Annotated in this window: 41 protein-coding genes (1 of these 41 only partly in view); 24 read left to right on the forward strand and 17 right to left on the reverse strand. The window is 66.5% G+C overall.

Annotated features, from left to right (window positions below; genetic code table 11):
* The 6 genes from ppk2 to ACZYVJ_RS21390 form a co-directional block, all read right to left on the reverse strand.
* Positions 1–147 carry the start of a polyphosphate kinase 2 gene (ppk2, locus tag ACZYVJ_RS21365; RefSeq protein ID WP_463833195.1) on the reverse strand. 732 nt of this gene lie to the left of the window's left edge, so only the first 147 of its 879 coding nucleotides appear in the window; it begins with the start codon at positions 145–147; its stop codon lies beyond the left edge, outside the window.
* A gap of 30 nt (positions 148–177) precedes the next feature.
* On the reverse strand, positions 178–843 hold the full coding sequence (locus tag ACZYVJ_RS21370; protein WP_463833196.1) for a nitroreductase family protein: 666 nt from the start codon (positions 841–843) through the stop codon (positions 178–180).
* A gap of 14 nt (positions 844–857) precedes the next feature.
* Positions 858–2,375: an Hsp70 family protein gene (locus ACZYVJ_RS21375; protein ID WP_463833197.1), complete on the reverse strand. Its 1,518-nt coding sequence runs from the start codon at positions 2,373–2,375 to the stop codon at positions 858–860.
* Between the two features lie 182 nt (positions 2,376–2,557).
* A complete protein-coding gene (locus ACZYVJ_RS21380) occupies positions 2,558–2,854 on the reverse strand; it encodes a hypothetical protein (protein WP_463833198.1) in 297 nt (98 codons plus the stop codon).
* Between the two features lie 101 nt (positions 2,855–2,955).
* On the reverse strand, positions 2,956–5,229 hold the full coding sequence (locus ACZYVJ_RS21385) for a carbon starvation CstA family protein (RefSeq protein ID WP_463833199.1): 2,274 nt from the start codon (positions 5,227–5,229) through the stop codon (positions 2,956–2,958).
* Positions 5,230–5,282: 53 nt separating this feature from the next.
* The gene (locus ACZYVJ_RS21390; protein WP_463833200.1) at positions 5,283–6,812 is read right to left on the reverse strand and encodes an ATP-dependent DNA ligase; all 1,530 of its coding nucleotides are present in this window, start codon (positions 6,810–6,812) and stop codon (positions 5,283–5,285) included.
* Between the two features lie 111 nt (positions 6,813–6,923).
* Between ACZYVJ_RS21390 and ACZYVJ_RS21395 the strand changes: the two genes are divergently transcribed.
* Positions 6,924–7,691 carry an SDR family NAD(P)-dependent oxidoreductase gene (locus ACZYVJ_RS21395; RefSeq protein ID WP_007772657.1) on the forward strand — a complete coding sequence of 256 codons (768 nt, stop codon included), beginning with the start codon at positions 6,924–6,926 and terminating at the stop codon, positions 7,689–7,691.
* A 175-nt stretch (positions 7,692–7,866) separates the two neighbouring features.
* Complete coding sequence (locus tag ACZYVJ_RS21400; RefSeq protein WP_463833201.1) at positions 7,867–10,044, forward strand: acyl-CoA dehydrogenase; 2,178 nt, start codon at positions 7,867–7,869, stop codon at positions 10,042–10,044.
* A gap of 10 nt (positions 10,045–10,054) precedes the next feature.
* Here the strand turns inward: ACZYVJ_RS21400 and ACZYVJ_RS21405 are convergent, their stop codons facing one another.
* The gene (locus ACZYVJ_RS21405) at positions 10,055–10,390 is read right to left on the reverse strand and encodes a Zn-ribbon domain-containing OB-fold protein (RefSeq protein ID WP_463833811.1); all 336 of its coding nucleotides are present in this window, start codon (positions 10,388–10,390) and stop codon (positions 10,055–10,057) included.
* A 61-nt stretch (positions 10,391–10,451) separates the two neighbouring features.
* Between ACZYVJ_RS21405 and ACZYVJ_RS21410 the strand changes: the two genes are divergently transcribed.
* From ACZYVJ_RS21410 to ACZYVJ_RS21420, 3 genes are all read left to right on the forward strand, one after another.
* On the forward strand, positions 10,452–11,645 hold the full coding sequence (locus ACZYVJ_RS21410) for a thiolase family protein (RefSeq protein ID WP_463833202.1): 1,194 nt from the start codon (positions 10,452–10,454) through the stop codon (positions 11,643–11,645).
* A 16-nt stretch (positions 11,646–11,661) separates the two neighbouring features.
* The gene (locus tag ACZYVJ_RS21415) at positions 11,662–13,119 is read left to right on the forward strand and encodes a FadR/GntR family transcriptional regulator (protein WP_463833203.1); all 1,458 of its coding nucleotides are present in this window, start codon (positions 11,662–11,664) and stop codon (positions 13,117–13,119) included.
* A gap of 140 nt (positions 13,120–13,259) precedes the next feature.
* Positions 13,260–14,252, forward strand: a complete 993-nt coding sequence (locus tag ACZYVJ_RS21420; protein WP_463833204.1) for an anti-sigma factor RsbA family regulatory protein — start codon at positions 13,260–13,262, stop codon at positions 14,250–14,252.
* Positions 14,253–14,321: 69 nt separating this feature from the next.
* Here ACZYVJ_RS21420 and ACZYVJ_RS21425 read toward each other — a convergent pair whose 3' ends face one another.
* On the reverse strand, positions 14,322–14,540 hold the full coding sequence (locus ACZYVJ_RS21425; RefSeq protein WP_463833205.1) for a hypothetical protein: 219 nt from the start codon (positions 14,538–14,540) through the stop codon (positions 14,322–14,324).
* A 923-nt stretch (positions 14,541–15,463) separates the two neighbouring features.
* Here ACZYVJ_RS21425 and ACZYVJ_RS21430 point away from each other — a divergent pair.
* A complete protein-coding gene (locus ACZYVJ_RS21430) occupies positions 15,464–15,988 on the forward strand; it encodes a homocitrate synthase (RefSeq protein ID WP_463833206.1) in 525 nt (174 codons plus the stop codon).
* 92 nt (positions 15,989–16,080) lie between these two features.
* Here the strand turns inward: ACZYVJ_RS21430 and ACZYVJ_RS21435 are convergent, their stop codons facing one another.
* Positions 16,081–17,559 (reverse strand): cytochrome P450, encoded by a 1,479-nt coding sequence (locus tag ACZYVJ_RS21435; protein WP_463833207.1) that lies wholly within the window; start codon positions 17,557–17,559, stop codon positions 16,081–16,083.
* Between the two features lie 114 nt (positions 17,560–17,673).
* On the opposite strand from ACZYVJ_RS21435, the gene ACZYVJ_RS21440 reads away from it, so the two are divergent.
* Entirely contained in the window at positions 17,674–18,309 is a 636-nt protein-coding gene (locus ACZYVJ_RS21440) for a TetR/AcrR family transcriptional regulator (protein ID WP_463833208.1), read from the forward strand.
* A gap of 30 nt (positions 18,310–18,339) precedes the next feature.
* The gene (locus ACZYVJ_RS21445) at positions 18,340–19,329 is read left to right on the forward strand and encodes an SDR family oxidoreductase (protein WP_463833209.1); all 990 of its coding nucleotides are present in this window, start codon (positions 18,340–18,342) and stop codon (positions 19,327–19,329) included.
* On the opposite strand, the gene ACZYVJ_RS21450 is transcribed toward ACZYVJ_RS21445, so the two are convergent.
* Together ACZYVJ_RS21450 and ACZYVJ_RS21455 are read right to left on the reverse strand one after the other, a co-directional pair.
* Positions 19,264–20,301 (reverse strand): DNA polymerase IV, encoded by a 1,038-nt coding sequence (locus ACZYVJ_RS21450; protein ID WP_463833210.1) that lies wholly within the window; start codon positions 20,299–20,301, stop codon positions 19,264–19,266. The genes ACZYVJ_RS21445 and ACZYVJ_RS21450 overlap by 66 nt on opposite strands.
* Positions 20,298–20,906: a TetR/AcrR family transcriptional regulator gene (locus ACZYVJ_RS21455; protein WP_463833211.1), complete on the reverse strand. Its 609-nt coding sequence runs from the start codon at positions 20,904–20,906 to the stop codon at positions 20,298–20,300. The genes ACZYVJ_RS21450 and ACZYVJ_RS21455 overlap by 4 nt, the downstream gene beginning before the upstream one ends.
* Before the next feature lie 91 nt (positions 20,907–20,997).
* On the opposite strand from ACZYVJ_RS21455, the gene ACZYVJ_RS21460 reads away from it, so the two are divergent.
* From ACZYVJ_RS21460 to ACZYVJ_RS21500, 9 genes are all read left to right on the forward strand, one after another.
* On the forward strand, positions 20,998–21,552 hold the full coding sequence (locus tag ACZYVJ_RS21460; RefSeq protein WP_463833212.1) for an NAD(P)H-dependent oxidoreductase: 555 nt from the start codon (positions 20,998–21,000) through the stop codon (positions 21,550–21,552).
* Between the two features lie 505 nt (positions 21,553–22,057).
* The gene (locus ACZYVJ_RS21465) at positions 22,058–22,297 is read left to right on the forward strand and encodes a redoxin NrdH (protein WP_064877378.1); all 240 of its coding nucleotides are present in this window, start codon (positions 22,058–22,060) and stop codon (positions 22,295–22,297) included.
* Between the two features lie 27 nt (positions 22,298–22,324).
* Positions 22,325–22,777: a class Ib ribonucleoside-diphosphate reductase assembly flavoprotein NrdI gene (nrdI, locus tag ACZYVJ_RS21470; RefSeq protein WP_463833213.1), complete on the forward strand. Its 453-nt coding sequence runs from the start codon at positions 22,325–22,327 to the stop codon at positions 22,775–22,777.
* Positions 22,747–24,912 carry a class 1b ribonucleoside-diphosphate reductase subunit alpha gene (nrdE, locus tag ACZYVJ_RS21475; RefSeq protein WP_463833214.1) on the forward strand — a complete coding sequence of 722 codons (2,166 nt, stop codon included), beginning with the start codon at positions 22,747–22,749 and terminating at the stop codon, positions 24,910–24,912. Before nrdI ends, nrdE begins: the two co-directional genes overlap by 31 nt.
* 398 nt (positions 24,913–25,310) lie before the next feature.
* On the forward strand, positions 25,311–26,789 hold the full coding sequence (locus tag ACZYVJ_RS21480) for an FAD-binding protein (RefSeq protein ID WP_463833215.1): 1,479 nt from the start codon (positions 25,311–25,313) through the stop codon (positions 26,787–26,789).
* Between the two features lie 222 nt (positions 26,790–27,011).
* Positions 27,012–27,911: an SAM-dependent methyltransferase gene (locus tag ACZYVJ_RS21485; protein ID WP_463833216.1), complete on the forward strand. Its 900-nt coding sequence runs from the start codon at positions 27,012–27,014 to the stop codon at positions 27,909–27,911.
* Between the two features lie 110 nt (positions 27,912–28,021).
* On the forward strand, positions 28,022–28,465 hold the full coding sequence (locus ACZYVJ_RS21490; protein WP_463833217.1) for an MmpS family transport accessory protein: 444 nt from the start codon (positions 28,022–28,024) through the stop codon (positions 28,463–28,465).
* The gene (locus tag ACZYVJ_RS21495) at positions 28,462–31,320 is read left to right on the forward strand and encodes an MMPL/RND family transporter (RefSeq protein WP_463833218.1); all 2,859 of its coding nucleotides are present in this window, start codon (positions 28,462–28,464) and stop codon (positions 31,318–31,320) included. The genes ACZYVJ_RS21490 and ACZYVJ_RS21495 overlap by 4 nt, the downstream gene beginning before the upstream one ends.
* 115 nt (positions 31,321–31,435) lie before the next feature.
* Positions 31,436–32,359: an NADP-dependent oxidoreductase gene (locus ACZYVJ_RS21500; protein ID WP_463833219.1), complete on the forward strand. Its 924-nt coding sequence runs from the start codon at positions 31,436–31,438 to the stop codon at positions 32,357–32,359.
* On the opposite strand, the gene ACZYVJ_RS21505 is transcribed toward ACZYVJ_RS21500, so the two are convergent.
* On the reverse strand, positions 32,337–33,143 hold the full coding sequence (locus ACZYVJ_RS21505; protein ID WP_463833220.1) for an alpha/beta fold hydrolase: 807 nt from the start codon (positions 33,141–33,143) through the stop codon (positions 32,337–32,339). The two genes, ACZYVJ_RS21500 and ACZYVJ_RS21505, sit on opposite strands and share 23 nt — an antisense overlap.
* Before the next feature lie 255 nt (positions 33,144–33,398).
* Between ACZYVJ_RS21505 and ACZYVJ_RS21510 the strand changes: the two genes are divergently transcribed.
* From ACZYVJ_RS21510 to ACZYVJ_RS21525, 4 genes are all read left to right on the forward strand, one after another.
* Complete coding sequence (locus ACZYVJ_RS21510; protein WP_463833221.1) at positions 33,399–33,680, forward strand: hypothetical protein; 282 nt, start codon at positions 33,399–33,401, stop codon at positions 33,678–33,680.
* Positions 33,677–34,651, forward strand: coding sequence for a helix-turn-helix transcriptional regulator (locus ACZYVJ_RS21515; protein WP_463833222.1), 975 nt, complete (start codon positions 33,677–33,679; stop codon positions 34,649–34,651). The genes ACZYVJ_RS21510 and ACZYVJ_RS21515 overlap by 4 nt, the downstream gene beginning before the upstream one ends.
* Before the next feature lie 93 nt (positions 34,652–34,744).
* Complete coding sequence (locus ACZYVJ_RS21520) at positions 34,745–35,473, forward strand: TetR/AcrR family transcriptional regulator (RefSeq protein ID WP_463833223.1); 729 nt, start codon at positions 34,745–34,747, stop codon at positions 35,471–35,473.
* Between the two features lie 154 nt (positions 35,474–35,627).
* A complete protein-coding gene (locus tag ACZYVJ_RS21525) occupies positions 35,628–37,166 on the forward strand; it encodes a flavin-containing monooxygenase (protein ID WP_463833224.1) in 1,539 nt (512 codons plus the stop codon).
* Here ACZYVJ_RS21525 and ACZYVJ_RS21530 read toward each other — a convergent pair.
* Positions 37,163–38,083, reverse strand: a complete 921-nt coding sequence (locus tag ACZYVJ_RS21530) for an SDR family NAD(P)-dependent oxidoreductase (RefSeq protein ID WP_463833225.1) — start codon at positions 38,081–38,083, stop codon at positions 37,163–37,165. The two genes, ACZYVJ_RS21525 and ACZYVJ_RS21530, sit on opposite strands and share 4 nt — an antisense overlap.
* Positions 38,084–38,184: 101 nt before the next feature.
* On the opposite strand from ACZYVJ_RS21530, the gene ACZYVJ_RS21535 reads away from it, so the two are divergent.
* Positions 38,185–38,757, forward strand: a complete 573-nt coding sequence (locus tag ACZYVJ_RS21535) for a TetR/AcrR family transcriptional regulator (protein WP_463833226.1) — start codon at positions 38,185–38,187, stop codon at positions 38,755–38,757.
* Here ACZYVJ_RS21535 and ACZYVJ_RS21540 read toward each other — a convergent pair.
* Together ACZYVJ_RS21540 and ACZYVJ_RS21545 are read right to left on the reverse strand one after the other, a co-directional pair.
* Positions 38,729–39,274 carry a TetR/AcrR family transcriptional regulator gene (locus tag ACZYVJ_RS21540; RefSeq protein ID WP_463833227.1) on the reverse strand — a complete coding sequence of 182 codons (546 nt, stop codon included), beginning with the start codon at positions 39,272–39,274 and terminating at the stop codon, positions 38,729–38,731. The two genes, ACZYVJ_RS21535 and ACZYVJ_RS21540, sit on opposite strands and share 29 nt — an antisense overlap.
* Complete coding sequence (locus tag ACZYVJ_RS21545) at positions 39,258–39,704, reverse strand: SRPBCC family protein (protein WP_463833228.1); 447 nt, start codon at positions 39,702–39,704, stop codon at positions 39,258–39,260. Before ACZYVJ_RS21545 ends, ACZYVJ_RS21540 begins: the two co-directional genes overlap by 17 nt.
* Before the next feature lie 195 nt (positions 39,705–39,899).
* Between ACZYVJ_RS21545 and nrdF the strand changes: the two genes are divergently transcribed.
* The gene (gene nrdF / locus ACZYVJ_RS21550; RefSeq protein ID WP_463833229.1) at positions 39,900–40,874 is read left to right on the forward strand and encodes a class 1b ribonucleoside-diphosphate reductase subunit beta; all 975 of its coding nucleotides are present in this window, start codon (positions 39,900–39,902) and stop codon (positions 40,872–40,874) included.
* A 101-nt stretch (positions 40,875–40,975) separates the two neighbouring features.
* Positions 40,976–41,401 carry a DUF3349 domain-containing protein gene (locus tag ACZYVJ_RS21555; RefSeq protein ID WP_463833230.1) on the forward strand — a complete coding sequence of 142 codons (426 nt, stop codon included), beginning with the start codon at positions 40,976–40,978 and terminating at the stop codon, positions 41,399–41,401.
* A gap of 21 nt (positions 41,402–41,422) precedes the next feature.
* Here the strand turns inward: ACZYVJ_RS21555 and ACZYVJ_RS21560 are convergent, their stop codons facing one another.
* Together ACZYVJ_RS21560 and ACZYVJ_RS21565 are read right to left on the reverse strand one after the other, a co-directional pair.
* Positions 41,423–42,463, reverse strand: coding sequence for an NAD(P)-dependent alcohol dehydrogenase (locus ACZYVJ_RS21560; RefSeq protein WP_463833231.1), 1,041 nt, complete (start codon positions 42,461–42,463; stop codon positions 41,423–41,425).
* Between the two features lie 117 nt (positions 42,464–42,580).
* Positions 42,581–43,687: an iron-siderophore ABC transporter substrate-binding protein gene (locus ACZYVJ_RS21565; protein WP_463833232.1), complete on the reverse strand. Its 1,107-nt coding sequence runs from the start codon at positions 43,685–43,687 to the stop codon at positions 42,581–42,583.
* Positions 43,688–43,756 lie beyond the last annotated feature (69 nt).

Consider the following 43,756-nt stretch of genomic DNA (forward strand, 5'->3'; position numbering starts at 1 on the left):
CATCCGGTGGTCGTAGGGGTATCGCTCGCGCCAGGTATCAATGTGATTGCCCTCCCGGTCGAGCAAGACCGGTTCGTCGTCGTCGCGGTCGTCGACGGTGTATCCGTGTTCGGGAGTCGACAGGGCGTCCAGATCTATCTCGGTCATACTCCGACGCTTACCCGCGGCCCGCGACGCTTAGTCTTCAAAAGCCGGTCCGTCGAACCGATCACGAGTGATGAACTCCGCGACCGGCCGGCGGCGCAGTTTGGTCAGCTGCCGCACCGGTTTTCCCAGCGGCACGACGGCGGCCACCGCGTGCCGATCGGGGATGCCGAGCAGTTCGCGGACGTGTTCTTCGGCCGCGATCGCCATCGTCGTGATCGTTCCGCCGTAGCCCTCGCTACGCGCGGCGAGCAAGATGTTCCAGATCAGCGGGTAGACCGAGGCCCCGCCGGCGATGCCGACGCGGTCCAGATTTTGATCGATGGCGGCGACGACGGCAAGGTCCACCGAAACCACAAGGACGACAGGGGCTTTGGCGATCGGCGCCACGAACGTGTCGGGGATCTCGGTCGCCTCGATGACGTCTTGCGGCACGCCGCTGGGATGAACTGAATTCCAAGGGTTTTCATCCGCCTGCAACTGGGCGAAGTAACGGCGAGCGGCGGGCTTGCCGAGTTCGGCCAGTCGGCGGCGGACCGTTTCGTCGCGCACCACGGTGACATGGGCGCCCTGCCTGTTGCCGCCGCTGGGAGCGAACCGGGCATTGTCGAAGATGCGCTCCAGCACCTCGTCGGGCAATGGATCGTCGGTGAATTCCCGCGCCGCGAAAGTTGTTCGCATCACGTCGTATAACTGCATGGCGGGCGGGCTCATCAACTCGCGGACGCGCACCGCTCCAGGCGGAAGGTGCGCTCGAACCCGGCCGGCTTCGTCGTCAACGTCACTTCCACCGCACCGCTCGGGGCGATGACGTAGCGCTCCTCGACATCGGGCCCGTCCGTCCAGCGGCCCACCGGCTGACGCCCGAGGTCGTCGCGGTCGTAGAGGGCGGGGTCGAACGGGAACAGCACCGGGTCATAGGGGGTGACGTCGCCGTCGGGCCGCCCGTTGACCAGGCGGCTGCATTCCACGAACCGGAAGTGCCCGATGTTGTGTGCCGCCCGATATCTGCGCCTCACCACCAGCGGGGATTGCCCGTCCGCCGGAAGCGAAACGTCCTTGCACACGATCGGGTCGAAGACGACGCCGGCGCCGGCCTCCGCCTCCCGGAAGACCCCGAAGTTCCTCGAGAAGCGTTCGGAGAGCGCGAAACCCGACTCCTTGTCCAAAAAGACGGCGAGTCCGATGGCGGTGGCGGCGAAGGGGTGCGGCGAGCGTTTCACCCGCTTCTCGCCGAACGTGCTGCGCAGCATCCGGGACACCAGCGGGAAGCCGCCGGCGCCGCCAACGACGTAGATGCCGGCCACCTCCGACCAGTCCACGTCCCTGCGGCCGCGCGCCGGATCCCGCAGGACCCGGTTGAGCAACTCCGTCGTCTGGTCGACCAGGGGCGCGCACACCGCGTAGACGTCGTCGATGGGGCAAGAGAACGGCGGCCGATCGACCGCGGACAGGTCCACCAGGAAGCGGCGGGTCTGCGGCCCGACGGCCTCCTTGCGGGCGGCGCACTCCTCGGCCAGCAGGTCGCGCCTGGCGGCGTCGAGGCCGGGCAGCTCGGCGCCGGCCAGCACCAGCTCGACGATCGCCTCGTCGAAGTCGTCACCGCCGAGGCGCTGAATGCCCTCGCTGATGACGACCTCGTTCGCGTGCCCGGTCATCTTCAGCAGCGACGCGTCGAAGGTGCCGCCGCCCAGGTCGTAGATGAGGACGTATTCGCGCTTGGCGGTGATGGTGGATCGGTACCGGTGGGCATATTCCAGGCTCGCGGCGGAGGGCTCGTTGAGCAGCGCGACGACGTGAAAACCGGCGTCCACGTAGGCATCCAGGGTCAGCAGGCGCTGGGCGCTCGAGGCGTTGGCCGGCACGCTGATCGCGGCTTCGATGCCTTCGCCCGGCGCCAGGGTGGCGTTCGAGTGCCGCTGCAGATGGGTTTTCAGCTGGGCCAGGAAGCTGGTGAGGAGGTCGGCCAGGCGATAGTCACGGCCCGCGAGGGTGACCTCGGTCTGGGGCCCGGCGTCGTTGAGCAAGCGCTTGAACGAGCGCAGCACCGACCATCCCGGTTCGTGGCGGACGGCGGCGGCGTCCGCGCCGAAGCGCAACTCCCCGGCGGCGTTGGCGGCGATGAGCGACGGCCACGCATCCATGCCGTCGAAGGAGACGACGGGATAGTTGCCCCGGTCGACGGCCGCGACGACGGTGTGGGTGGTGCCAAAGTCGATACCGACTCTCATCGCGCAAGTTTAGGACCGTGACGCGGGCTTGGGCACGACCATTTTGCGCGGCGTGCCGTCCGCGTTCGGTCAGTCCTCGAAATGGCGCTCGTAGTCGTTGTGCTCGAGCCACCACTGCAGGTTGTAGGTCCCCATCGCGAGCAGCACCATCAACCCGGCGCAGGCGACGCTGACGATCGCGGTCACAGCCTGTCCATTTCGCGCGCCATGCGGGCGTCCTCGATGTAGCGGTAATGCCTCGGTGGGTAGGGGCGGCGCGGCTTATTCGCGTCCGCGGCCATTCGGCGCAGCACGGCGGCGATCCGGCTGGCGAGGGGGGCAGGGCGCGTCCCCTGGACAACGGCGGCGCCGAAGAGCACCTGCTGGGTGGTGATGAGGACCTCGGTGGGGGCCGCCTCGACCGTGGGTGCCGCCGACGACGGTTGTGCAGTGGGGTGGGTATCGGGTGCGGGCCGTAGTCCCGTTGGCGTGACCAGCATTTCGTTCACCTTCTTCGCGTTGCGCCCCGGTTGACCAGGCAGGTCGGCCGGTGATGCGGCTAACGTAAGGTCGGCGATCGCCAGTGGGCACGCGTAGTCGACTACCTGTTTGTGTGCGGTTCGCTACTCCGCCTGTGCAGCCCGTCCCACCTGCGTTGCACCTCGCGTTCGGCGGCGGTGGGGATCAGGCCCGAGGGCGCGAAGAACCTCGACGGCACCGGCTCGTCCTCGGTCAGCGGCCGGTTCAACCTGCTGCCCGGACCGCGAATGGCCCCGAATGCGACCAGGACTCCGGCGATCAGCACGATGACGACAGCCACCGCGAACAGGATGGACAACGTGCCCTGGATGAAGGTGTTGCGGATGACCTCGTCGAGCTGGTGTGCGTTCTTGGCCGACCCGAACGACGTCTTACCCGCGCTCCTGGCGGCCAGGTACCGGAAGTGTTGCGTCCAGTAGCCGACGGCGGGATCCGCGGAGAAGATCTTCTGCCACGACGCGGTCAGCGTGACCACGAGATCCCACAGCAGCGGAACCCCGGGAACCCACGCCCATTTCAGCAGGCCCTGCTTGATGACGATCACCGTGATGACGGTCAGCGCGATGGCCGCGAGCAGCTGGTTGGCGATGCCGAACAGTGGGAACAGCGTGTTGATGCCGCCCAACGGATCGGTCACGCCCATCAGCAGGATGCCGCCCCACGCGGCGACCACCGCCAGGCTGCACCCCCAGACGCCGGGGCGCCAACTCGGGTTTTGCAGCTTGGCCAGCGGCCCGCCCAGGTTGCCCAGCGCATCGGAGAGCATGAACCGCGCGACCCGGGTGCCCGCGTCGACGGCGGTCAGGATGAACAGCGCCTCGAACATGATCGCGAAGTGGTACCAGAACGCCTTGAGACCGGCGCCGCCGAAGGCCCGGTTCAACACCTCGGACATGCCGACCGCCAGCGTCGGGGCGCCGCCGGTGCGTGACACGATCGACTTTTCGCCGACGCCGGCGGCGGCCTGGCTCAGCTGGTCCGCGGTCGCCGGCCCGCCCGACAACCCGAGGCCGTTGACGTAGTGCGCCGCGGTGGCCGCGCTGCCGCCGGTCTGCGCGGCCGGGGCGTTGAGCGCGAAGTACACGTGCTGGTCGAGGACGGCCGCGCTGATGAGCGCCATGACGGCGACGAACGACTCGGTCAGCATGCCGCCGTAGCCGATGAAGCGCATCTGGCTTTCCTTCTCCAGCAGCTTGGGCGTCGTCCCCGACGAGATCAGCGCGTGGAACCCGGACAGTGCGCCGCACGCGATGGTGATGAACAGGAACGGAAACAGCGAGCCGGGGAACACCGGTCCGTCGCCGCTGTGGGCGAACCGCGAGACCGCCGGCGCCTGGATGAGCGGATGCGCGAGGAAGATGCCGAGCGCCAGCAACGCGATGGCGCCGATCTTCATGAACGTCGACAGGTAGTCGCGCGGCGCCAGCAGCAGCCACACCGGCAGCGCCGACGCCACGAAGCCGTAGCCGATGATCAGCCAGCAGACGGTGACCGCGGACAAGTTCAACCACGATGCGCCCCAAGAGGTTTCGCTGACCCAGTTGCCGGAGACCACGGCGAGCATCAGCAACGCTAAACCGATGAGTGAGACTTCGCCCACCCGCCCTGGCCGCAGGAACCGCAGGTAGCAGCCCATGAAGAGGGCGATGGGTATGGTCAAGGCGATGGAGAACACGCCCCACGGGCTCTGGGCCAGTCCGCGCACCACCACCAGGGCGAGCACCGCGATGATCATCACCATGATGACGAGGACGCCCACCATCGCGGCGGCCCCGCCGGCGGCGCCCAGTTCGTCGCGCGCCATCTGGCCCAGCGAACGGCCCCGCCGCCGGGTGGAGATCCACAGCACCAAATAGTCCTGCACCGCGCCGGCGAATACCGCGCCGAGAATGATCCAGATGCTGCACGGCAGGTAACCCATCTGGGTGGCCAGCACCGGACCGACGAGCGGCCCGGCCCCGGCGATGGCGGCGAAGTGATGGCCGAAGAGCACCCGGCGGTCGGTAGGCACGTAATCGGTGCCGTCGTCGAGAACCTCGGCGGGCGTGGCGTGGTCGTCACGCGGCCGGACGATCTTCAATTCGATCAGCCGGGCGTAGAACCGGAATCCGATCAGGTAGGTGCAGATCGCTGCGACGACGATCCACACCGCGTTCACCGTCTCGCCCCGGGCGAAGGCGATGATCGCCCAGGCGACGGCGCCGAGCACCGCAACGATCGCGAACACGATCTTGTGCCGCGCGGTGATGGGGGAGCGGTCGACAACCGCGACTGGAGGCAGGTCATCGTCGGTGTGGATGTAGCTGACGTCTGTGTCGCGCCCGGTGACTGCCACGCGGAAACCCTACGCGCGCTGAACAAACTGTGCCTGTCCAGAAAAGCCCTGGTTCAGTACAGCGCGCGCACCGCGTCGATGGTGTCGGCCTCGGCGGGGCTCTTGTCGTCGCGATAGCGCACCACACGGGCGAACCGCAGCGCCAGCCCGCCGGGGTAGCGCGACGACTTCTGTACGCCGTCCAGCGCGATTTCGACCACCTGTTCGGGCCGCACACCGACGACGTAACCGTCCGTCCCGCCGACCGCGAGTTCGCTGAACCGGGCGGTCTGCCACTCCAGCATGGCGTCGGTCATGCCCTTGAAAGTCTTTCCCACCATGATGAATTCGCCGCTGGCCGGATCACGCGCGCCCAGGTGGATGTTGGAGAGTTTGCCGCGCCGCCGCCCCGATCCCCACTCCACCGCGAGCACCACCAGATCCAGCGTGTGCACCGGTTTGACCTTCAGCCAGCCCGCCCCGCGGCGCCCCGCCGCATACGGCGCGTCGGGCGCCTTGGCCATCACACCCTCATGGCCGGCGGCCAGCGTCGCGTCCAGGAAGGCGCCCGCCTCCGCGGGGTCGGCGGTGAGTAGCCGGTCGACCCGCTGCGCCGGCGGCACCAACGCGTCGAGGGCCGCCAGCCTCTCGGTGGTCGGAGCGTCGATCAGGTCGACGCCGTCACGATGCAGGATATCGAAGAAGAATACCGAAAGCCGCTGCGCGGCAAGGGCTGCGGCGATGTCGACGGAGCGTCCGAACCGTGAGGCGGTGACCTGGAACCGGTGCGGACGGTTGTCGGGCCGCAGCGCGATGGCCTCGCCGTCGGCGATCAGGTCGTGGACCGGCAGTGCCAGCGTCGCCTCCACCACCTCGGGCAGCCGGGCGGTGACATCGTCGAGGCTTCGGGTGTAGACGGTGACCTCGTCACCGGCGCGGTGAATCTGCACCCGCGCCCCGTCCAGTTTGGCTTCGAAAATCGTTGCGCCGCCGTGGCGTTCGATCGCGTCGGCCACGGCCGTCGCGGTCTGCGCCAGCATCGGGCCGACCGGCCGGCCGACCCGCAGGGTGAACGCGTCCAGTGCCGCCGCCGCACCGGACAGGGCGGCCGCCGCCACCGCCGGCAGGTCCCCGCCCAGCATTGCGGCGCGCTGCACCGCGGCGACCGGGATGCCGGCGGCCTTGGCCACGGCGTCGGCCATGATCCCGGCCAGCGCGCCCTGGCGCAGTTCGCCGCCGAGGAGTCGCAGCAGAAAGGTCTGTTCGGTGTCGGTGGCGGCGGCGAACAGGGCGTCCAGCAGCGCGGCGCGGCGCGACTGCGCGCCCTTACCCGACACGGCGCCGATATCGGAGAAGGTGGCGTCAACTCCTGCGACGGTCAGCGAGGCGTCCGACGCCGCCGGCGGGCGTGAGCGCAGCGCCGCCCAGCCCACCCCGATCTGGCGTTGCCGCAACTCGCCGGAAAGCCACGACACGATGACGGCGACCACCGCGGCGTCGGGCGCGGCGCGGGTCAGCAGGTCGGCGATGTGGGCGACTTTGGTCAGCCGCGACGACGTGCTCCCGACGTCGGTAGACGTCGTTGCCACGTCGATGAGGAGCACGGTTGCCAGCTTGGCATGGCTCGGTGACAGCCCTGAAGAGCGGACACGCTAGCGTGCCTACGTAACGTTACAGATCGCAGTGATTCTGACAACCACAAAGGAGACGTCCGGATGGAGATCAGTGGGAAGAAGGTCGTCGTCATCGGCGGCGCCTCGGGAATGGGCCGTGCCAGCGCCGAGCTGCTGCACGAACGCGGCGCGGATGTCGCGATTCTCGACCGCGAGGGTTCCGACGGTAAGACCGTCGCCGAGGGCGTCGGGGGCACCTTCTACCCGGTTGACGTCACCGACTTCACCGGCACCGAAGAGACCCTGCAGGCCGCGGTCGACAAGCTCGGCGGCCTGCACGTCGTGATCACCACCGCGGGTGGCGGTATCGCCAAGCGGACGCTGACCAAGTCCGGTCCGCACGACCTTGAATCCTTCCAGTCCGTGATCGATCTCAACCTGATCGCCACCTTCAACATCAGCCGGCTGGCCGCGGCGCACATGGCCAAGAACGAGCCCGAAGACCCCGACACCGGGGAGCGCGGCGTCATCATCAACACCGCTTCCATCGCGGCCTTCGAGGGCCAGATCGGGCAGGTCGCCTACACCGCCGCCAAGGCGGGGATCGCCGGGATGTGCCTGACCATGGCGCGCGACCTGGGCTCGGTGGGCATCCGGGTGCTGGGGATCGCCCCGAGCCTGTTCGCCACGGGCTTGACCCAGGGCATTCCCGACGAGTTCGCGACGCAGCTGACGAAGGACGCGGCGTTCCCCAAGCGCCTCGGCCGTCCGGAGGAGTACGCGAAGCTGGCCGCGGCCATCGTGGACAACCCGATGCTCAACGGCCAGTGCCTGCGACTGGACGCCGGGCAGCGGTTCGCGCCCAAGTAGACGCCCCCCGTTGGGGCCCTCCCCGCATTAAGTACACTCTTTAGGCAGCCGCCCCGCTTCCCCTCGAAGCGGGGCAGGCCACCCAGCTTCAGCTCCGACGATGCGGGCCGCGCGGCGGTCCGAGCGGGAGCGGGACAATCACACCCGGCTGGCATGCGGCGCGAGGAGGGCCCTCATGGGTATCGCAATAACCGACGACCATCGTGAACTCGCCGAGGTAGCTCGCGGGTTCTTGACCTCGCAGAAGGCGCGGTGGGCGGCGCGATCGCTGCTCGACGCCACGGATGAGCCGCGCCCGGGGTTCTGGCAGAACCTGGTCGAACTCGGCTGGCTCGGCCTGCACGTCGACGAGGAGTACGGCGGCTCAGGCTTCGGGCTGCCCGAACTCGTCGTAGTGATCGAAGAACTCGGTCGCGCGGTGGCGCCCGGCCCGTTCGTGCCCACCGTCATCGCGTCCGCGGTGATCGCCAAAGACGGTACCGCCGAACAGAAGTCGCGGCTGCTGCCCGGCCTGATCGACGGAACCGTCACCGCGGGCGTCGGGCTGGACAGCCAGGTGCGGGTCAACGACGGCATGGCCGAGGGTGAGGCCGGAATCGTCCTGGGCGCCGGGCTTGCCGAGCTGCTGCTGATCGCGGCGGGCGACGACGTGCTGGTGCTCGAGCGCGACCGCGACGGTGTCTCGGTCGAGGTGCCGGAGAACTTCGATCCGACACGGCGATCCGGTCGCGTCCGCCTGCAGAACGTGCGCATCACCGACGACGACGTCCTGACCGGGGCGCGGCAATCGGCGCTGGCCCGCGCCCGCACCCTGCTGGCCGCCGAGGCCGTGGGCGGGGCATCGGACTGCGTCGACACCGCCGTCGAGTACGCCAAGGTGCGCCAGCAATTCGGGCGCACCATCGCCACTTTCCAAGCGGTCAAGCATCACTGCGCGAACATGCTGGTGGGTGCGGAGTCCGGGATCGCCGCCGTCTGGGACGCCGCCCGCGCGGCGGGCGAAGACACCTCGGCCGACGAGGAGCAATTCCGGTTGATCGCGGCGGTGGCCGCGGCGCTTGCCCTCCCGGCCTACGTCCGCAACGCCGAACTCAACATCCAGGTGCACGGCGGCATCGGCTTCACCTGGGAGCACGACGCGCACCTGCACCTGCGCCGGGCGGTGGTGAGCGCAGCGCTGTTCGGCGGCGACGCGCCGGCCGCCGACGTCTTCGAGCGCACCGCCGCCGGCGCTGTCCGCGAGAACAGCCTGGACCTGCCGCCGGAAGCCGAGGAACTGCGCACCAGCATCCGCGCCGACGCCACCGAGATCGCCGCCCTGGGCAAAGAGGCCCAGCGCGACAAGCTGATCGAGACCGGCTACGTCATGCCGCACTGGCCCAAGCCGTGGGGACGCGCGGCCGACGCCGTCGAGCAGCTGGTGATCGAGGAGGAGTTCCGCGCGGCCGGCATCAAGCGGCCGGACTACGGCATCACCGGCTGGGTGATCCTGACCTTGATCCAGCACGGAACACCTTGGCAGATCGAACGATTCGTGGAGAAGGCGCTGCGCAAGGACGAGATCTGGTGCCAGCTGTTCTCCGAGCCCGACGCCGGATCGGACGCCGCGTCCATCAAGACGCGCGCTACCCGGGTGGACGGCGGCTGGAAGATCAACGGCCAGAAGGTCTGGACCAGCGGTGCGCATTACTGCGCGCGCGGCCTGGCCACCGTGCGTACCGACCCCGACGCCCCAAAGCACGCCGGCATCACCACGGTGATCGTCGACATGAAGGCGCCCGAGGTCGAGGTGCGCCCGCTGCGGCAGATCACCGGCGGCTCGGACTTCAACGAGGTCTTCTTCAACGACCTGTTCGTCCCCGACGAGGACGTCGTCGGCACGCCCAACTCCGGGTGGACCGTCGCGCGCGCGACGCTGGGCAACGAACGAGTCAGCATCGGCGGCAGCGGATCGTTCTACGAGGGGCTGGCCGACCAATTGGTGCAGCTCGCCGAGCAACGCCCGGATCGGTTGGCGGGCGGGCGAATTCGAGTGGGGTCGTACCTCGCGGAGGAAACCGCATTGCGGCTGCTGAACCTGCGGCGCGCCGCGCGCAGCGTCGAAGGGGCGGGGCCCGGTCCAGAAGGCAACGTCACCAAGCTCAAGCTGGCCGAGCACATGGTGGAGGGCGCCGCGATCATGGCGGCGCTGCTGGGTCCGGAGGTCGCGCTGACCGACGGTGCCGGCGCCCTGGCGGGCCGGTTGATGATGGGCGCCCGCGGGATGGCGATCGCCGGTGGCACGTCGGAAGTGACGCGCAATCAGATCGCCGAGCGGATCCTCGGCATGCCGCGTGACCCGCTGATCAACTAGTTCGGGGCGGTCAGGCCGGCGCGAATTGCGCCGCGCCGCCGCTGCCGCGTTCCGGGCGCAGGGCGACAGGCATGCCGCAGCTCACCGAATCCGGTTCGCAATCAACAATATTGGCGGCCACCCGCAGGCCGCTCTGTTCGGCGAGCTCGACGATCGCGATGACGTACGGGGTGGAGATCTCCGGGTTGTACGGGTGATGGTTGACCGTGTAGGTGAACACGGTGCCCCGCCCGGAGACTTCTCGCGCCTCCAGCGTGCCGCCGCACTCGCGGCACGCGCCGCTGGCCGGATGCACCCAGCGCGTGCAGTCGTCGCAGTACTCGATGAGCAGCGGCCCGTTTGACACGACGAATACAGTACACTCAATTGATTCGATGCGGCGGGTGTGGTTCTGACGGGCGGTGTACATGGCGCATTTCGAAAAGGACGCGATCTTGTCCGGCATCGGAATCTCACGAATCGGCCGCCGCACCGGCATCCCGGGCCTGGAGCTGACCATGGAGGCGGTGCGCACCGCCATCGAGGACGCCGGGTTGGCCGCGAGCGACATCGACGGCATCGCCACGCTGGGTGACACACCCGCGGCGGACGTCAACGCCGAGTTGCGCATCGACGCCACGGATTGCGGATCGGGCTTCGGCACCGGGGGCCTGCTTTCGCCGGTGATGTCGGCCTGCCGCGCGGTCGCCGAACGCCGCGCCCGACACGTGGTGGTCTACCGGACGATCCAAATGCTCGGCGGCACGGTCCCGGTCAAACAGGACGAGAACGCGCCGGCCCCGCCGCTGGCGCGCATGTTCGAGACACCCGAAGGGGAGCCGAAGCCTGCCGTCGGTGCGATGGATGACGTCAACGATCTGGTTGCGGCGCATGCGTATTCCGCCGCCAACTGGCTGGCGCTCAACTGCCGTCGCCACATGGACCTGTACGGCACCACCAAAGAACAGCTGGGCTGGATAGCGCTCAACGGCAGGCGCAACGCGGCATTGAATCCCCGTGCGGTCTACCGGGATCCGATGACGATGGCCGACTATCTGGGCGCGCGGCTGGTATCCACCCCACTGGGGCTGCTGGACTGCGACGTGCCGATCGACGGCTCGATCGCGGTGGTGGTTTCGCACGCGGAATACGCCGCCGACTGTCCCCACCGCGCGGTGAAGGTGGAGGCGATCGGCGGGTCCGACGGCGCCGGCGGCTGGTTTCACCGCGCGGACTACCCGAAGATGGCGATGTCGGATGCCACCGCGCAGATGTGGTCGCGCACGACGTTGAAGCCCGCCGACCTCCAGGTCGCCCAGCTCTACGACGGATTCACCTATCTCACCCTGGCGTGGCTGGAAGCGCTGGGGGTCTGTGGAGACGGCGAGGGTGGCCCGTTCGTCGAGGGCGGGCAACGGATCGCCCGCGACGGGCACCTGCCGCTGAACACCTACGGCGGCCAACTTTCGGCGGGGCGCATGCACGGCTACTGGGCGCTGCATGAAGGGTGCCTGCAGCTGCGCGGCGACGCGGGGGAGCGGCAGGTATCGCGTCGCCCCGAGGTGGGCGTCGTCTCCGTCGGCGGTGGACCCGTCGCGGGGTGCATGCTGCTGACCTGTTGAGCGACAGCGTGATCGGATGACTGAGGAGCCAAGGACCGGCCAGGCCGCCAAACTCGCTTCGATCCTCGCCCGCGACATCGAAGCCGATATCGTCCGCCGTGGTTGGGCGGTAGGCGAGTCGCTGGGCTCCGAACAGGCTCTGCGGCAGCGCTTCGGGGTGAGCCGGTCGGTACTGCGAGAGGCCGTCCGCCTGATCGAACACCATCAGGTCGCGCGGATGCGCCGCGGGCCCAACGGCGGGTTGTACATCTGCGAGCCGGATGCGGGGCCCGCCACCCGCGCCGTCGTCATCTATCTCGAATACCTGGGCACGACGCTGGGCGACCTGCTCAACGCGCGCCTGGTGCTCGAGCCGCTGGCGGCCTCGCTCGCCGCCGAGCGCATCGACGAGGCCGGGATCACGCGGTTGCGGGCGGTGCTGCAGGCCGAGGAGCAGTGGAAGCCGGGTTTACCGGCGCCGCGCGACGAGTTCCACATGGCGCTGGCCGAGCAATCCAAAAACCCGGTGCTGCAACTGTTCATCAATGTCCTGATGCGGCTCACCACGCGCTATGCATTGGCGTCGCGAACGGATTCGGCGACCGAGGCCATCGAGGCCGTCGACCAGCTGCATGCGCACCACTCCGCGATCGTCGCGGCCGTCACGGCCGGCGATTCGGCGCGCGCCAAGACGCTGTCCGAGCGACACGTCGAGGCCGTCACCGGATGGCTGCAGCAGCATCACGCGGGCGACCGGAGCCGGGGTCGCACAAGGCGGCGGCGGCTCGATTCCGATGCGCCCCGGGGCAAGCTGGCCGAGATGCTGGCCGTCACCATCGGCGACGACATCGCCGCGAGCGGCTGGCAGGTAGGTTCCGTCTTCGGCACCGAGGCGGCCCTGCTGGAGCGCTACCGGGTGAGCCGCGCGGTGCTGCGCGAGGCGGTGCGGCTGCTCGAATACCACTCGATAGCCCACACGCGCCGCGGACCCGGCGGCGGGCTCGTCATCGCCCAACCCGCGGCGCAGGCCAGCATCGACACGATCGCGCTGTACCTGCAGTACCGCGACCCCAGCCGCGAAGACCTGCGGTGCGTCCGCGATGCCATCGAGATCGACAACGTCGCCAAGGTGGTCAAGCGGCTGGGCGAACCCGAGGTGGCGGCCTTCCTGGCCACCCATCGGTCGGCACTGCCGCAAAACTCCCGCCAGACGGAAGACGACGTGCGGCAGGCGATCGCGGAGGAGTTCAACTTCCACGCCCGCCTGGCGCAGCTCGCCGGTAACGCGCTCCTGGACCTGTTCCTTCGGATCATCGTCGAGCTGTTCCGCCGGCACTGGTCGAGTACCGGGCAGGCGCTGCCGACCTGGTCGGACGTGCTGGCCGTGCACCACGCTCACCTGCGGATCGTCGAGGCGGTCGAGGCGGCCGACGAGAGCGTCGCCTCTTATCGCCTCCGCCGTCATCTCGACGCGGCCGCCTCGTGGTGGCTGTAGAAACGCGATCGCCGGCCCTCCAAGTGGCCTCTCCGATGAGGCGAACCCAAATGTGATGCGTTGCGCGGTATAGCGAAGGCCCGTCTGGGGTACTGACACGGAGGGAAGGCGGCAGCCTACCCAGCAGGGGGTTGGCGTAAGTGATCGAAAGCGAGAGCGCTGAAGTGACGGCGGGTAACGAAGCCAGACAATACGGTTTCGTCCACACCGCATCGATTTATCACTCTCAGCAGGAGTTTGTGGACCTGGTGGGCCGCTTCGTCGGCGACGGCTTAGTGCTGGACGAGGCGGTGCTGCTAGCCGTGCCGCCCGAGACGCTGGCGCTGCTGCGTGACCAGTTGTACCCCGGTGGCGATTTGCCCGCCGATGTGCGCCTTGCCGACATCAGCGAGGTGGCCCGCAACCCGAGCCGGTTCATGGCGATGGAGGGTGCGTTCATCGACGAGCACCCGGACCAGCGAGTCCGGATCGTCAGCCAGCTTGCCTGGCCCGGCCGTACCGACGAAGAGTTCGTCTCCTGCATCGAGCACGAAGCGCTCGTCAACGAGGCCATGGACGGCTATCCGGCGACAAGCCTGTGCCTGTACGATGCGAGCCAGCTCGACGATGCCGTCCTGGCCGACGCCCGCGCCACACATCCGCTGCTATGGGAATGCGGTGCGCTGCAGCGCAGCCCGAATTTCGCCCCCAGCGCCGTCCTGGAGCGCTGTAACCGGCCGCTCGCCGCCGGTGCGGGGGCCGTCACCTACATGGTCCGCAAGTCGGCCGACCTTCGGCCGGCCCGGTCCTTTGCCGTTGACTACGCGGGCTGGATGGGGCTGTCGCAGGACTGCATTGAGGATCTGCAGTTGGTCGCCACCGAGTTGGCCACCAACAGCCTGATGTACACCGGTGGCGCCTGCCGGTTGGCCTTTTGGCAGGACAACGGGCATCTGATCTGCGAGGCACGTGATACCGGGCGACTCGAGGACCCGTTGGTGGGGCGCTTGGACCCCGGCCCGTGCGGCCCCGCGAGTCGCGGCCTGTATCTGGTCAACGCCATCTCGGACCTGGTGCGCACCCACACCACCAGGACGGGTACGACGATTCAGGCATACCTGCGGTGCGAGCCCGCCGCCGGCCCGGCCGGTTAAGACGAAGCGGCCCAAGAGAATAGCGACCCGCCGAGACCACAGGTCCCCGCGGGTCGCTTGTCATTCGGGTCAGAGGCCGAGCGCCCCGGTGATGCCGCCGACGATGCCACCGACCGTGCCGCCGACGGTGCCACCGACCGTGCCGCCGGTGGTGCCGCCCAGCGTGCCACCGGTTGTGGCACCGGTCGTCCCCGTCACCAAGCATCCCGTCGGCGCGAACAACACCAACACGAATCCCGCCGCGGCCGCCGTGGCTTTAACGACCTTCTTCGTCCTCGTTGAATTCATAATCAATTCCTTCCATCTGGAGGGCATCGCCCCGCAGGTAAACCGTCCGATTTAGCGGATGTTACAACGGCTATTGAATACACGTAAAGACCTAATTTGCATTTGGTGGCGCGTGCGCTGCGAGCGTCCGAAACGCGCCAATTAGCCACTGCAGCAGCCTCATTCGGAGATAGGCGCGCGTGGACGGCTTTGCGCTTGCGCCGACGGCTAATAAAGAATTGCGTGACCCACGGGGAGGCCACTAGAAGGTAATTGACGGCGCAATAGTGCCATTGCTTTGGCGTTATTGCGTGCCTGACCCCGACCGGAATCGGGTGAATTCTCCGTCATCCGGGGCCGCCGGATGGACGAAGCGAGTGAGGAAGGCGTCCCGCCGAGACGAGGGTCCCGGCGGGACGCTCGTTCAATCGGATTAAAGGCCGAGGCTGCCTAGAATTCCTCCGACGGTAGTGCCGCCACCGCCCGCGCCGCCGATGAGGCCAGAGCCCCCGGCTCCGCCGACGGTCGCACAGCCCGGTACTGCCAACACCGCGGCCACCCCGAGGGCCGCTACGGCAGCTTTGAGGGTTTTCTTGGTGCTCTTCGCCTTCATGATCGTGCCTTCCGTGAGGGGTAGTTGAACAGCCGTCTAATTGACTGCTGCTCGGCGACATACCCCCTGTTAAACACGCGTAAACCAAACTTTTTGGATTGTTTTCTATATTTTTTTGTACGGTCCGTTTGTGCGGCTCAGCGGTGTTTTGCGCCCGCCCAAGGAAGTTGCAGAAACCGTGACCAGGCGTCTACTGTCAACGCTCGTGCGTCTTTTCGAGCGAGTCGTAGTAGCTAGCACCCGCAGCGGGGTCTGATCCTGACCGACCCCCCGCTGTGGGTCGGAAGCTACTGCCGTCGGTCGCTCCTGCTGACCAGAGAAGACCGGCACCATGACTTTTCCCGAGCGCGATCAGCTCCAAAATTTCCAATCCGCCCGCGTGTGGTTTGGCGAACGCTTCGGCGTCGCGTTGCCCCTCGGTCTGCGCGAGCAGGCCGACGCCATGTCCTGGGCAGGTTTCGTCGCAACCTATGGGCGCAACACCGGCCCGCTGCGGCTGGGCCACTGGCAGTGCGCCGACGACGGTCGCGCCGCGACTCGACTGGGCCCGCAGGCCCGCGCCTTCCGGGCCGTGATCGCCGTGGGCGATCGGATCAGCACCGTCACCGCTGCGGCGTCAGGACCGATCGCGGCCCTGACCGCGATGCTGCATGAGCGCGGGCTCACGGTCGAGATCGTGAAGTTCCATCAGATGCAATCGGCAACCGGCAGCGCGACTTTCATCCGCGGCAGCGACGGCGTCCGCGCGGAGTGGGCGATGGGCTGGGCCGACGATCCGACGGAGTCGGCGCTGCGCGCCGTGATCGCCTGCGCCAACCGGCTGTTCGCCGCGCAGCGAGGCGGGACCGAGCAATAGGTGAGTTTCATGTGCGCTAGCGCCAGTGATAGCGCACATGAAACTCGGCCCCTACCGCGACGGCGGCGACTGTGGCTGCCGTCGCGGACGTTCTACAGCGGGCGCAGCACGATCGGCATGCCGTCCATCGGAATAGGCATGCCGCCGTAGTCCCAGTGCGGCTGGTAGTCCGGGCGGGCCAGCTCGATGCGGTAGCGGCGCAGCAGCCGGTGCACCACGGTCTTGACCTCCAGCTGACCGAACACCATGCCGATGCACTTGTGCGCACCACCGCCGAACGGCGCGAACGCGTACCGGTGCTTCTTGTGCTCCGAGCGTGGTTCGGCGAACCGGTCCGGATCGAATTTGTCTGGCTCCGTCCACAATTCGGACAGCCGGTGATTCATGCCGGGCCAGATGGTGATGTTGGTTCCGGCCGGGATGTAGTGGCCAAGCAGCTCGGTGTCGCGCACCGCCATCCGCATGTTGAACGGCAGCGGCGTCACCATGCGCAGCGACTCGTTCATGATGAGTTCGAGCGTTTCCAGCTTCTCCAGCGACTCGATGTCCAGCGGTCCGTCGCCCAGGCGCGCCGACTCCTCGCGCGCCCGCTCCTGCCACTCCGGGTTGGCGGCCATGTTGTAGACCATCGTGGTGGTCGTCGAGGTGGACGTGTCGTGCGCGGCCATCATCAGGAAGATCATGTGGTTGACGATGTCCTCGTCGGTGAAGCTGTTGCCGTCGTCGTCCTCGGTGTGGCACAGCACGGTCAGCATGTCGCTGCCGGTGGCGTTGCGGCGGTCCTTGACCCGCTCGGCGAAGTAGTCCTCGAGCAGCTTGCGGGCCTTCAGGCCGCGCCACCACTTGAACGGCGGAATCGGCTGGCGGATGATCGCGCCGCCGGCGCGCGTCGTCGTGGTGAACGCCTGATTGACCTTGGTCACCAGGTCATGGTCGGACCCGGGCTCGTGCCCCATGAACACCAGCGACGCGATGTCCAGGGTGAGCTCCTTCATCGCCGGGTGGAACAGGAACCGCGCGTCGTTGGTGGGCCATTTGGCGACGATGTCGGTGGCGACCCGATCGATGTGCTCGACGTACCCCGTCAGCCGGCTGCGGGTAAAGGCCTCCTGCATGATCCGGCGGTGGTACATGTGCTCGTCGAAGTCGAGCATCATCAGCCCGCGGTTGAAGAACGGCCCGATCACCGGGTGCCAGCCCCTCTGCGAGAAGTCCTTGTTCCTGTTGGAGAACACGGCCTGGGTGGCGTCGGGCCCCAGCGCGGTGACCGCCGGCATGATCGGCGAGTCCAGGTAAATCAGCGGGCCGTGGTTCCGATAGAGGTGCAACGCGTAGTCCGGGCCGCCGCGGAACAGCTCGATGATGTGGCCGAGGATCGGGAGCCCGGCATCGCCCAGCACGGGCTTCAGGTCGCTGCCGGCCGGCGGTTCCGCCAGGACTTTGGTCTCCCACTCGTGGGCGAGCAGGCGCTTCTCGATCGCACCCATCCCCGGAATGGTCTGCAGCGTCGGGGTGAACCGGCGCCGCGCCTGATCCAGCAGGTAGTGCGGGGTGCTGATGGTGGCGGTCATAAACGCTCCTTTGCGTGCCCTCCGGGTGACGGCCGTCACTGATTTATAACCTTCGCTGAAAAACTTGACGGCTGTCAAGTTTGCTTTTTGCGCGGCGTGGTGCAAGGTCAGGGAGTGACCAGCCACCCCGCCACTCCAGGGCCGGGCGCACGACGGCGTGGCGACAAGCAACGCCAGGCGATCGTGCAGGCGGTGCGCGAACTGCTGCAGGAAAAGCCCTTTGCCGAGTTGTCGGTGAGCACCATCAGCCTGCGGGCCGGGGTGGCCCGATCCGGCTTCTACTTCTACTTCGACTCCAAATACGCGGTGCTGGCACAACTCATGGCCGAGGCCGCCGAGGAGCTCGAGGAACTCACCGAGTACTTCGCCCCCCGGCAGGCCGGCGAGTCGCCCGAAGAGTTCGCCAAGCGGATGGTCGGCAGCGCCGCGGCCGTCTATGCGCACAACGACCCCGTCGTGACCGCCTGCAATGAGGCCCGCAACACCGACGTCGAGATTCGCGATCTGCTGGACCAGCAGTTCGAGGTGGTGCTGGACCAGATCGTCGGGATCGTCGAGGCCGAGATGAAGGCAGGGACGGCCACGCCGATCAGTGACGACCTGCCGACGCTGATCCGCACCCTGGCCGGCACCACCGCGCTGGTGCTGACCGGCGACCCGATCCTGACCGGGCGCGACAGCGACCGTGACCGACGGGTGCGCGTCCTCGAGCAGTTGTGGCTGCACGCGCTGTGGGCGGGCCGTCCCTAGCGCGGTGGTACCGCCGGTATCGTCACGGCCATGGCGCAGAGGGAGTTCGGGCGGTCTTTCGCGGGAAAGCGGTGCCTTGTCACCGGTGCGGCGAGCGGGATCGGCCGCGCTACGGCATTGCGGCTCGCCGCGCAGGGCGCCGAGCTCTACCTGACCGACCGCGACCGCGACGGACTCGAACAGACCGTGGCCGACGCGCGCGCGCTGGGCGCGCACGTCTCCGAGCATCGCGCGCTGGACATCGCCGACTACGACCAGGTGGCCGCTTTTGCCGCCGACGTCCACGCCGCACATCCGAGCATGGACCTCGTCCTCAACATCGCCGGCGTATCGGCGTGGGGCACCGTCGACCGGCTGACCCATGAGCAGTGGAGCAAGATGATCGCCATCAACCTGATGGGTCCGATCCACGTCATCGAGACCTTCGTCCCGCCGATGGTGGCGGCCAAGCGCGGCGGGCACCTGGTCAACGTGTCCTCGGCCGCCGGGCTGGTGGCCTTGCCGTGGCATGCGGCCTACAGCGCCAGCAAGTACGGACTGCGCGGCCTGTCCGAGGTGCTGCGCTTCGACCTGGCCCGGCACCGCATCGGGGTGTCGGTCGTGGTGCCCGGAGCGGTGAACACCCCGCTGGTGAACACCGTGGAGATCGCCGGCGTGGACCGGGACGATCCCAACGTCGCCCGGTGGATCCGGCGTTTCGCGGGCCATGCGGTCTCGCCGGAGAAGGCCGCCGACAAGATCCTGGCCGGGGTGGCCAAGAACCGGTACCTGATCTACACGTCGGCCGACATCTGGGCGCTGTACGCCTTCAAAAGGCTTGCGTGGTGGCCCTATAGCGTGGCCATGCGCCAGGTGAACGTCATCTTCACCCGCGCGCTGCGGCCCAGCCCGCCCACGATGCAGGCCGTGCAGCGGGCTGAGGAGGAGGCGGGCCATCAGCCCGGCCCGGCGACGCTAGTCCGGCATGACCAACTCAAGGCGCACGCCGAGCAGGCGGACCGGCCGGTCGAGCTCGAATAGGTCGAGAACGCGAAGGGCCGCGGCCACGATGAGGTCGCGATCGGTGCTGGGCGCATCGAGCTTGCGAATCTTGGTGCGCGTGTAGAAGGTCGCCGTTCGCACGGTGACCGCCACCCGACTCACCACTCGGCCCTCCGCCAGCACATCCGTCAGCGCCTGCTCGGCCAGACCCGTTACGGCCGCCTCCATTTCGGATCGATCGGTGAGGTCGCGCGGAAACGTGACGACGTGGCTGCGCGAGCGTGGGACCCAGGGCTCGGCGCTGACCTGGCTGTCGCCGCCACCCTTGGCCAACAGCAGCAGCCACAGCCCGGTGCGCGGCCCGAACGTGGCCGTCAGCAGCTCCGCGTCGCAGTGGGCCAGCTGCCATACCGTCGTAATCTCAAGTTCGGCAAGCTTTTTCGCCGTCTTAGGACCCACGCTCCAGAGCGCGTCCACTGGACGGTCGGCCATCAGCGGCATCCAGTTCGCGTCGGTGAGCACGAAAATGCCTCCCGGTTTGGCGAAGCCGGTGGCGACCTTGGCGCGCTGCTTGTTGTCGCTGATTCCGACCGAGCAGGACAGCCCGGTCTCCGAGGAGATGACGCTGCGGATCTGCTGCGCGACCTCGCCCGGGTCCTGTCCCGTCACCGCGACGTAGGCCTCGTCCCAGCCCCAGACTTCGACCGGATGGCCCAGGTCGCGCAGCACCCCCATCACCTGATCGGACGCCTCGTCGTAGGCGGCCGGATCCGACGGCAGGAAGGTGGCCTCGGGGCAGCGGCGGGCGGCCGCCCGCAACGGCATGCCCGCCCGCACACCAAACTCGCGGGCCTCGTAGGAGGCGCAGGTGACGACCTTGCGCGGTTCGCTCGGATCGCCGCTACCGCCGACAATGACTGGCAGCCCGGCCAATTCGGGGTGGCGGCGCAACTCGACCGAGGCCAGGAACTGATCGAGGTCGACGTGCAGAACCCAATCCGTGGCGTTCACCGCCCGCACAGCTTGCGCGCCACGCTTTCCCATGCGTCACCCAACGTCTGCAGGGTGTGGCCGCGTTCGTTGAGCTGGTGCTCGACATAGTTCACGTTGAGGAGGGCCAGCAGGGCATCGGTCTGAGCGTCGAGGTCGCCGGTGGTGTGCGCCGCCTGGAGTAACACCCGGATATGGGTGTAGTGCACGAGGACGGGCGCGCTGTAGCGAGTCTGCGGATCGCGGTGGGCCTCCGACAGCAGTTCGTGATGGGTGTGGGCGAAACAGATGCGTTCCCGGCCGAAGGCCACCAGCCGGTCGATCGGCGGGGCGTCGGGCCCCAGTGGGGGCGGGCCGAACAGGAAGGCCTGCTGGCTGGCTTGCTCGTCCTCGTCGAGCAGCACCATCATCAGGCCGGCCCGGCTGCCGAAGCGGCGGAACAGCGTGCCTTTGCCGACCCCGGCCGCCGCGGCGATGTCGTCGGTGGTGACGGCGTCGGCGCCGCGTTCGGCGACCAGGCTTCGGGCAGCCTGGAGGAGCAGGGCGCGGTTGCGTGCCGCATCGCCCCGTTCCTGGTGCACCACCTCGGGCGCGAACACGTGCAACTCACCGGACCGCTCGCTCACTCCTGCACTTTAACGCCGCCGGAATAAAGCGGACTATAGTCCGGTTAGGGCATGCGAGGATGTAACGACGAACGAAGGGAACGTGCGAACAGTGGCAATCAAAGTCTTGGTGTTGGTGGGAAGCTTGCGGGCCGCGTCGATCAACCGCCAGATCGCCGAATTGGCGGGGGCGGTCGCCCCCGACGACGTGGCCGTCACGATCTTCGAAGGCCTCGGCGAGCTGCCGTTCTATAACGAGGAGATCGACCACGCGATGAACACCGGCGCGCCGCAGCTGGCCCCGGTGGCCGCGCTGCGCACCGCCGCGGCCGACGCCGACGCCGCGCTGGTGGTCACCCCCGAATACAACGGGAGCTACCCGGCCGTCATCAAGAACGCGATCGACTGGCTGTCCCGCCCGTTCGGCGACGGCGCGCTGAAGGGCAAGCCGCTGGCGGTCATCGGCGGATCCTTCGGCCGGTACGGCGGGGTGTGGGCGCACGACGACACCCGCAAGTCCTTCGGCATCGCCGGCGCGCGGGTCGTGGAGGCGATCAAACTGTCGGTGCCGTTCAAGACCCTGGAGGGCAAGACCCCCGCCGAGCACGCCGAGCTGTCCGCGAACGTGCGTGATGTGGTGGGCAAGCTCGCCGCCGAAGTCGGCTGATTGGCAGAAGTCAACAAGCCGCTCGCCGGGCGACCAGCGCGGTTGCCATAACCGAATAGCAGAAGCCGCCAGCTCCGCCTGGCGGCTTTGCTAGCTGTGGGTGGGCGCGTCGCCTTCGGCGGCGATGTCGGTGGCCGCTGCTATACCCATATGTAGAGGCGCCCACGCCTCGTCGTGTGATCTGCGACACGCCGAGCGGGTGATCAGATTTCTTCGCGACAGGGCTCACGACCAGGGAATTTCAAAATTGTTATTCAGAACATCTTGTATCTCGACATCTTGTCAGCCACTAGGTGTAGTGTTTCGAGCACCGGCAGATCCCAGGACCACCAAGCAAGCCAGCCTCGGTGAACCCCCCGAAATCGGCACTCACAGGTCGCTCGACCTTGACCGCCGCACGACGGGAATCAGGGAGCCTGACGGATCGCTGAACATAGCAAAGACGCAGTCCAAAAGTAGTTGCCAGTCCGTTGGGTCCCCCTCTTCCGCAAAGGAGCGGCATTCTATGAGCATCACCGTGTACACCAAGCCGGCATGTGTGCAGTGCAGCGCCACCTACAAGGCGCTGGACAAGCAGGGCATCGCCTACGAGAAGGTCGACATCTCGCTGGACGCCGAGGCGCGTGACTACGTGATGGCCCTGGGATACCTGCAGGCACCCGTGGTGGTGGCGGGCAACGACCACTGGTCGGGTTTCCGGCCGGACCGCATCAAGGCGCTGTCCGCGGCGGAACTGAGCGCGTAAGGCAAGACGTTAGGTAAGGAGGTTGCGGTGCAGTCGCGCAACCCAGGTCTGGTCTATTTCTCCTCGGTGTCGGAGAACACCCACCGCTTCGTCGAGAAGCTGGGGATCCCCGCCACGCGGATACCGCTGCATGGCCGCATCGAGGTAGACCAACCCTACGTCCTCATCCTGCCCACCTACGGCGGCGGCCGGGCCACGCCCGACCTCAACGCCGGCGGTTACGTCCCCAAGCAGGTCATCGCCTTCTTGAACAATGAGCACAACCGGTCGTTGATCCGCGGCGTCATCGCCGCGGGCAACAACAACTTCGGCGCCGAATTCGCCTACGCGGGCGACGTGATCTCGCGCAAGTGCGGCGTTCCGTACCTCTACCGCTTCGAACTAATGGGAACCCAGGACGACGTGGATGCCGTCCGCGCGGGCTTAGCCAATTTCTGGAAGGAACAGACGTGTCACCAACCGTCGCTGCAGAGCCTGTAACCACCGGAGCCCACGCGTTGCCGGGGGAGACGGATTATCACGCGCTCAACGCGATGCTGAATCTCTACGACGCGGACGGCAAGATTCAGTTCGACAAGGACCGCGAGGCCGCGCATCAGTACTTCTTGCAGCACGTCAACCAGAACACGGTGTTCTTCCACAATCAGGACGAGAAGCTCGACTACCTGATCAAGGAGAACTATTACGAGCGTGAGGTTCTCGACCAGTACAGCCGCAACTTCGTCAAGACGCTGCTGGACCGCGCCTACGCCAAGAAGTTCCGGTTCCCGACGTTCCTGGGCGCGTTCAAGTACTACACCTCCTACACGCTGAAGACGTTCGACGGGAAGCGCTACCTGGAGCGCTTCGAGGACCGCGTCGTCATGGTCGCGCTGACGCTGGCCGCCGGTGACACCGTCCTGGCCGAGAAGCTCGTCGACGAGATCATCGACGGACGGTTCCAGCCGGCCACCCCGACTTTTCTGAACTCTGGCAAGAAGCAGCGCGGCGAGCCGGTGAGCTGCTTTCTGCTGCGCATCGAGGACAACATGGAGTCGATCGGGCGATCGATCAACTCCGCGCTGCAGCTGTCCAAGCGCGGCGGGGGAGTCGCGTTGCTGCTGAGCAACATTCGCGAGCACGGCGCCCCGATCAAGAACATCGAGAACCAGAGCTCGGGCGTCATCCCGATCATGAAGCTGCTCGAAGACTCGTTCTCGTACGCCAACCAGCTCGGGGCCCGGCAGGGCGCGGGCGCGGTGTACCTGCACGCGCATCACCCGGACATCTACCGGTTCCTGGACACCAAGCGCGAGAACGCCGATGAGAAGATCCGCATCAAGACTCTGAGCCTGGGCGTGGTGATTCCCGACATCACCTTCGAGCTGGCCAAGAAGAACGAGGACATGTACCTGTTCTCGCCGTATGACGTCGAGCGTGTCTACGGCCTGCCGTTCGCCGACATCTCGGTCACCGAGAAGTACTACGAGATGGTCGACGACGCCCGCATCCGCAAGACCAAGATCAAGGCGCGCGAGTTCTTCCAGACGCTGGCCGAGCTGCAGTTCGAATCCGGCTACCCGTACATCATGTACGAGGACACGGTGAACCGGGCCAACCCGATCGCTGGCAAGATCACCCATTCGAACCTGTGCTCGGAGATCCTGCAGGTGTCCACGCCGTCGGTGTTTAACGACGACTTGTCGTATGCCAAAGTGGGCAAGGACATTTCGTGCAACTTGGGCTCGCTGAACATCGCCAAGGCGATGGACTCGCCCGACTTCGCGCAGACCATCGAGGTCGCGATCCGCGCGCTGACCGCGGTCAGCGATCAGACCCACATCACCTCGGTGCCCTCAATCGAGCAGGGCAACAACGAGTCCCACGCGATCGGTCTCGGCCAGATGAACCTGCACGGCTACCTGGCCCGTGAGCGCATCCACTATGGCTCCGAAGAAGGCGTCGACTTCACCAACATCTACTTCTACACCGTGCTCTACCACGCGCTGCGCGCGTCGAATCGCATTGCGATCGAGCGGGGCAGCAAGTTCGGCGGCTTCGAGAAGTCGAAGTACGCCTCGGGTGAGTTCTTCGACAAGTACACCCAGCGGGTGTGGGAGCCGACCACCCCGCGGGTGCGGGAGATCTTCGCCGAGGCGGGCATTCGCATTCCGACGCAAGAGGATTGGCAGCGGCTCAAGGAGTCCGTGCAGCAGCATGGCATCTACAACCAGAACCTGCAGGCCGTCCCGCCAACGGGGTCGATCAGCTACATCAACCACTCGACCAGCTCGATCCACCCGGTGGCGAGCAAGATCGAGATCCGTAAGGAAGGCAAGATCGGGCGCGTCTACTACCCGGCGCCGTATCTGACCAACGACAACCTGGAGTACTACCAGGACGCCTACGAGATCGGCTACGAGAAGATCATCGACACCTACGCCGCGGCCACCCAGCACGTGGACCAGGGGCTGTCGCTGACGCTGTTCTTCAAGGACACCGCCACCACCCGCGACGTCAACAAGGCGCAGATCTACGCCTGGCGCAAGGGAATCAAGACGCTGTACTACATCCGGCTACGCCAGATGGCGCTGGAAGGCACCGAGGTCGAGGGCTGCGTCTCCTGCATGCTGTAGGACACGCGGGCTTCGCATCGCCGACGCTGATCGCGGGATAACACTTCCCCGCGGATACCTGCTGCCCGAGTCGCAGGGCCGGTGCGGCTCGATGTTTCTCGTCGCCCCGACGGTTTCGTCGTCGTACCAGAAGCGGCGTGGGCTTGGTTGTCCGCGCTCTGCGGACAAGCGCCGCGCTATCTGGGTAGACCGGTGGTGGCGGTATCCCTAACTTTGCAGCAGACAGTGGCTGCTGCAAAACGGCGGCTCGTAAGCCCGCAAGCCCATTTGGACCGATCGACAGTCGTGCCGACCGGAACCCCAGCCGTCAGGTGACCGTCCCGAACACCTTCGGCTCGACGGTCCCTTCCGTGGTATCCGCCCCGCCCCGATCGCACTACGAAAAGAGGATGTAGGCCGTGGATTTCGGTTGTTCCCATCTCTTGCCCGTCCAGCCGGAGGATGTCGCAGCCCTGGTTGCGGCGGTGTCGGGTTCGGTTCTGCTGCCGGATGACGTGGGATATGACGACGAACGCGCCGTCTTTAACCTCAACCACGAGCTCAAGCCCGCTGTGATCGTGGTGGCGCAGCGCCCGACCGATGTCGAGGCGGCCGTTGCTTTCGCGGCGAGACAGCATCGCCCGGTTGCGGTGAAGGCCACCGGCCACCAAATCGTCGGCACGGCAGAGGGCGCCGTTCTGATCAATACCCGCCGGATGAACGACGTCGAGATCGACGCTGTCGGCCGGACGGCCGGGGTCGGCGCCGGGGCGATATGGGCGGAAGTGGTCCAGAAGGCAGCCGAGGCTGGGCTGGCACCGTTGAACGGGTCGAACCCCACGGTAGGGGTCGCCGGTTACACCCTGGGCGGCGGGCTCAGCCCGACCCTCGGCCGCTCCCACGGCTACGCCGCGGACCACGTGCGCTCGCTCGACTTGGTGACGGCAGACGGCGAATTGCGGCATGTCGACGCCGAATCCGATCCCGAGCTGTTTTGGGCGCTACGCGGTGGCAAAGGCAACTTCGGCGTGGTCACCAGGCTGGAATTTGCGTTGTTCCCGGTTTCCCACATCTACGGCGGCGCCATCTACTTCCCGGGGGAGCACATGACCGAGGTGCTGCGCGCCTGGACTGCCTGGCACCCGAACACACCGGAATCCATGATCTCGTCGTTCGCGGCCCTACGACTACCGCCGCTGCCCGAAATCCCCGAGCCGCTGCGCGGCGTGTTCACGGTGGCGCTGCGGATCGCCTACAACGGCACGGCCGAGGACGGCGAACGGATGATCGCGCCGCTGCGGGCAGTCGCGCCGACCGTCCTGGACACCGTAGCGGACATGCCGTACACGGCAGCCGCATCGATCCACGCCGAGCCGACCGAACCATTGCCCTACTACGAGCGCAGCATCATGCTGCGGGCATTCCCCGCGGAATCGCAGGACAGGCTGGTGGAACTCGTCGGCCCGAACTCCCGAACCACTATGTGGATCGCCGAACTGCGTGCCCTTGGCGGAGCCTGGGACCGGGAGCCGGTGGTGCCCAACGCCGTAGCGACCCGAGGTCTGCCGTATGTCTTGCTGGGCGTCGAGGTCGGTCCGCTGTCAGAGGAACGGCGGCTCAAGGAGTCGGTCGCTGCGTTGCTCGACGGGATGGCAGCCTGGCAGGCCGACCGGCGGCTGGTGAACAACCTTGCTCCGGAAGAAGCGGCCGACGCCGTCGCGATCTACGGTCCGGAGTGCTACGAGCGCCTGGCGCACGTGAAGAAGATGTACGACCCGTCCAACATGTTCCGCTTCAACCACAACGTGGTGCCGGCTGCCCGGACGGACAGTCGGCTGCACCAGGCGGGTCCACACTCCCACTGTCCCAATGCGTTTGACCCGGGCTCTGGTTCGTGATTTGGGCGTCAATTGGCTGCCTGGATCGCGATGCATCTGCATCGACTTTCCCTGCGCGCGGTATCACGCGCTGTGAGCGTCGAACCTAGCTCTCCGCGCTTTCCGGCTATCGACCGCGCCATTCGGGTAGACCGGCTGCCGTCGTAGCCCTAACTTTGCACCAGAAAGCGACCTGAACGAGGGTGACTCGTTCAGGCGCAAGGTGATTCAAGGGGGCGAACAATGCCACGGACCCATGATGATAGTTGGGACCTCAAGACGGGGGTGGGCGCGACCGCCACACTGGTCGCTGCGGCGCGGGCGGTCGCCAGTAGGCAACCCGATCCGGTGATCCGTGACCCGTTCGCCGAAGTGTTGGTCAGGGCGGTCGGACTGAAACTGTTCACCCAAATTGTCGACGACGCAATCAATTTCTCGGACCTCGAAGCCGACTGGATGCCGGACTACTTCGGCGTGCGAACCAGAACCCTCGATGACTTTGCCCGCGAAGCGTGCCGAGCCGGCATCCGCCAAGCGGTGATTCTGGCCTCTGGACTGGATTGTCGGGCTTACCGATTGGACTGGCCGCCGGCGACGGCCATCTACGAGATCGATCAACCCCAGGTCATCGAGTGGAAGCGGCGCGTCTTGACCGGCTTGGGCTGGGCACCTGCCGAAGGGCACCATTGCTTGGGCATCGATCTGCGTCAGGACTGGTCGACAGCGTTGCGGCAAGACGGTTTCGACGACACGCAGCCGACCGTCTGGATCGTCGAGGGCCTTCTCATCGGATATCTCCCGCCGGAGGGACACGACCAGATTCTCGACGCGATCACCAATTTGAGTGCTCCTGGTAGCCAACTTGGGGCGGATTACGTCGAGAACCCCAGAACCGATGCCCTCGGCGAAATTCTGAGAAAACGCCACGCGGTATGGAATCAGTTGGACCCCGAGATCGACCTGCGCAGTGTGACTTTCGCCGGACAGCACACAGACGCCGCCAAGTATCTGGCCGAACGGGGCTGGACGACGCGCAGTGCTGAGATCGCCGACGTCTTCAACGCGGCCGGACGGCCCGCTCCCACGGCCGACGGCTTAGTCGAGTTGAGTTTCACGCGGATGCTGAGCGGAGTGCGCATTTAGAGTCCTGCGGCGGCTCAACTCCATCGTCCCGACCACCCATCGCTCATGCGGCCACGGTGGTCCATCTGTTTCGAGATTTTCGTTGTGAGTGCCCGAGGAGGGTCATCGTCATGGTCGCGTCTGCACGCCGGCGACTGGTCAACAAGCTATGGCTGCCTACCCTGGTGGCCATCGTCGCCGTCTTGGCGGGGTGCGTCATCGATTCCGCGCACAGGATCTTCGGTTCCCAGGACCGAACCCGGAGCCCGGGCGACAAATTTTCGATAGCTCAGTTCAATCCCAAACACATCGAATACGACGTGTTCGGCGAGTTGGGCGGGTGGGGGCGGGTCAGCTATTGGGACGTGAACTCGCACGCAATCGGCGTCGACCTGGCGACGTTGCCCTGGACGCATACCGAAGTCACGGTGTTGACGACCGCGACCGCCGACATCACCGCGCAGGTCGCCGGAGGCAATGTCGGCTGTCGCATCATCGTCGACGGCCAGGTGCGTTCCGAACACACCGCCACGGGTGAGCACGCCGGGGTCTGGTGCCAGGTGCTGTCCGCATGAGGCACAACGGCGTCGACATCAACGGGCGCAAACCCTTCCTTGCGCGAACCATCCGCAGGTTCGCCGTGCCCGTGGTTGTGGCGTGGGTCGGGCTCATGGTCGTGCTCAACGTGGCCGTCCCGCAGCTGGAACCCGTCACCGAAGCGAACCGGGGACCGCTCGTCCCGGTCGATGCGCCCTCGTCGCGGGCGCTCATCCACATCGGGGAAATGTTCAACGAGTCGGACAGCAACAGCCTGGTGATGGTCGTGTTGGAAGGCGATCGCAAGCTCGACGAAGCCGACCACCACTTCTACGACGGCCTGATCGCAAAACTGCAGCGAGACAAGCACGTTCAATACGTCATGAATCTGTGGGGGCAGGGAACAACCGCCGCCGGGGTGCAGAGTAACGACGGAAAGGCGTCCTACACGCTGGTTCGGACTGCTGGCAATCTCGGCTCGGCGGTGTCGGACGAATCAATCAAGGCGGTGCGAGACTTGGTCTCGCAGACCAGAACCCCGCCCGGGCTGAAAATCTATGTCTCGGGCTCGGCACCGCTGTCGGCGGACATGCTCGAAGCCGGTAACGAGAGCCTGATCATGATCATGTTCGTCACCATCGTTCTCATATCCGTGATGCTGCTGGTCGTCTACCGCTCGATCACGACCGCGCTCCTCGTGCTGTTCATGGTGATGCTGGAGTTGAACTGCGGGCGGGGCATAGTCTCCTTCCTCGCCTTCCACAAGCTCATCGGGATATCCGAGTTCGCGTCGAACCTTTTGGTCTCCCTGATCCTCGGTGCGGGTACCGATTACGCGATCTTTCTGATCGGCCGCTACCACGAAGCACGCCACGCGGGTGAAGACCGGGAAACCGCTTACTATTCCGCCGTGAGCGGCGTCTCCCACGTCATCCTCGGATCTGGTCTCGCGGTCGCCGGCGCAACGTTCTGCCTCAAGTTCACCCGCCTCAACTACTTCAATACCTGTGGGATCCCCTGCGCTGTAGCTATGCTCACCGCAGTGGCGGCCGCCTTGACCTTCGGTCCGGCTGTGCTGGCATTGGGCAGCCGCGTGGGAATCTTCGAGCCGAAACGCAAAGGCGGATCCGGGATTTGGCGCAAAGTCGGCACGGTCACGGTCCGGTGGCCCGGCCGGGTCCTGCTGGCCAGCTGCGTGGTGGTGCTGGTGGGAGCGCTCACGCTTCCCACCTACCATCCCAACTACGACGACCGGATATACATCTCCGATGACAGCCCGTCGAAGCTCGGATATGCCGCGGCCGACAGGCACTTCCCGGCCAGCAGGCTCAACGGTGACATGCTGATGGTCGAATCCGACCACGATATGCGTAACAGCACGGACATGATCGCGTTGGACCGAGTGGCCCGCAGTGTGTTTCACACTCCCGGTGTGGGATTGATCCAGAGCGTCACCAGGCCGCTGGGGACTCCGCTCGAACATTCGTCGTTCACATACACCATGGGCTCGATGGGAACGAAGATCAAGGAGATCCTGCCGTTCCTGACCGACCTCAACACTCGGCTCACCGAGATGGCCGGCATCACCGAACGCATGACGGGGCTGATGCGCCATCAGAAAGAATTGACGTCTCAACAGGCCGGCGCGGCTCATATGGCCGCCGAAGCGGCCCAGGGCATGAAGGACGTCACCGACGCGATGCGCGACAACATCGCCGACTTCGACGATGTCTGGCGACCGATCCGCAGCTACTTCTATTGGGAGAAGCACTGTTTCGACATCCCTCTCTGCTGGTCGCTGCGTTCGCTATTCGAGCTGACGGACAAGTTCGACCAGCTGGACGAGCAAATGGACAAGAACCTGAAGGCTGCGATGATTCAGGACTCGGTGATGCCGCAGCTGGTCGAACTCCTCGGCCGCAACGTCGACCAGCTCGAGCAGCTACACCAGGTGATCATGGCCGAGCACAGTACGATTGCGCCCCAGCTGGCCCAGTTGGACGAGCTGAGCCGGCAGATGATGGATCTGGGCTATGCGTTCGACAGTGCGAAGAACGACGAATTCTTCTATCTACCACCAGATGCGTTCAACAATCCGTCGTTTCGCATCGATCTGAAATTCTTCATGTCCCCCGACGGCAAAGCCGCTCGATACATGGTCTACCACGACGGCGAAGCACTCACGGAAAGCGGCATCCGCCACGACCAGGTCTATCTGCCCGCCGCCGAGGAGGCATTGAAAGGCACCACGCTCGCCGGCGCCCATGTCTACCTCGGCGGCGCCGCGACGACGTACTGGGATATCCAGGATGCGGCCGCAACCGACCTGATCATCGCGGCCACCGCGGCGTTCGCGTTGATTTTCCTGGTGATGCTGCTCATCACCCGGAGCATGATCGCGGCGCTGGTCATAATCGGAACCGTAGCGTTTTCGTATTCGGGAGCGTTCGGTCTGTCGGTCCTGATCTGGCAGCACCTGCTCGGCGTCCCGATCAGCTGGCTGGGCCTGCCGCTCACCTTCATCATCCTGGTGGCGGTCGGCTCGGACTACAACCTGCTGCTCATCGCCCGCTATCTGGAGGAAAGCAAGGCGGGCTTGAACACCGGCCTGATCAGAGCGGTCGCCAACTCCGGCAAAGTGGTCACCACCGCCGGCCTGGTGTTCGCCGTCACGATGATGGCGATGGTGTCCGGCAAGCTGGTCTCGGTCGGTGAAATGGGATCCACGATCGGGATCGGTCTGCTGCTCGACACGCTGATTGTCCGTTCGTTCATCACGCCCGCCCTCGCCCGCCTGCTCGGGCCATTCTTCTGGTGGCCCCGCCTGATTCGCGCCCGACCGGCGCGTGCCGTCGGCCGGGCAGCGCCGGTCGAATACGCGGGCGTCCGGTGACCGGCGCCGTGTCGCGTTTTATGGACCGCATGGCTCGATGGCCCTGGTGATCGCACCGCGGAGGTGCAAACGTTAGTGGCGTGATTCAACGAAGTGGATAGGAAGTGACACGACTATGCAGGCGATCATCGCGCGCGACCGCGCCGCCGGTTTCCGTGGACTCGCTCTGGCCGAGGCGCCCTACCCGCATGCCGCCGAAAACGACGTCGTTGTCCGCGTGCATGCCGCCAGCTTCACCCCGGGCGAGCTCGACTGGCCGGCCACGTGGACCGACCGCTCCGGGCGCGATCGCACGCCCGTCATTCCAGGGCATGAAGTCTCCGGGGTTGTTGCCGAATTAGGTTACGGCACCACCGGACTGACCGTCGGACAGCGGGTTTTTGGGATCACCGACTGGGCCCGTGACGGCTCGCTTGCGGAGTACGTCGCGGTGGAGGCCCGAAATCTCGCGCCGTTATCGGCAGACGTCGACCACGTGGTGGCTGCCGCGCTGGCATTGCCCGGACTGACCGCATGGCAGGGGCTGTTCGCTCATGCGCACCTTGTCGCCGGCCAGACCGTTCTGGTTCATGGCGCCGCCGGTGCCGTCGGTTCCCTGGTGGTACAACTTGCTCGCGACGCCGGCGCGTGCGTGATCGGGAGCGGGCGCGCTGAGCACCGGGACGCGGTGCTGGGCCTCGGGGCCGACAGTTTCCTGGACCTGCGATCCGATCGCCTCGAGGAGGCCGGCACGGTCGACGTGGTCTTTGACGTAATCGGTGGTGAAATCCTCGATCGCTCGGCGCAATTGGTGCGCCCGGGCGGGGCGCTGATCACCATCGCCGAGCCACCGCGGGTTCAACCCGAGCACGGGCGCTCTGTCTTTTTCGTCGTCGAACCCGACCGGAAAGCCCTTACCGTGCTGGAAAGCAGGGTTCGCAACGGTCGACTGTGCCCGGTCGTCAAAACGGTATGTGCACTCAGCGAAGCTGCGTCGGCATTCGACCCGGCGCGTCGTGGCGGCGGCAAGACCATCGTCACTGTCGCCGAAGCGGGCTAGCCGAGCCCGAGTCGAAATCCAGTACTGCCCGGACGAATTGTTGCGGGTCGTAGTCGACCGCCTGGTGCCCTTGGCCGCGCAACTCGGCGACCGTCGCGCCCGGTATTAGGTCGGCTACTGCCGTGGCGGCCGCCCGGAAATATGCGGGGCTCTGGGTGCCGAACAACATACGCACCGGCACGGTGATCTCGGCCAGCCGCTCGGTGGCGCGGTAGTTGCGGGCCGCCGCGAGTTCGCGGCCGGCGGTGTGCCCGATCGAGTCGGCCAGATACGGAAACTCGCGATTGACAAGGTCTTTGACGGCCGGCTGGGGGAGGTGCAGGGTTTCGATGTAGAACGCTTCGAGTATTTCGCGCGGGTCCGACATCGCGGTGATGCGTGCGAGGCCCTCCGGCGACCCGACGTCAAGGCCTGGCGACGGTATTGGCGGCTCGTACAGCATGATCCGGCGGAACGCGGGTGTGATCAGGGCCGCTTCCAGGACCGCCAGCGCCCCGTAGGAATGCCCGACGGCATAAACGCCTCCGCCGACGGCCTGAGCGACGGCCGCCACATCCTCGGCTTCCCGGCTCAGGCTGTAGGGCTCGACCTCGATGGTGCTCAGTCCCCGACCGCGGCGGTCCATCGCGTGGACGGTGTAGCGCTGTGCCAGCACCGGTGTCACCGAGGACCAGCGAGCACGCGTGCCGGTACTGCCGTGGACCAGCAGCAGCGGCGGACCGGCACCCACGGATTGATAGCCGATGCAGGTCCCGTCGGGAGAAATCACCGTTGTCATGTTCATTGCAACGCCGCCCCGGGTCCGTTCCCAGTTGACAAACGCGTCATGTTACCCACAGAAACCGCCATGCCCCAAATCCGTTGACTGCGAACCACTCTGGTAGTAGCCGCACCACTCACAATGCGCCATCCGCTCCACAGAAAAGGACAATTCTGGCCATCGACGGCATTGGCGGCGCGCAATGGTTGTTCTTTTCCGCGAGCGTCACGACTCGATGGAAGGTACCGAATGAGACTTGGACTTCGCCTGCCCCAGAGATTGGGAGTCGACCTGGAACACGATCTGGTCGAAGCGGCACGGGCAGCCGAGGCGGCCGATGCACCGCACACTCCGGTCCAACTCGCCAAGGCGCTCGCCACGACCGATCAGATCAGCGGCGGCCATAGCCTGGGCCGTGGAACCAGTTCGAAAGCGTTGCAGCGCATCGCCAAACGCGCCACCGAGCTCATCGTGGATCTCAATTTGCAGGACTGGTTCACCAGCACTGCGCAAATGCTGGAGACGGCGGTGCAGATCCGCGAACGGGCCACCGCCTCATGATCGACGGATTGCGCATCCGGACCGACACCACGGATCCGGAAGACGCGCGCACCCAGATCGGGGCTGTCTACTGTCCCCATCGCCTCACCGTCCGGGGGCGTGTGTCGGCGTTTCGCGCGCGGCATGCCGAAGGCGGCGGCAGCGGGCTCGGCGTTTACTCCCTGTCGTACGGTTCGGCCACCACGGTGCTCGAGTCGTCGACATTCGACGACTTCGTCTTGGTGTCCCAGCAGATCAGCGGGCGATTCGTGGCCGGGGCGGACGACGGGGAGCGGGTCGTGTTGCCCGGCGGTTTCGTCGTGCTGGACGCCCACACGGCATTTCGGCTGCGGTGGGAGGAAAACTGCAACATTTTTCATGTGCGCATTCCGCGTACCGAATTCGAAGCGACGGTTGCCGAGTTCACCGGTGCGACTGAGCCGACGCCGGTCCGGGTCCCGACGAGCTGGCAGCCGTGCAGGCCGGGAACGTTGGCTGTTGCGAACGTGATGAGATTCTTGCTCCGCAACGCCGGGCCGAACGGGCTGCTGGCATCGAAGTCATTGGTATCGGCGCAGATGTCTCGGATGTTGGTAGCGAGCATCGTCGAGGCCTACCCCGGGTTTATTCACACTGCCGACGCGGGCCCCAGCGGTGCCGTTCGGCCGCCGGCGGTGCGGCGTGCGATCGCCTACCTCGAGGACGCCGCGGCCGAGGACGTCCGGATCAGCGACGTGGCGGCTGCCGCGCGGTTGAGCACTCGTGCCCTTCAGGAAGCCTTCCGTAAGCAACTGGACACGACTCCGATGGCGTATCTGAAGTCGATCCGACTTGCTCGGGCGCACGCGGAGCTGCGGCGGTCATCTGTCGAGGACGGGACCACCGTGGCAGCCGTCGCATACCGCTGGGGGTTCTCCAATCTCGGCCGGTTCGCGGCCGACTACCGACGGGAATTCGGCCGCTCGCCGAGGGAAGTACTGCGCGGGCCGTAGCGACGCGGCCTGGACAAGGGCATCGCAACGCCGCGCCGCGAGGAACGGGAAGTCTGCCCAGGTCAGAAGCCGCGACGAGGTAAGGTGCTTCACGTGGTGAGAATTCCCCGACCGCACCCCAGCGTGAAGCCTGGGGCCAAGGTCGACGCGCGCACCGAACGCTGGCGCGAGCACCGCAAAAAAGTGCGCAGCGAAATCGTCGACGCGGCCTTCCGCGCCATCGATCGCCTCGGCCCCGAACTGTCCGTGCGAGAAATCGCCGAAGAGGCCGGCACCGCCAAACCCAAGATCTACCGGCACTTTCACGACAAGTCCGACCTGTTCCAGGCGATCGGGGAGCGGCTGCGCGACATGCTGTGGGCGGCGATCTTCGCGTCCATCGACCTGAAAACCGACTCGGCCCGCGAGGTGATCCGGCGCAGCGTCGAGGAGTACGTGGTCCTGGTCGACAAGCACCCCAACGTGCTGCGAGTGTTCATCCAGGGCCGCTCGGCCGCCAGCCCGCAGATCCTCGACGAGGGACGCGGCATCACCCTGGCCGTGGCCGACATGTTCGACAACGAGCTCCGCGAGATGGAGCTCGACCACGCGGCGGTGGAGCTGGCCGGGCACGCGGCGTTCGGCTGTGCCGCGTCGGCCACCGAGTGGTGGCTGGGCCCCGAGCCGGAAAGCCCCCGCCTGATGTCGCGTGAGCAGTTCGTCGCGCACCTGACGACCATCATGATGGGGGTAATCGTCGGCACCGCCGAGGCGCTGGGCATCACGATGGACCCTGACCTGCCGATTCACGACATGGCGACCGTTAAGCCGGCGGCGGGGTGAGCGGGCCGCGGCGTTGACAATCGCCGCGGCCATCGATAACACTCGTCCAAACCGATACCCTGGGTACTGGGTATCTGCGTCAGCCGGGGGCCGCAGCCGAAGACGCCGGCTAACGCCGACCCGAGACAGGCCTGGATAGAAGGACCGATCGACCGTGACCGAAGTCGTGACACAAACCGACACACTGCCGGAGGCCAGCGCCCACAAGCCGGTGCATACGCGCGCCGTCATCATCGGGACCGGGTTCTCCGGCCTGGGCATGGCAATCGCGCTGCAGAAGCAGGGCGTCGGCTTCGTCATCCTGGAAAAGGCCGGCGACATCGGCGGCACCTGGCGAGACAACAGCTATCCGGGGTGCGCGTGCGACATCCCGTCGCACCTGTACTCGTTCTCGTTCGAGCCCAAGCCGGACTGGAAGAACCCGTTCTCCTATCAGCCCGAGATCTGGGACTACCTCAAGGGCGTCACCGAGAAGTACGGGCTGCGCCGCTACGTCGAGTTCAACTCGCTGGTGGATCGTGCGCACTGGGACGACGACGACAACCGCTGGCACGTGTTCACCGCCGACGGGCGCGAGTACGTCGCGCAATTCCTGATCTCGGGTGCCGGCGCGCTGCACATCCCGTCCATGCCCGACATCGAAGGCCGCGACGAATTCCGTGGCGCCGCTTTCCATTCCGCGGAGTGGGACCACAGCGTCGACCTGACCGGCAAGCGGGTGGCGGTGATCGGGACCGGCGCCAGCGCGATCCAGATCGTGCCGGAGATCGTCGGGCAGGTCGCCGAACTTCAGCTCTACCAACGCACTCCGCCGTGGGTGGTGCCGCGCTCCAACCCCGAGATCCCGCCGGCGGTGCGCCGGGCCATGGAGAACGTGCCGGGCCTGCGCGCGCTGGTGCGCCTCGCGATCTACTGGGGGCAGGAGGCGCTGGCCTTCGGCATGACCAAGCGGCCGAACCTGCTCAAGTTCATCGAGGCGTACTGCAAGTACAACATTCGCCGGGCCGTCAAGGACAAGGAGTTGCGGCGCAAGCTGATCCCGAACTACCGCATCGGGTGCAAGCGAATCCTGAATTCCTCCACCTATTACGGCGCGGTCGCCGACCCGAAGACCGAACTGGTCACCGACCACATCTCGCGAATCACCGCCGACGGCATCGCCACCGCCGACGGCACCCACCGGCAGGCCGACGTGATCGTGTACGCCACGGGTTTCCACGTCACCGACTCCTACACCTACGTCCAGATCAAGGGCCTGCACGGCGAGGACCTGGTGGACCGGTGGAACCGCGAGGGCATCGGCGCGCACCGTGGGATCACCATCGCCGACGTGCCCAACCTGTTCTTCCTGCTCGGCCCCAACACGGGGCTGGGGCACAACTCGGTGGTGTTCATGATCGAATCCCAGATCCGTTATGTCGCAGACGCGATCGCGACCTGTGACAAGCTGGGCGCCCAGGCGCTGGCGCCGACCCGCGCCGCCCAGGACGAGTTCAACGACGAGCTGCAGCGCAGGCTGGGCCCTTCGGTGTGGAACAGCGGCGGCTGCAGCAGCTGGTATCTGGACGAGCACGGCAAGAACACCGTGCTCTGGGGCGGCTACACCTGGGAGTACTGGCGGGCGACCCGCTCGGTCAAGCCGGACGAATACCAGTTCTACGGCGTGAACATGGGCAGCCGCGCGACGGCCTAGCCAGCGAGCGAAGTCGTTGCGGCGGTTCGGGTTTCGCTCGACGGCGACTTTTCAGCGAAGGATCGCAGGTTCTGCCGCATGATGCGGTCCAGGACCCGGTCGGACACCAGGCGGTTGATCCGCACCAGGATCGCGGCATCGCGTCCGATGGTGTAGCGAGTGCGGGGCCGCGATGCGGTCGCGGCCTTGGCGATCACTTTCGCGGCGTGTTCGGCCGAAACGCCATCCTCGCCGAACGACCGGGCTTGGGCCGTGACGGCCGCGATGAGATCGCCGTAGCGGGCGAGTTGGGCATCGGTCAGGTTCGCCATCAGTCCCTCCGCGGTGGTGATTCCGCGCTCGGCCATTTCGGTTTTGACCGCGCCGGGTTCGACGACGACCACCTTGATGCCGAGCCCTGAGACCTCACGCCGCAACGCGTCGCTGGCGGCCTCCAGGGCGAACTTCGAACCGGCATATGCGCCGTACGTCGGCAAAACCACCTTGCCGCCGACGGAGCTGATATTGACGACGGTGCCCGAGCTGAGCAGCAGGGCCGGCAGCAGCGCCTGGGTCATCGCGATGTGGCCGAACAGATTTACCTCGAACTGCCTGCGCCACTGGTCTATCGGCAGTGTTTCGACCGGGGAATTGACCGCGATCCCGGCATTGTTGATCAGCGCGCGCAGGGGGCGGCGCTGCGGATCGCGCGCGACGCGGTCGGCGATCGCGGCCACGTCCGATTGCATCGTGATGTCCAGGATGTACGGCTCGATACCGTCTGCGCGCAGCGCGTCGGCGTCCACCTCGCGACGCACACCGGCCAGCACGTGAAAACCCTTGTGGGCCAGTTCTCGAGCGCTCGCCGCGCCAATGCCCGTCGAGGCACCGGTCACGACGATCAGCTCATTGCAGGTGGCGCGATTCGACGACATCATGGTGGTCCCCAATCGAGGGCGTTGGATTTAAGTTGACGCTGTCATCTCAAACTAGCAGTTGAGTTGACATTGTCAACCCAAGACCGGCTTATGCTCTGCGGGTGACGACACGATCCGAGAGTGCGGCGGCCACGCGTCGTTCGTTGGTCGAGGCGGCGGGGGCGCTGCTCGACCTCGGAGGCGTCGAGGCGGTGACGCTGCGCGAGGTGGGTGCCCGCAGCGGCGTGTCGCGCTCGGCGGCGTATCGCCACTTCGCCGACAAAGAATCCCTGCTCGCCGAGCTGGCCACCAACGCGTTGCGCGAATTGGGTGACGCACTCGAGGCGTTGGCCGGCAGCGAAGGCTCGCCCGAGGAATGTCTGCGGTCGGCCCTGCTGTCGCTGATCGCCATCGGCCGCACCCGGCCTCATCTCTATCGCCTGATGTTCACTCCGCCGGCGGGCGACCCGACCGCGGCGATGCAGGTGGCCGAACGCACGCAGGGACTGTTCCTGGAGATGGTGGGGCGTATCACCGGTCCGCGGGAGGCCTCGCGCTATGGGGCGCTCATTTTGACGAGCGCGCACGGCATCACGGGCTTGGACTTGAGTGGCCACATGGATCTGGACAAGTGGCACACCAGCGCCGAGGAACTCGTCGACACGCTCATCTCGGTGCTGCCAAAAGCCGAATGAAAGCCTGCGCAGCCGCGTCCACGCCGGCCTCGTCATTGGTCGCAACGAGATCCAGCAGCAGGCCGCGGGTGACCGCGAGCCCCAGCCGGGCGAGCGCGGGGTCGACCGGACCCTCGGCGACAGCGTCGACCTCGGCGAGCCAGTTCTCGACGGCGCCGGGAAGCATTCGGGCAAAAGGCTTTTCGCCGGCTGCGGCGCGGGCGTAGCACTCGAAGAACAAGCGCTCGAATTCGCGCAGTTCGGGCCGGCGGAGGTCGGCCCACATCGCGGCGAAGCCCCCGGCCGGGTCGGTCGGCAATGCGGACAGCAGCCCCATCTGGCGTCGCTCGACCTCCTCGACGATCGCCACGAGCAGATCTTCGCGAGAACCGAAGTGGTGCAACAGCATTCGGTGGCTGGTGCCGACGGCGGCGGCGACCTCGCGCAGCGACCGGTCGCCGATGCCGCCCGTGGCGAACTCGGCTACCAGCGCATCGAGGAGTTGCCGGCGCCGCTCCGTGTCAGGAGTGCGCGCCATCGGCGCGGCTGAGCTGCTCGGCTCGGGCCTTGAGGCCCTGGGCCTCGAGTTGCAGGAAGCGTTTGGTCTTCTTGGCCATCAGTCGCCCGACGAGGGCGCCCAGTGCGCCGCCCTGGTCGAGTTGCTGGCGCACCAGCGTGCGGCCGCCGGGCTGGGCGATGACGTCGTGCCGGGCGGTTACCCGCGCCCCGGGAGAGCTCTGCACCCAGGTCCATGACCTACCGGGAGTGATCTCGGTGACCTTCCAGACCAGCTTCGACATGCCGGGCTGCTTGATCGCGAACCGTCTGCCCGCGGCAAGGCCCGAACCATCAAGGCCGACAAGGGAAGTCACCGACGCGGTCCACTCGGGCCAGCGCTCGACGTCGGTGAAGACCTCCCAGACGAGTTGGGGTGGTGCGTCGATCTCAACGCTGTCTTCGGTGAACATGTACCAAATGGTACATGTTCAACGCGCAATACTGGGCAACGCGCAATACTGGAGTTGGATTGAATCCGGTGGCGGCCGGACACGTTCGCGACACGTAAACACAAGTTGTTGTGTTGCCGTTGCTTGTCGTACCCCAGGGGTAGTGTCTGGAGCCTGGGATTCATCCGGCAAAACGGTGTGTGAAGTGGGGTTCTGGTGAGCGAAAACATGAAGCTGATCGACCGCGTTTCGGCGATCAACTGGAACCGGCTGCAGGACGAGAAGGACGCCGAGGTCTGGGACCGGTTGACCGGAAACTTCTGGCTGCCCGAGAAGGTGCCGGTGTCCAACGACCTGCCGTCGTGGGGAACCCTGACCGCCCACGAGAAGCAGATGACCATGCGGGTGTTCACCGGCCTGACGCTGCTGGACACCATCCAGGGCACCGTCGGCGCGGTCAGCCTGATCCCCGATGCGCTCACGCCGCACGAAGAGGCCGTCTACACCAATATCGCGTTCATGGAGTCGGTGCACGCGCGCAGCTACAGCAACATCTTCTCCACGCTGTGCTCGACCGCCGAGATCGACGACGCCTTCCGCTGGTCGGAGGAGAACCCCAACCTGCAGCGCAAGGCCGAGATCGTCATGCAGTACTACAAGGGCGACGAGCCGCTCAAGCGCAAGGTCGCCTCGACTCTGCTCGAGAGCTTCCTGTTCTACTCCGGCTTCTACCTGCCGATGTACTGGTCGAGCCGGGCCAAGCTGACCAACACCGCCGACATGATCCGGCTGATCATCCGCGACGAGGCCGTGCACGGCTACTACATCGGCTACAAATACCAGCGCGGCCTGGCCCTGGTCGACGACGCGCGCAAGCAGGAGCTCAAGGACTACACCTACGAACTGCTCTTCGAGCTCTACGACAACGAGGTGGAGTACACCCAGGATCTCTACGACGAGGTCGGGCTGACCGAGGACGTCAAGAAGTTCCTGCGCTACAACGCCAACAAGGCGCTGATGAATCTCGGCTACGAGGCGCTGTTCCCGCGCGACGAGACCGACGTGAACCCGGCGATCCTGTCGGCCCTGTCACCCAACGCGGACGAAAACCACGACTTCTTCTCCGGCTCGGGCTCCTCGTACGTGATCGGCAAGGCCGTCAACACCGAAGACGAGGACTGGGACTTCTAGCAGCGCCATCGTACTGAGCACTTCGTGAACGACGCATGAATTGTCGGCATGGCGCTATCGCCCGCTGGCGCGGGTGATACGGCTGCCCTGACACTGGTGGGGTGACGAATACCGCCGCCTCTGCCACTACCAACTTCTGCCGATCAGTGCTGCGCTGGCTGCGCGCCGGCTACCCCGAGGGCGTCCCCGGGCCCGACCGGGTGCCGCTGCTGGCGCTGCTGCGCAGCACCCCGCTGACCGAAGAGCAGATCGCCGAGGTGGTGCACAACATCACCGCGGACGGATCGCCGGCGATCGCCGACGGTGTGATCGACGGTGACGAGATCGCCCATTTCATCTCCGACATGACGCACTACGACGCCGGGCCGGAGAACATCATCCGGGTGGCCGCCACGCTGGCCGCCGTCGGATGGCCGCTGGCCGGCATCGACGTCAGCGAGGTGATCCCCGGCGACGAGTGGGGCGAGGCCGCCGAGATCGCCGCGCGCAGCGCCGCTTCCGAGGGCGCTCCGGGCCTTCCCCGCTAGGCGCATTAGCGCCCCTGCGCCCTACAGCTTCGAGATGTCGATGACGAAGCGGTAGCGCACGTCGCTGGCCAGCACCCGCTCGTAGGCTTCGTTGATGTAGTCGGGCTCGATGAGCTCGATCTCCGGCGTCACGTTGTGCTCGGCACAGAAGTCCAGCATCTCCTGGGTCTCGGCGATGCCGCCGATGTTCGACCCGGACAGGCTGCGGCGCGCCAGCGCCAGCGAGAACGCCCCCACCTCCATCGGGTGCTCGGGAATGCCCAGTTCGACGAGCGTGCCGTCGACGTCGAGCAGGCTCAGATAGTCGTCGAGGTTCAGGTTCGCCGAGACGGTGTTGAGGATCAGGTCGAAGCTGTTGCGCAGCTTCTTGAAGGTCTCCCGCTCGGCGGTGGCGTAGTAGTGCTTGGCGCCCAGCCGCAGCCCGTCCTCCATCTTCTTCAGCGACTGCGACAGCACCGTCACCTCGGCACCCATCGCCGCGCCGAGCTTGACGCCCATGTGACCCAGCCCGCCAAGGCCGATGATCGCCAGGCGGGTGTCCTTGCCGGCCTTCCAGTGCCGCAGCGGCGAGAACAGCGTGATGCCGGCGCACAGCAGCGGCGCCGCCTTGTCCAGCGGCAGCGAGTCGGGGATGCGCAGGACGAAGTTCTCGTCGACGACGATCGCCTGGCTGTAGCCGCCCTGCGTCGTGGTGCCGTCCCTGTCGGTGGCGTTGTAGGTGAAGGTGGTGCCCCGGCTGCAGTACTGCTCGAGGCCGGCCTTGCAGCTGTTGCACTGGCCGCAGGAGTTCACCATGCAGCCGACGCCGACGTGGTCGCCCACTTTGTGCTTGGTGACCTCGGAGCCGACCGCGGTCACGACGCCGGCGATCTCGTGGCCTACGACCAGCGGGTAATGCGGTGTGCCCCATTCGCCTTTGGCGGTGTGGATGTCGGAGTGGCAGATTCCGGCGAACTTGATGTCGATCGTCACGTCGTGCGGACCCGGGTCGCGCCGCTCGATGGTGGTCTTGGTCAGCGGTGCCGTCGGCGAGGTGGCGGCGTACGCCGAAACTGTGCTCATGAAAATCCCTCTTCGATTCGATGCGTCGTCAAGAAGTTTAGCTAAGGTAAGAGTTCTTCCGCCATCGGACGGGGCGAACATCACGTTGTGACAATCGACGCGTTTTGCGGGCCCCCGTCAGTTGATCGGGGCGTTCACCAGGCGCAGGTCGTCGACGATGCCGCGGGCCGCGATCAGGCCCTCGCCGGTTTGCCAGATCTCGTCGTTGACGACGTAGACCCGGTTGTCGCGGTTGGCGGACAGCCTGCGCCACGGGTTGCTGTCCAGGATGGTGGCGGCCCGGTCGGCGGCGGCCGGGGAGGCGCAGGACACGTACACCACGTCGGCGTCGGCGATCGAGAAGTCCGGATTCTTCGCCAGGTCCACGTCGCTGGCCCCGATCTCGATGTAGGGCTTGTCGGTGAACCGCTGGGACGCCGGCCGGTCCACGCCGACCGCACCGAGCACGCTGGCCGGGAAGTTGTTGGCGCCGTACACCCGGATGGTGCCGGTCGTCAGCTGCACGATCGAGGCCTGATAGTGCGACGCGTCATGCCGCGCGCCGATGTCGGTCGTTCGCTGGGAAAAGCCGCTGATCAACCCGTCCACCGCGGCGGTGCGGCCGGTGGCGGCCCCGACGGCGCGCAGGTTGTCCTGCCACGCCGCGCCCGGTGCGGCCGTGAACACCGTTGGCGCGATCGCGGTCAGCTGCGGATACAGCGTCGGCGTCAATCCCTGCGACCCCAGGATCAGGTCAGGGTGGGCGCTCGCGATCGCCTTCAGGTCCGGGTGCGAGCGGGTGCCGACTCCGGGCAGGCCGTGCACCGCACCGCCCAGATAGGCGGGCTGACTGGAGGACCCGTCCGGCAACGCCGCGCCGACCACCCGTGCCTGCAAGCCCAGCACGCACACCGCGTCGAGCTGGTCGCCGGAGAGCACCACGATGCGCTGCGGGTCGGCGGGCACCTGCGCGACGTCCGGGTTGACGCCCGCCGCATTGTGGACTTGCCGTTTCGCCGAACCCGCATCGGCCTCGGCGGCGTCGTGCGCGCACGAGTCATCTGGCCGGCGGTCGTTTCCGAGCACGCCGGCGCCCGCGATCTGGGTGGTGGGGGTGACCAGGGGACGGGTCGACGTCTGGCCGGTGGGCTTGTCGGATCCGCAGCCGCTGGACGCCAGCACGAGTGTCGCCGTCACCGCGGTCGCCGCGGCCAGCCGGGCGGGTCTGATCACGCCGAACAACACGCGTCAGACGCTAACATCCGGCCAGCGTGGCGATCGCGAGCGCGGCGTAGCCGGGCGAAGCGGGTCGCC

This window comes from Mycobacterium sp. IDUB_3, assembly GCF_055419585.1.

Coding starts and splice junctions, on each gene's coding strand:
- ACZYVJ_RS21370 (WP_463833196.1), bottom strand. CDS start 843: ATGCAGTTATACGACGTGATGCGAACAACTTTCGCGGCGCGGGAATTC.
- ACZYVJ_RS21375 (WP_463833197.1), bottom strand. CDS start 2,375: ATGAGAGTCGGTATCGACTTTGGCACCACCCACACCGTCGTCGCGGCC.
- ACZYVJ_RS21380 (WP_463833198.1), bottom strand. CDS start 2,854: ATGCTGGTCACGCCAACGGGACTACGGCCCGCACCCGATACCCACCCC.
- ACZYVJ_RS21395 (WP_007772657.1), top strand. CDS start 6,924: ATGGAGATCAGTGGGAAGAAGGTCGTCGTCATCGGCGGCGCCTCGGGA.
- ACZYVJ_RS21400 (WP_463833201.1), top strand. CDS start 7,867: ATGGGTATCGCAATAACCGACGACCATCGTGAACTCGCCGAGGTAGCT.
- ACZYVJ_RS21410 (WP_463833202.1), top strand. CDS start 10,452: ATGGCGCATTTCGAAAAGGACGCGATCTTGTCCGGCATCGGAATCTCA.
- ACZYVJ_RS21415 (WP_463833203.1), top strand. CDS start 11,662: ATGACTGAGGAGCCAAGGACCGGCCAGGCCGCCAAACTCGCTTCGATC.
- ACZYVJ_RS21425 (WP_463833205.1), bottom strand. CDS start 14,540: ATGAATTCAACGAGGACGAAGAAGGTCGTTAAAGCCACGGCGGCCGCG.
- ACZYVJ_RS21430 (WP_463833206.1), top strand. CDS start 15,464: ATGACTTTTCCCGAGCGCGATCAGCTCCAAAATTTCCAATCCGCCCGC.
- ACZYVJ_RS21435 (WP_463833207.1), bottom strand. CDS start 17,559: ATGACCGCCACCATCAGCACCCCGCACTACCTGCTGGATCAGGCGCGG.
- ACZYVJ_RS21445 (WP_463833209.1), top strand. CDS start 18,340: ATGGCGCAGAGGGAGTTCGGGCGGTCTTTCGCGGGAAAGCGGTGCCTT.
- ACZYVJ_RS21465 (WP_064877378.1), top strand. CDS start 22,058: ATGAGCATCACCGTGTACACCAAGCCGGCATGTGTGCAGTGCAGCGCC.
- ACZYVJ_RS21485 (WP_463833216.1), top strand. CDS start 27,012: ATGCCACGGACCCATGATGATAGTTGGGACCTCAAGACGGGGGTGGGC.
- ACZYVJ_RS21490 (WP_463833217.1), top strand. CDS start 28,022: ATGGTCGCGTCTGCACGCCGGCGACTGGTCAACAAGCTATGGCTGCCT.
- ACZYVJ_RS21495 (WP_463833218.1), top strand. CDS start 28,462: ATGAGGCACAACGGCGTCGACATCAACGGGCGCAAACCCTTCCTTGCG.
- ACZYVJ_RS21500 (WP_463833219.1), top strand. CDS start 31,436: ATGCAGGCGATCATCGCGCGCGACCGCGCCGCCGGTTTCCGTGGACTC.
- ACZYVJ_RS21505 (WP_463833220.1), bottom strand. CDS start 33,143: ATGAACATGACAACGGTGATTTCTCCCGACGGGACCTGCATCGGCTAT.
- ACZYVJ_RS21515 (WP_463833222.1), top strand. CDS start 33,677: ATGATCGACGGATTGCGCATCCGGACCGACACCACGGATCCGGAAGAC.
- ACZYVJ_RS21530 (WP_463833225.1), bottom strand. CDS start 38,083: ATGATGTCGTCGAATCGCGCCACCTGCAATGAGCTGATCGTCGTGACC.
- ACZYVJ_RS21540 (WP_463833227.1), bottom strand. CDS start 39,274: ATGGCGCGCACTCCTGACACGGAGCGGCGCCGGCAACTCCTCGATGCG.
- ACZYVJ_RS21545 (WP_463833228.1), bottom strand. CDS start 39,704: ATGTTCACCGAAGACAGCGTTGAGATCGACGCACCACCCCAACTCGTC.
- ACZYVJ_RS21560 (WP_463833231.1), bottom strand. CDS start 42,463: ATGAGCACAGTTTCGGCGTACGCCGCCACCTCGCCGACGGCACCGCTG.